The organism is Hymenobacter monticola, from assembly GCF_022811645.1.
Lineage (GTDB): Bacteria > Bacteroidota > Bacteroidia > Cytophagales > Hymenobacteraceae > Hymenobacter > Hymenobacter monticola.
The window spans coordinates 1143042-1200712 of sequence record NZ_CP094534.1; the positions used below are offsets into that span (position 1 = coordinate 1143042).

38 protein-coding genes and 1 riboswitch (1 of these 39 only partly in view) are annotated in these 57671 nt (G+C 64.2%); of the genes, 17 read left to right on the top strand and 21 right to left on the bottom strand.

Going from position 1 to position 57671, the window contains the following annotated elements:
* Positions 1–1567 carry the 5' portion of a gliding motility-associated C-terminal domain-containing protein gene (locus MTP16_RS04965; protein ID WP_243516425.1) on the bottom strand. 1340 nt of this gene lie to the left of the window's left edge, so only the first 1567 of its 2907 coding nucleotides appear in the window; the start codon lies at positions 1565–1567; its stop codon lies beyond the left edge, outside the window.
* A gap of 603 nt (positions 1568–2170) precedes the next feature.
* Here MTP16_RS04965 and MTP16_RS04970 point away from each other — a divergent pair.
* Complete coding sequence (locus tag MTP16_RS04970) at positions 2171–4291, top strand: T9SS type A sorting domain-containing protein (RefSeq protein ID WP_243516427.1); 2121 nt, start codon at positions 2171–2173, stop codon at positions 4289–4291.
* 249 nt (positions 4292–4540) lie between these two features.
* The gene (locus MTP16_RS04975; RefSeq protein ID WP_243516429.1) at positions 4541–5944 is read left to right on the top strand and encodes a T9SS type A sorting domain-containing protein; all 1404 of its coding nucleotides are present in this window, start codon (positions 4541–4543) and stop codon (positions 5942–5944) included.
* An 83-nt stretch (positions 5945–6027) separates the two neighbouring features.
* Here MTP16_RS04975 and MTP16_RS04980 read toward each other — a convergent pair whose 3' ends face one another.
* Positions 6028–7425, bottom strand: a complete 1398-nt coding sequence (locus MTP16_RS04980) for a PQQ-dependent sugar dehydrogenase (protein WP_243516431.1) — start codon at positions 7423–7425, stop codon at positions 6028–6030.
* Between the two features lie 127 nt (positions 7426–7552).
* Between MTP16_RS04980 and MTP16_RS04985 the strand changes: the two genes are divergently transcribed.
* Together MTP16_RS04985 and MTP16_RS04990 are read left to right on the top strand one after the other, a co-directional pair.
* Positions 7553–8005: a GNAT family N-acetyltransferase gene (locus MTP16_RS04985; protein ID WP_243516432.1), complete on the top strand. Its 453-nt coding sequence runs from the start codon at positions 7553–7555 to the stop codon at positions 8003–8005.
* A gap of 116 nt (positions 8006–8121) precedes the next feature.
* Entirely contained in the window at positions 8122–8580 is a 459-nt protein-coding gene (locus MTP16_RS04990) for a hypothetical protein (protein WP_243516434.1), read from the top strand.
* Positions 8581–8786: 206 nt separating this feature from the next.
* On the opposite strand, the gene MTP16_RS04995 is transcribed toward MTP16_RS04990, so the two are convergent.
* From MTP16_RS04995 to MTP16_RS05005, 3 genes are all read right to left on the bottom strand, one after another.
* On the bottom strand, positions 8787–9392 hold the full coding sequence (locus MTP16_RS04995; protein WP_243516436.1) for a DNA-3-methyladenine glycosylase: 606 nt from the start codon (positions 9390–9392) through the stop codon (positions 8787–8789).
* A 5-nt stretch (positions 9393–9397) separates the two neighbouring features.
* Positions 9398–11353, bottom strand: coding sequence for a carboxypeptidase-like regulatory domain-containing protein (locus MTP16_RS05000; protein WP_243516438.1), 1956 nt, complete (start codon positions 11351–11353; stop codon positions 9398–9400).
* A gap of 230 nt (positions 11354–11583) precedes the next feature.
* Positions 11584–12582 (bottom strand): aspartate-semialdehyde dehydrogenase, encoded by a 999-nt coding sequence (locus MTP16_RS05005; RefSeq protein WP_243516440.1) that lies wholly within the window; start codon positions 12580–12582, stop codon positions 11584–11586.
* A 185-nt stretch (positions 12583–12767) separates the two neighbouring features.
* Here MTP16_RS05005 and MTP16_RS05010 point away from each other — a divergent pair, with 185 nt between their 5' ends.
* The 3 genes from MTP16_RS05010 to MTP16_RS05020 all read left to right on the top strand — a co-directional run bounded on the left by MTP16_RS05010 (position 12768) and on the right by MTP16_RS05020 (position 19352).
* Positions 12768–16226, top strand: a complete 3459-nt coding sequence (locus MTP16_RS05010; RefSeq protein ID WP_243516441.1) for a lamin tail domain-containing protein — start codon at positions 12768–12770, stop codon at positions 16224–16226.
* Between the two features lie 270 nt (positions 16227–16496).
* Positions 16497–18068, top strand: coding sequence for a DUF1800 domain-containing protein (locus tag MTP16_RS05015; RefSeq protein WP_243516443.1), 1572 nt, complete (start codon positions 16497–16499; stop codon positions 18066–18068).
* Positions 18069–18134: 66 nt separating this feature from the next.
* Positions 18135–19352, top strand: a complete 1218-nt coding sequence (locus tag MTP16_RS05020) for a DUF1501 domain-containing protein (protein WP_243516445.1) — start codon at positions 18135–18137, stop codon at positions 19350–19352.
* A 193-nt stretch (positions 19353–19545) separates the two neighbouring features.
* Here the strand turns inward: MTP16_RS05020 and MTP16_RS05025 are convergent, their stop codons facing one another.
* The gene (locus MTP16_RS05025; protein ID WP_243516448.1) at positions 19546–20313 is read right to left on the bottom strand and encodes an alpha/beta fold hydrolase; all 768 of its coding nucleotides are present in this window, start codon (positions 20311–20313) and stop codon (positions 19546–19548) included.
* Between the two features lie 42 nt (positions 20314–20355).
* Positions 20356–21366: a LacI family DNA-binding transcriptional regulator gene (locus MTP16_RS05030; protein WP_243516450.1), complete on the bottom strand. Its 1011-nt coding sequence runs from the start codon at positions 21364–21366 to the stop codon at positions 20356–20358.
* Positions 21367–21733: 367 nt separating this feature from the next.
* On the opposite strand from MTP16_RS05030, the gene MTP16_RS05035 reads away from it, so the two are divergent.
* Positions 21734–24553, top strand: a complete 2820-nt coding sequence (locus MTP16_RS05035) for a bifunctional transaldolase/phosoglucose isomerase (RefSeq protein WP_243516452.1) — start codon at positions 21734–21736, stop codon at positions 24551–24553.
* A gap of 88 nt (positions 24554–24641) precedes the next feature.
* On the opposite strand, the gene araA is transcribed toward MTP16_RS05035, so the two are convergent.
* The 7 genes from araA to dxs form a co-directional block, all read right to left on the bottom strand.
* Positions 24642–26132 (bottom strand): L-arabinose isomerase, encoded by a 1491-nt coding sequence (araA, locus tag MTP16_RS05040; protein ID WP_243516454.1) that lies wholly within the window; start codon positions 26130–26132, stop codon positions 24642–24644.
* A gap of 93 nt (positions 26133–26225) precedes the next feature.
* Positions 26226–26927, bottom strand: coding sequence for an L-ribulose-5-phosphate 4-epimerase (locus MTP16_RS05045; protein ID WP_243516456.1), 702 nt, complete (start codon positions 26925–26927; stop codon positions 26226–26228).
* Positions 26924–28651: a ribulokinase gene (locus MTP16_RS05050; RefSeq protein WP_243516459.1), complete on the bottom strand. Its 1728-nt coding sequence runs from the start codon at positions 28649–28651 to the stop codon at positions 26924–26926. The genes MTP16_RS05045 and MTP16_RS05050 overlap by 4 nt, the downstream gene beginning before the upstream one ends.
* Before the next feature lie 129 nt (positions 28652–28780).
* Positions 28781–29983 carry an aldose epimerase family protein gene (locus MTP16_RS05055; protein WP_380286576.1) on the bottom strand — a complete coding sequence of 401 codons (1203 nt, stop codon included), beginning with the start codon at positions 29981–29983 and terminating at the stop codon, positions 28781–28783.
* 246 nt (positions 29984–30229) lie between these two features.
* The gene (locus MTP16_RS05060; protein ID WP_243519979.1) at positions 30230–31081 is read right to left on the bottom strand and encodes an aldo/keto reductase; all 852 of its coding nucleotides are present in this window, start codon (positions 31079–31081) and stop codon (positions 30230–30232) included.
* Positions 31082–31289: 208 nt separating this feature from the next.
* Positions 31290–31727, bottom strand: coding sequence for a hypothetical protein (locus MTP16_RS05065; RefSeq protein WP_243516461.1), 438 nt, complete (start codon positions 31725–31727; stop codon positions 31290–31292).
* 88 nt (positions 31728–31815) lie between these two features.
* The gene (gene dxs, locus MTP16_RS05070) at positions 31816–33759 is read right to left on the bottom strand and encodes a 1-deoxy-D-xylulose-5-phosphate synthase (protein ID WP_243516464.1); all 1944 of its coding nucleotides are present in this window, start codon (positions 33757–33759) and stop codon (positions 31816–31818) included.
* A 381-nt stretch (positions 33760–34140) separates the two neighbouring features.
* On the opposite strand from dxs, the gene MTP16_RS05075 reads away from it, so the two are divergent.
* Positions 34141–37098 (top strand): TonB-dependent receptor domain-containing protein, encoded by a 2958-nt coding sequence (locus MTP16_RS05075; protein ID WP_243516466.1) that lies wholly within the window; start codon positions 34141–34143, stop codon positions 37096–37098.
* Positions 37099–37253: 155 nt separating this feature from the next.
* Positions 37254–38339: a lysylphosphatidylglycerol synthase transmembrane domain-containing protein gene (locus tag MTP16_RS05080; RefSeq protein ID WP_243516468.1), complete on the top strand. Its 1086-nt coding sequence runs from the start codon at positions 37254–37256 to the stop codon at positions 38337–38339.
* Positions 38340–38428: 89 nt separating this feature from the next.
* Here MTP16_RS05080 and MTP16_RS05085 read toward each other — a convergent pair whose 3' ends face one another.
* On the bottom strand, positions 38429–38851 hold the full coding sequence (locus MTP16_RS05085; protein ID WP_243516469.1) for a hypothetical protein: 423 nt from the start codon (positions 38849–38851) through the stop codon (positions 38429–38431).
* A gap of 180 nt (positions 38852–39031) precedes the next feature.
* On the opposite strand from MTP16_RS05085, the gene MTP16_RS05090 reads away from it, so the two are divergent.
* From MTP16_RS05090 to MTP16_RS05105, 4 genes are all read left to right on the top strand, one after another.
* Complete coding sequence (locus tag MTP16_RS05090) at positions 39032–39322, top strand: LysM peptidoglycan-binding domain-containing protein (RefSeq protein WP_243516471.1); 291 nt, start codon at positions 39032–39034, stop codon at positions 39320–39322.
* A gap of 278 nt (positions 39323–39600) precedes the next feature.
* Positions 39601–39714, top strand: a riboswitch (SAM riboswitch).
* A gap of 389 nt (positions 39715–40103) precedes the next feature.
* On the top strand, positions 40104–41483 hold the full coding sequence (locus tag MTP16_RS05095) for an O-acetylhomoserine aminocarboxypropyltransferase/cysteine synthase family protein (protein ID WP_243516473.1): 1380 nt from the start codon (positions 40104–40106) through the stop codon (positions 41481–41483).
* Positions 41484–41746: 263 nt separating this feature from the next.
* On the top strand, positions 41747–42775 hold the full coding sequence (gene metX, locus MTP16_RS05100) for a homoserine O-acetyltransferase MetX (protein ID WP_243516475.1): 1029 nt from the start codon (positions 41747–41749) through the stop codon (positions 42773–42775).
* 210 nt (positions 42776–42985) lie between these two features.
* Positions 42986–44239, top strand: a complete 1254-nt coding sequence (locus MTP16_RS05105) for a homoserine dehydrogenase (protein ID WP_243516477.1) — start codon at positions 42986–42988, stop codon at positions 44237–44239.
* Positions 44240–44342: 103 nt separating this feature from the next.
* On the opposite strand, the gene MTP16_RS05110 is transcribed toward MTP16_RS05105, so the two are convergent.
* Together MTP16_RS05110 and MTP16_RS05115 are read right to left on the bottom strand one after the other, a co-directional pair.
* The gene (locus tag MTP16_RS05110; RefSeq protein WP_243516479.1) at positions 44343–45581 is read right to left on the bottom strand and encodes an alpha/beta hydrolase fold domain-containing protein; all 1239 of its coding nucleotides are present in this window, start codon (positions 45579–45581) and stop codon (positions 44343–44345) included.
* A gap of 30 nt (positions 45582–45611) precedes the next feature.
* Positions 45612–48563, bottom strand: a complete 2952-nt coding sequence (locus MTP16_RS05115; RefSeq protein ID WP_243516480.1) for an alpha/beta hydrolase fold domain-containing protein — start codon at positions 48561–48563, stop codon at positions 45612–45614.
* 244 nt (positions 48564–48807) lie between these two features.
* On the opposite strand from MTP16_RS05115, the gene MTP16_RS05120 reads away from it, so the two are divergent.
* Together MTP16_RS05120 and MTP16_RS05125 are read left to right on the top strand one after the other, a co-directional pair.
* Entirely contained in the window at positions 48808–49713 is a 906-nt protein-coding gene (locus tag MTP16_RS05120; RefSeq protein ID WP_243516481.1) for a S66 peptidase family protein, read from the top strand.
* Positions 49714–49859: 146 nt separating this feature from the next.
* Positions 49860–51554, top strand: a complete 1695-nt coding sequence (locus MTP16_RS05125; RefSeq protein WP_243516482.1) for an FG-GAP-like repeat-containing protein — start codon at positions 49860–49862, stop codon at positions 51552–51554.
* Here MTP16_RS05125 and MTP16_RS05130 read toward each other — a convergent pair.
* Entirely contained in the window at positions 51540–51680 is a 141-nt protein-coding gene (locus tag MTP16_RS05130) for a hypothetical protein (RefSeq protein ID WP_243516483.1), read from the bottom strand. The two genes, MTP16_RS05125 and MTP16_RS05130, sit on opposite strands and share 15 nt — an antisense overlap.
* Positions 51681–51730: 50 nt before the next feature.
* Between MTP16_RS05130 and MTP16_RS05135 the strand changes: the two genes are divergently transcribed.
* Positions 51731–53410 carry an FG-GAP-like repeat-containing protein gene (locus tag MTP16_RS05135; RefSeq protein WP_243516484.1) on the top strand — a complete coding sequence of 560 codons (1680 nt, stop codon included), beginning with the start codon at positions 51731–51733 and terminating at the stop codon, positions 53408–53410.
* Between the two features lie 37 nt (positions 53411–53447).
* Here MTP16_RS05135 and MTP16_RS05140 read toward each other — a convergent pair whose 3' ends face one another.
* The 3 genes from MTP16_RS05140 to cysS all read right to left on the bottom strand — a co-directional run bounded on the left by MTP16_RS05140 (position 53448) and on the right by cysS (position 57670).
* Positions 53448–54770: an alpha/beta fold hydrolase gene (locus MTP16_RS05140; RefSeq protein WP_243516486.1), complete on the bottom strand. Its 1323-nt coding sequence runs from the start codon at positions 54768–54770 to the stop codon at positions 53448–53450.
* A 215-nt stretch (positions 54771–54985) separates the two neighbouring features.
* The gene (locus MTP16_RS05145) at positions 54986–56026 is read right to left on the bottom strand and encodes a M28 family peptidase (RefSeq protein ID WP_243516487.1); all 1041 of its coding nucleotides are present in this window, start codon (positions 56024–56026) and stop codon (positions 54986–54988) included.
* Between the two features lie 105 nt (positions 56027–56131).
* Positions 56132–57670 carry a cysteine--tRNA ligase gene (gene cysS, locus MTP16_RS05150; protein ID WP_243516488.1) on the bottom strand — a complete coding sequence of 513 codons (1539 nt, stop codon included), beginning with the start codon at positions 57668–57670 and terminating at the stop codon, positions 56132–56134.
* Position 57671 lies beyond the last annotated feature (1 nt).

A 57671-nucleotide genomic window follows, 5' to 3' on the forward strand; every position in this document is an offset into this window, starting at 1 on the left:
TGTTGTTGGCAATGCGGCGGATGGAGTCCGGACGGAGCACGTTGCCCTGAATGGTCAGCGAACCACCCGGGCAGATGGAAGCCGGCGTTTGCCCGCCAATGCCGGGGCTGCCGACGGTGGCAGCGGCCGTAGCGTAGTTGCCGCGCAGCACGCGGATAACCAGTACCCGGTTTTGCACGCCCTTGATGGGGCAGGCGTTGTCCTCAATCTTGAAGCTCAGCAGGATGGTGCGGCCCACGGTGGTGGGCGAGGGCTGGAAGAAGAACACGCCCTTGGGGTTGGTGGTGCCGTTGCCGCTCAGGCTGAACGTGCCCACGTCGCCCGAATCCAGGTAGCGGGGGTCGGTGTTGATGTTCGGGGGCAGCGTCACGGTCAGCAGCTGGCCGGCGCTGGGGGTGCGCAGGTTGTCGGGGTCGGTGAAGTTGAGCTCCACGCGCGAGTAGTTGCAGCTGCGTACGTCAATCCGGGTGGTGTCGGTGGTGTTTACTGCAGTGGTGTTCGAGCCGTTTGTCACGGGGTTGGCTTGCACGGGGTTGGGCGTGCTGTTGTTGCCGCAGTCAATCACAATGATGTTGGCTTCGCGGCGCACCGTGCCAATGACGCGGCGCACGCCGTTGATGCGGCGGTACTCGGTGATGAGCACGGCAATCTGGTACTTGTTGGCGCCGCCGGCAGTACCGGCGGTGGGGTCGAAGTAGCCGGGCGTGAAGGTAATGGTGCGCGCCTGCTGGTTGAAGTTGAACGTGCGGGCTACGCCGGTGCGCAGGGGGCAGGTGCCCACCGTGTCGAGGCCGAGGCGAATGGGGCTGGTGGGGCTGTACTGGCTGGAAGGCAGGCCCGGGAAGCTGAAGAAACCGGTGCCACCGCCGGGGCAGTTGATGGCGGTCAGCACAGCGCCGCTGCCGGGCTGCGTGTTGTAGGTAGCGGGCGTGCCGCAGGCAACCAGCGGCGCCGCCAGCGAATACACCAGCGAGTCACCGTCGGCCTCGGTCGAGGAGAAGGTGATGGTTTGGCGCTGTTTCCAGCAAGCGTACTGAATCGGAATATCCTGGGGGTCGAACTGGGGCGAGTTGTTAGCTACGGCCGTGGTGCCTTGGTTGCGGTTGTCGAGGGTAGCTTCCACGTACAAGTCGCCGGCTACAATGTTGGCCAGGGCCGGACGGGCGTTCTGGTCGGTGCTCAGAATCCACTGGCCGGGCGCCAGCGTTACCGTAGCCGTGTAGTTATACACGTCGTAGTTCGGCAAGCCAGCCGGCCCCTGGCAGGGGCCCGCCGATACGGCGGCGCAGAACGGGTTGCCGGCTTCTACAGCCCCCTGCTGCACAAACGGAGTCGTTTGGGCCGTGGTGTTGCAACCACCGTTCTTGTAGCTCAGGTTAAAAGCACTCGGCGTAATGCCCGAGCAGTCGCGATAGAGGCGGAATCTTACGCGGTACTGGTTGTTGCCCAGCGACACGTAGGTCATATCACCGCCCAGCAAGTGGGAAGCGCGTGCTTCCTGCGCGCTGCCCATAAGCAGGCCACACGCAAAGAGCAGCATGGTGAAGGAATGTAAGATTTTTCTCATGGGTGAAAAGGGGTGAAGTGAAATATAAAACGCAGCTTTGGGTGGGTGCCAACGAATCAGCGGCCCAAGATACAGGCGGAAAAACAGAGTGCCAAGAAGTACCTGCAACAGCCATTCTCAAGCAGCAAATTACGGGCCAAACTTGACAAAATTTCGATAAGATGGAACTTATTCGTGATTTATATTAAGTTCCGTCACCTTGCTCAACTTGAGGGACTTCGTCAAGCGTGAAAGCCCAGGCAACTGCACGCCCGCAACCCTGCGCTCAGGCTTTTGCCAGCCGTATGACCAAAACGACAAAAGGCTCGTAGCAACTTCTTTTCTGCCCAATGATGCCACGTAGCATTTACAAAGCTTCTATGAATAGTCCGACAAAGTTTTTTAATGGCCTCAAAAGCACCATAAGGAGGTAATTAACTGCCCTTTTAAGCCGGGCTGCGGCGCTTGTTTGATTTAAAATGCAACTGTTTTTTTGTAACTGCCCGAGCTTTCTTTCTACATTACAATGCCAAAAGCATGTACCAGGCCCCTTTTGGTGGGCCGGTGCTGCTCGTTTTTCCACCCTGCTCCACCCGTATTGTTCAACCTTTTCCCCTTCACCCCATGCACACACCTTTACATGCGCGACAGCGCGGGCCTCTGAGTTGGGCGCTGCTGCTGTTGGCAACCCTGCTGCTCAACGGCGGCGCTCTGCGAGCCCAAACGGCCGACACCTACAACTTTGCGCCCAGCACCGGCACCTACACGCCCCTGACGGGCGGCACGGCCGTCACCAACATCCTGACCGATGATGCATTGTCGGCGACGATACCGCTGAACTTCTCGTTTGTGTTCGACGGCAACACGTACACTTCCTGCAAGGTGTCGTCGAACGGCTGGCTGACTTTTAATACAAGCGCCACCGGCAACAGCTTAACCAACGATTTGTCGACCGGCACGGCTTCGGAGCGGCCCCGGGTGGCTCCCTACTGGGACGACCTCACCGGCACCAACGGCACGGCCAGCTACCTCACCAGCGGCACGGCGCCCAACCGGGTGTTCACGTTTGAGTGGCGCAACTGGGCGCGCCTGAGCAACAGCGGTTCTTTTTCGATGCAGGTGCAACTGGTCGAAGGCACCAACGCAGTGCGTTTTGTGTATCGCCAGGAAGTGCCCGTTGCTTCGGGCATAACGGCCTCCATCGGCTTGGCGGGCGCCGGCTCGGGCGCCAACTCGTTTCTGTCGCTGAGCAACACCAGCCCTTCGCCGGCAGTTAGCTCCACCACCGAAACGGACAACATTTCGACCATCCCGGCTACTGGCCAAATCTACACGTTCACGCCTCCTATTATTACGGCGTGCCCCACGCCGCGCAACCTGAACTCGGCCGTGACCACCAACTCGGCCATCGTGCAGTTTACCACGACCAATACCCCCTCCGGGCCTTTTACCGTGTACTACGGGCCCGCCGGCTTCAACCCGGCGCTGCCCAGTTCCAGCACCAACTCCTACCAAACCCAGACGACGGCCTCTTCGACGCTCATCATCACGGGCTTGACGGCGCAAACCAATTACCAATTTTACGTGGTGCAGAACTGCGGCGGCGCTACGGGCAACAGCAGCTTCTCCAGCCCGGGCTCCTTCACCACCAACCCCAACCCGGCCAGCAACAACGACTGCGCCCAGGCTGTGGTGCTCCCCGTGGGCGCCACCTGCACCACGCCCACCAACGGCACCGTATTTGGCGCCACGCAAAGCATCGCTCCCACCACCGGCTGCACCAGCACCACTGCCAACGACGTGTGGTACTCGTTTGTGGCCAACGGAACTTCGCAAACCATTGCCTTCGCCCCGCAATTTGCCGGCGTGATGGACGTGCGCTCGGGCAACTGCACCACCTCCACCAGCGTGTTCTGCACGTCGGTGGCGGCGGGCAGCAGCAGCAGCAGCAACATCGGGGGCCTCACGAACGGCCAAACGTACTATGTGCGGGTGTACCCCACGGGCAGCACGGCGCCGGCAGCCGCCAGCAGCACCTTCACACTGTGCGTGACCACGGGCCCGGTGGCCCCGGCCAACGATGAGTGCGCCAACGCAGTGGCCCTGAGCGTGGGCACCACGTGCACCACGCCGGTGATTGGCACCGTGCTGGCAGCCGCGCAGAGCCTTCCGCCCACGACGGGCTCGGGCTGCACGGCTACCAACGCCTACGACGTATGGTATTCGTTCGTGGCCACGGGCTCTTCGCAAATCATCACCTTCGCCCCGTCGTTCGCGGGCATTCTGAACGTGCGCTCGGGCGCTTGCGCTACCTCAACGAGCATTTTCTGCTCGTCTACGGCGGCATCGGCTACCACCAACAACACGATTACCGGCCTGACGAACGGCCAGACCTACTACGTGCGGGTGTATCCTTCGACGGCCACTCAGCCGGCGCCCAGCGCCAGCTCGTTCATTCTGTGTGCTTCGGGCCGTCCGCTGGCCGCCCGTGCGCAAGCCGACACCGAGGCGCTGGTGGTGTTCCCCAACCCGAGCAACACCGGCCAGCTCACCCTGCGCCTCAACGCGCTGGGCCAGCCCGGCCAGGCCACGCTGCTCAACGCCCTGGGCCAGACGGTGCGCGCCCAGGCCCTGAGCGCCGCCGCCGAGCAGACGCTGCCCACCCGCGGCTTGGCCGCCGGCGTCTACACCCTGCGCGTCACCCGTGGCGAGCAGGTGCTGACCCGCAAAGTCGTTCTCGAATAGCAGACCAGGTGGTTTGAAAAGAAGCTGAGAAAAGCCAACCATTGTTGGTTTTTCTCAGCTTCCTGAGGATACGCCAAGCTAGCGTGGGTTGAACCAACTCCTTTTGCGCCGTTGCAGGACTGGTTGTTTTGCCCTGTGCTGAGCTTCTGGCCAGCGCCACCCGCACACACTTTTTGTGTGCAGTGGCGGGTTTTAAGTACGTAGGTTACTAAACACTTCTTTCCTTCTTCGCCCTCATTCTTTCACACCATGCAACAATCCATACCAACCAATCCCCCAATTGCCCTTTCAACTTCGCGGCGGTGGCAGCTTTCGCTGTTGTTGGTGCTGTTCCTGATAGCGCCCAAGGCGTGGGCGCAGACCTACATCATCGGCACCAATCAAACCGCCTGCGCCGGCACCATCTACGACTCGGGCGGGGCCAACGGCAATTATTCGGACAGTGAAGACCTGACCAGCGTGCTCACGCCGGGCACGGCCGGCTCGAAGGTGGCGCTCAACTTCACCGCGTTCTCGACCGAGAGCTGCTGCGACTACCTGCGCATCTACGACGGGCCGTCGGCTTCGGCCACGCTCATTGGCGAGTACCGCGGCACCACCGGCCCCGGCTCGGTATATGCATCGGCCAGCAACCCCACCGGCCAGCTCACGCTGGTGTTCCACACCGACGGCTCGGTGGTGCAATCGGGCTTTGCCGCTGCGATTTCGTGCCTGGCGCCGCCCACTTGCACGGCGGTAACCAACCTGACGGTAACCAACCTGACGGCCACGGCGGCCACGCTGAACTTCACCCCGGGCGTGGGCAACAACAGCTACATCGTGACCTACACGGCCGCTGGCGGCACGGCCCAGACCCAGACCGCCTCGGCCTCGCCCATCACGCTGAATAACCTGATTTCGTCGACTCCCTACACCATCAGCATCCAGCCGGTGTGCGCGGTGGGCACCTCGCCCAACACGACCACGACGGCGACCTTCACCACGCTGCTGCCCAACGACGAGCCGTGCGGCGCCCTCACCCTAGGCAATACAACCGTCACTTCTTCTAACGTAAACGCGAGCACCAGCATCCAGAACGGCATCAGCCTGCCGGCTTGCTCGCCGGCCGCCGCGCCCAAGGACGTGTGGTTCACCTTCGTGGCCACGGGCCCCACGCGCACGCTCACCCTTACGGGCACGGCCGCCGGGTCGGTGCGCGTCTATACTTCGCCGAACTGCACAACGGGGCCGTTTGCGCAGGTGTTCTGCCAGGCCGGGCCCGGCAACAACCAGAACGTGGGCCCCATCAACCTGACGGGCCTTGTGGCGGGCACCCGCTACTACCTTTCGGTGAGCGGCTACGGCAGCTCCGATGCAGCCGGCACCTTCACCATCCTGGGTTCGCCCCTGGCCGCCCGCGCGCAAGCCGACACCGAGGCACTGGTGGTGTTCCCGAACCCGAGCAACACCGGCCAGCTCACCCTGCGCCTCAGCGGCCTGGCCCACGCCGGCCAAGCCACGCTGCTCAACGCCCTCGGCCAGACGGTGCGCGCCCAGGCCCTGAGCAACGCCGCCGAGCAGACGCTGTCGACCCATGGCATCGCCACCGGCGTTTACACGCTGCGCGTGACGATGGGCGAGCAGGTGCTAACCCGCAAAGTGGTGCTGGAATAGTTTTCCACTTAGTCAACGCACAAAAAAAGAGCCGGCAGCTTGCCGGCTCTTTTTTTGTGCGCGTTACTTTTCGATGCGTGGCCTCACTCCAGTACCAGCTTGCGGGTGGCGCGCCCGGCATGGCTCTCCACCTGCACCAGATAGGTGCCGGCCCGCAAGCCGTTCAAATCCAGCTCGGTCTCAAGGCCAGCGGGCTGCAGCGTCCGCACAACGTGGCCCGCCAGGTCGCTGATTGCGAGATGGGTGGCCACAACAGGCAGTCGCACGGTAGCTTGGCGGCGCGCGGGGTTGGGGAAAATGTCGAAGGCTGGCTTGTTTTCCGCGCGAGCGGCTGAAGGCACGTAGGCGCGGTTTTCGAGCACCAGAATCCGGTCGTCGGTAGCCACGGGGGCGCCGCGGCCGTCGCGGTTGCTGGTGCCGAGGTACACTTTGCCTTGCGGCGAGACGCAGATGGCGCGCAGGCGGCCAAAGGTGCTGAGGTAGCCGGTGGAGGTGCCCACCGCCTGGCCGCCCGCCGCTAGGGGCAGGTGCAGCAGGGTGGCGTTTTTGAGCACGGCCAGCAGCAGGCCGCCGCGCCAGTCCGGAATGGCGGGGTGGTTGTAATAAGTCAGGCCGGCCGGGGCAATGGTGGGCGTCCAGGTGGTGAGGGGTTCGCGCACATTGTTGGCGGCGCAGAAGGTGGCTTCGGCCGCCAGGTTGCAGTAGCCCTCCACGTTGGGCCACCCGTAGTTGCGGCCGGGCTCAATTTTGTTGATTTCGTCGTCGTTGGCGGGGCCGTGTTCCGAGCTGTAGAGGCTGCCGTCGGGCAGTTGCACCAAGCCCTGCGGGTTGCGGTGGCCGAAGGTGTAGACCGGGCTGCCCGCAATGGAGTTGTTGGCCGGAATGCTGCCGTCGAGGTTCAGGCGCAGGATTTTGCCGTTGAGCGAGGCCGTGTTCTGGGCCTGGGGCTGCTGCTGGGCGTCGCCGGTGGTCATCAGCAAGGTGCCGTCGGCCAGCACCAGCAGGCGCGAGCCGCTGTGCGAAGTCGTCGCGTCGATATTGCCCAGCAGCACCAACGGCGCCGTGAGGGTACCAGCGGCAGCCGAGTAGGTGTAGCGCACCAGCTTCTCCCGGAGGGCGCCGCTGGCGGTGTAGTTGTACACCACGTACACATAGGGCGAGATGGCAAACTGCGGGTGCAGGGCCAGCCCGAGCAGGCCGCTTTCGCCGGTGGGCGTCACGTCGGGCAGCGTGAGCAGGGCCTGCACCTGGCCCGTGGCCGGGTCGACGCGGCTGATGCGGCCGTAGCGCTCGGTCATCCAGATGTAGTTGTCGGGGCCCCACACCAGCTCCCACACGGTGTTCAGGTTGGTGGCCAGGGCCGATACGGTGACGGTGGTGGCGCCCACCGGAAAGGTGGTGAGGGCCGGGGCTTGTGAGCAGGCGGCCAGGGGCAGCGCCGCGGCCCAAAAGACCAGGGTGGCCGAGCGTAAGTGTTTCATGGCGATAGGCTAATGGCGAAGAAGTGACGAAGCAGGAGTGACGAATTAGCTAACGCAACCCGTGCTTAAGGGGATGCCGCTCAGGCTGCTTTTGTAGCTTGCGGCTGCATCAATTTCCCTCCCACTCATGTCCGACTTCCTCACCGAAACCCACCCCGACGGCTACACCCTCAGCACCGACCCGGCCCGGCTCGACATCACCGCCGTTCACCGCTGGCTGAGCGAGGAGTCTTATTGGGCGAAAAATATTCCGCGCGCCACCGTGGAGCGGGCCGTTGCCAACTCGCTCAACTTCGGCCTCTACGCACCCGACGGCGCCCAGGCCGGCTTCTGCCGGGTGGTTACAGACAAGGCTACGTTTGCCTGGCTCTGCGACGTGTTTGTGCTGCCCGCGCACCGCGGCCGCGGCCTCTCAAAGTGGCTGGTGAAGCAGATGCTGGCCCACCCCGACCTGCAAAACTTGCGCCGCCACCTGCTCGCCACCTTCGACGCCCACACACTGTACCAGCGCTTCGGCTACGTGCCGCTGGACCGGCCCGAGCGGTGGCTGGAGATGAAAAAGGACAAGCCGTACGGGTGAAGGGGAAAACTGTAAGAAGTATGTCTACTATAATTACCGTTTCCGTGAACCACTCTTAGCGAGCAATGCGTGGTTGCCTATATTGGCCAATCTTGCGTCTTCAACCCAGCGGCTTTATGATTTTGCACGCTCGTCTACTTCTGGCCGGCTTGCTGCTCCTGCAAAGCAGTTGCATTGGCATTAGCGTGGTTGCAGGCCGTAAGCCGGAGGAAATAAGCAAAACCATCGGCCCATCCATCGGGAAGAGAGGCTTTTCTGATGGCGGCAAAACCACCCATGATGCGCTTACCATGTGGGGGGAACCGCGGCGAAAAGTGGTAGAGGACACGCGAGAGTATTGGCTGTATCGTAGCGAAGACCTTACCTGGCGGGGAGCCGAAATCTTTGTCATCATCCCTCTTCCGTTACTCATCCCTGTTGGGCACAAACGAATTGTGCTGGAGTTTGACCATAACCAACTGATAAGCTATACCATCAGCCACGCCCGGCAACGTCATTTCGGCTATTTTCTCTGGGAAGGGCTACAATTCGGGAAAGAAACCCGGGACTGCACGGGCGGCTGGGGTTGCTATTGAGTGCAAACGCTCCTTTGCGCAAACTATATAAGGAGGTGCTCGCCAACACGGCAAAAGCCCGATGGAGCCAGAGAAGCGTGTGTTATAATTTAAGAAACTCGTTCACCTTTCAAAGTTCACGGAAAGTTGCTTTGCGATGAGTTTCGTGAACTCACATTGGGTGCCCTGACTATCAGCCCTTGCTTGGATAAGTTCTGTTACCTACTTCATTTCGCCGGGCTCGTCCACTTGCTATCCTTGACGCGAAACCGCCACGGCAGCCCCGCCGCTTCGGCCCCGGCGTACTCCAGCCCCACGCGGGCGCTGGCAATAACGTCGTCAACCTCTTCGTCGTGGTCTTCAAACCACAGCACCTCGCCCGTCACGGGCAGGCCACTTAGCGCTGGGGTGATGCCCAGCGCCTGGCTCAGCAGGCCCGGGCCGGCGGTGAAGCCGCGCTTGGCCGCGGGCAGGCCGCGGCGGCGCAGCATTTCCTCGATGCCCACGGTGGGCTCAATAGCCCGGATGAGCACCGCATCGGGGTGGGCGGCGTCGTGGGTGGCGATGTTGAACAGGGCGTAGCGGTTGTATACGGTGTAGATGTAGGCCGCGCCGCCGGGCACGTGCAGGCCCTGCGCCTGGTGGCGCTTGCGCTGCAGGTGCATGGTTAGGGAATTGTCGCCCTCGTGCCGGTAGGCCTCGGTTTCGACCACGAGCCCGGCCGTGACGATGCCATCGATGTTGGTGTAGAGGTGTTTGCCGAGCAGGTCGCGGGCAATGGTCAGCACATCGGAGCGCTGAAAGAAGGCGGCGGGCAGCTTAGTATGCGGCATAGGCTCTAGCGTACGCGGTAGCGCAGCCCAAGGGTCAGCAGCCAAGGTCGCTGCTGCCACGGCAGGCGCGTGGTGGGCTGGTCGTTCACGCGCAGGTCTACGTCGGCCGCCGGCAAATCGACGGCGCTGCTGGTGCGGAACAGGAAAAAGCCGCTTTTCTCGTTCACTTGCAGCTGGGTTTTGCTGCGCAACGGCACCAGGTAGCTGGCATCGGCCACCAGCTCAAACCGGTGGCTCAGCTCCAGGCCCACCCCCAGGCTGGGGCGCAGCGCATCATTCACCGTCTGAATGCGGGCGCTCAGCTCGTCGGCACCCAGGTGGGTGCCGGCCATGTGCAGGCCGCTGTCGGGGTTGTCGAAGGTACCCAGCGGCAGGGCTACCGTCTGGCGCAGGTAGCCCAGGCCGGCGCGGCCGTAGAGCGGGCGGTGGTGCGGCGTGAGGTTGCGCTGGTAGCTCAAACCCACTTCCCACCCATCGCCCTCGAACTGCCGGTGCAGGCGCTGGGTGGCCAGGCTCAGGGCCAGTTCCCGCGTCAGGGCGTACTGGTATTCAAACTGCGTGAAGACGGTCAAATCCTGGGCGCGCACCGAGGCGGCACGCTGCATCTGCAGGCCATAACCGGCCGGCGCATACGCCACCGTGAGGTCGGCCGCGGGCACGGCCAGCGGCCAGGCGCCCAGGTGCGAGCCGTAGCTGAAGCGCTTCAAAAAGCGGTCGAAGGCGCTCAGCTTTCTCTCCTGCGGGTCGGTGCCGGCATCCGAGGGTTTGAACAAAGAATCGGCCTGCTGCTGGCGCTGCTGGTCGAATAAGCTTTTTTGCACCGCCGCTGGGGGCAGCAGCGTGGTGTGGCCCTGCCAGAAAGCCGAGTCGTAGGCCACGGTGTTGCGCAGAAACACGTCGTAGTACTGCGCCCGCTCAATGTATGCGGGCCGGGGCGTCTGGGCCGTGTCGATGGCCGTGGTCAGGAATTCGCCGAAGTATTTCAGCGGCGGGCCAACGGGTAGTTTGGCCGTCGTTTGCCACCACACGGTTTTCAGGTGCCAGCGGCCGGCGTAGAACTGGTAGGCCACGCGCAGGGCGCGCGAGTCGGCCGCGTGCACCGAATTTTTGAGGCCGGCGGACGTGTAGTGCCACTCGGCCCCAAGGAAGGCGTAGCTGTCCTGCTCGATGTACATGCGGCCCTCGAAGTCGGCGCGGTGGGTGCCGGCCTTCGGGCCAAAGGTGACGACGTATACCGGCCGGTCCTGAAAGGTGCTGCCGGGCGCCAGCCGGTAGTCGTAATCCTTGAAGTGGGCCGGGTCGATGAACTCCGAGCGGCGGTGCACAAAATCGCCCCAGTGCGCAATGAACGGCCCACCCGCCCAGTCGATGCGAATGGGCTGCCGGTCCGGTCGCAAATCGACCTTCCGCGACTGCTTAATCTGGATTTCGCCCTCCGCCGTGCGCTTTTTATACGACTCTTTAAAGGCCAAAAGCAGCCCCTCGGCCAGGTAGCGCGGCTGCCCGGCCGGGTCGTTGTCCGACTCGCGGTAGAAGCCCGTGAGCTGGGTGGGCCGCGTGGGGTAGTTGCGCGGAATGCGGGCTATGGCCTCCTTCACAATGCCCAGTACCGAGCCCGTCACCTGCACCTCGCCCAGCGCCGCCGGGCTGATGCGCAATTCAATGCGCAGCTCCGACGCCGGCAGCGGCGGCAGGGCGCGGGTGTATTTGCGGTAGCCCAGCAGCGCCACTTCCAGCCGTTCGCCCTGCAGCGCCGCCGGCACGCTCAGGGCGAAGCGGCCGTCAGCGTTGGTGCTGGTGCCAATGCGGTTGTCGGCCACGCCCACCTGCGCGTTCGGAATGGGCTGATGGGTTTCGGCATCAATGACCTGGCCGCGCAGTACCTGGGTGGTTTGGGTCCACCCTTGCCCTGCCAACAGCATCAACCAACCCAGCAACAAGCAGCGTATCAGATTCGTCATAGCACTTCACAAGATAGCGACTGGCCTCTACCCCCCGGGCCACCCAGGCAGGTAGATGTATGCCCCGGGCGCGCGGTTGCCCCAGCGCACCCGAATTTTTGTTCAGCCGTTTTCCGCCGCCTGCCGGGGCCTTCAACGCAGCCTTCCGGCTTTTCTGTATGCCAAACGGCCCCGGCCGGGCATTGCTGTTCCGCCGGGGCCGTTTGGTGTTTTGCGGGCCTTATTCTTAGCTATTCTGCCGGCGTCAGCTTGCCCACCAAGTACTCGGCAATCTGCACGGCGTTGGTGGCAGCACCTTTGCGCAGGTTGTCGGCCACCACCCACATATTCAGGGTGCGGGGCTGGGTTTCGTCGCGGCGCAGGCGGCCCACCAGCACGGCGTCGCGGCCGTGGCTATCTTTGGGCATGGGGTACTGGTTGGTGCTGGGGTCGTCCACGAGTTCTACGCCGGGCGTGCGGGCCAGAATCTCGCGCACCTCAACCAGGTCAAATTCCTTCTCAAACTCCACATTGATGGACTCGGAATGGCCGCCCATTACTGGGATGCGCACACAAGTGGCCGTGACGCGGATGCTGTCGTCGCCCATGATTTTCTTGGTCTCGTTCACCATCTTCAGTTCCTCCTTGGTGTAGCCGTTGGGCTCGAACACGTCGATGTGGGGCAGCACGTTCAGGTCGATGGGGTGCGGGTAGGCGGGGTTGGCGGCGGGCTGGCCGGCGCGCTCCTCCAGCAGCTGGTCCACGGCTTTTTTGCCGGTGCCCGTCACGCTTTGGTAGGTACTCACCACGATGCGCTGCACCTTATAAGCCTTGTGCAAATCATTCAGGGCTACTACCATCTGAATGGTGGAGCAGTTGGGGTTGGCGATGATTTTATCCTCGGGCGTGAGCGTATCGGCGTTGAGCTCGGGCACCACCAGCTTCTTGGTGGGGTCCATGCGCCAGGCCGAGGAATTGTCGATGACGGTGGTTCCCACGGCGGCGAAGCGCGGCGCGTGCTCCTTGCTCACGGAGCCGCCGGCCGAGAAAATGGCAATGTCGGGCCGGGCCGCAATGGCGTCGTCCATGCTCACCACGGGGTATTTTTTTCCCAGAAACTCCACTTCCTGGCCCACCGAACGGGCCGAAGCTACGGGCAGCAGCTCGGTAAGTGGAAACTGACGCTCAGCCAATACTTTCAACATCTCGGTGCCCACTAGGCCGGTAGCACCCACAACAGCAATTTTCATGGAAAAAGCAGAAATATAAAAAGCCGCACCTCAGACGGGCGCCGAACTACAAATGTCGCCACAAATGGACTACTTTAGACGTCGCGTAAGCTTGAGGCTGCGCTTATTGAGGGCGGAAGAATGCGCAATCCGGCATTGCAGTTCCGACGTCTGGCTGTCTTTTGTCATCCCCCCGTTTGGCTTTAATGAAACACCTTTTACTGCTGCTCCTTCTACTTCCCGTCTTCGCTCACGCCCAGCTCAGCGATGATTTCAGCGACGGAAACTTCACCGCTAACCCCGCTTGGACCGGCGACGTGGCCAGCTTCCAGGTCACGACGCAGCAGCTGCAAAGCAACGGCCCGGCCGTGACGGGCACCCAACTCCAACTCGTGACGCCATCGCAGGCTACCACGGGCACCACCTGGGAGTTTTGGGTTAACCTGCGCCTGGCCACTTCCAGTGGCAATCTGGCCGATGTGTGGCTCATGTCGGAGCAGGCCGACCTGAAGGCCACCGGCAACCGCGGCTACTTCGTGCGCCTGGGCGGCTCCAACGATGAGGTGTCGCTGTTCCGTAAAGACGCCACCGGCAACCCGGTTTACGTGGTGGACGGCGCGGATGGGACCTTGCCTACCACTACTACCGCCAGCACGGCCAGCATTACGCGTGTGCGCGTGACCCGCAGCCCCAACAACGTATGGACCCTGGAGCGCGACCTCGCTGGCGGGCGCACCTTCGTGCCAGAAGGTACAGGCACCGACGCCACCTACCAGCGCAGCCAGTACCTGGGCGTGCTGCTGCTGTATTCGTCGGCCAACGGCCGCAACTTTTACTTTGATGACTTTGCCGTCACCGACAACACGCCCCCGCAGCTGAGCGACGTGGTGGTGGCCGGCGCCAACCAGCTCGACGTGCTGTTCAACGAGCCCGTGGCCGCTAGCACGGCCGCCACCAATTTCCGCCTGGGCAATGGCGTCTCGCCCATCACGGCCGTGCGCAGCGCCACCGACGCCGGCCTGTTTCGCCTGACTTTTGCGGCTGCGCTGCCCACCGGCGCCAACACCCTGGAAGCGCGCAATGTGGCCGACCTCTACGGCAACGTGGCCACCGGGCCGCTCACGCTGGGCTTCACCACCGTGGCCCCCACCGTGGCTCCTGGCTATCACCAGCTGCTCATCAGCGAGATATACGCCAACGAAACCGCGCCCGCCGGGTCGCCGCCGGCCACCTACGCCTCGGAATTCATTGAGATTTACAACCCCACGGCCAACGTACTGGACCTGACCGGCGTGCGCCTCTCGCGCACCAGCAGCACGGCCACGGCGGCCGTGTTTCCGACGGGGGCGGTGCTGCAGCCCGGCGAATACGCCGTGGTGTGCGGCAGCACCCGCGCCAGCCAGTTTGCCGGCTCGGGCAAAGTATTCGGGCTGACCAACTTTCCCACCCTGCTCAACGCCGGCGACCAGCTGCTGCTGCGCAACCGCCAGGGCCGGGCCGTGTTCGAAGTGTCGTATTCCGACACCTGGTACCCGGACGCGACGAAGCGCGCCGGCGGCTGGAGCCTGGAAATGATTGACACCGGCCAGCCCTGCGCCGACGGGCAGAACTGGACGGCCAGCCTCGACCCCACCGGCGCCACCCCCGGCCGCCGCAACTCGGTGGCCGCCAACAACCCCGACCGCACGGCACCGGCCCTGCTCAGCGCCACGGCCAGCAGCGCCACCACGGTGCGCCTTACGTTTGGCGAAAAGCTCGACAGCACCCTCATGGGCAATGCCGCCCTCTACACCCTGCAGCCGGCCGTGGCTGTGCAGCGCGCCACCGTGCTGCCCTACGATTTCCGCACCGTGGAGCTGACGCTGGCTGCCTCGCTGCCCATCAACCAGGCCACCACCGTGGCCGTGCAGCGCGCCACCGACTGCGTGGGCAACGGCACCGGGCCGGTGACGTCGGCCTCGTTCACGTACTACGGCCCGCCGGTGGCGCCGCGGTTCAATCAGCTGCTAATCACCGAAATCATGGCCGACGAAGACCCACCCGTGGGGCTGCCGAAAGCTGAGTTTGTGGAGATATTCAACCCCACCGCCACGCTGCTCGACCTCGGGGGCGTGCGCCTGCTCAAGCCCGGTGCCTCTTCGGCGGCGGTGTTTCCGGCGGGGGCGGTACTGCGCCCGGGCGAGTACGCCGTGGTGTGCGGCACGTCGGCCGTCACGCTCTTCAACCAGTTTTTTGCTTCGACCACCAACGCCCCGCGGGTGTTTGGGCTGACCAGCTTCCCGGCCCTGAGCAACGGCAGCGACCAGCTGCTGCTGCGCGGGCGCGACGGGCGCGTGCTTTTCGAAGTCGCGTATTCCGATACGTGGTACCGCGACGCCAACAAAAAGCTCGGTGGCTGGAGCCTGGAGATGCTGGACACGAGCAACCCCTGCGCCGGCGCCAGCAACTGGACGGCCAGCACCAACCCGCTGGGCGGCACCCCCGGCAAGGTGAACTCGGTGCGCGCCGCTAACGCCGATGCCACCGCCCCCACCCTGCTGCGCGCCCTGGCCCTGGACGCCACCACCGTGCGGGCTTATTTCTCGGAAAAGCTGGACAGCGCCGCCGCCGCCAACCCTGCCCGCTACGCCCTGGCCGCCCCCGGCCCCGCCGTGACGCGCGCCGCCCCCGTGGCCCCCGATTTCCGGCAGGTAGACCTGACGCTGGCCGCCGCCCTCACGCCCAGCCGCCCCACCACCCTCACCGTGCAAACGGCCACCGACTGCGTGGGCAACGCCAGCGGCCCGCTGCAGTCGGCCGCGCTGGCCCTGCCTGAGGCGGCAGCGAGCGGCGACGTGGTGATAAACGAATTGCTGTTTAACCCGCGGAGCGGCTCGGTGCGCTTTGTGGAAGTGCTGAACCGCAGCTCAAAATTCCTGAGTTTGCAGGGCTGGCAGTTCATCCGCGGGCGCGTAAACGGCCGCGCCACCGCCACCCCCATTACCACCGACCCGTTGGTGCTGGCCCCCGGGCAGTTGCTGGCTTTCACCCCCGACGTGGCCAACATTCAGACCCAGTACCCCACCAGCCACGACCTAGCCAATTTATTCCAGGTAAGCAGCTTGCCGACGTTTTCCGACCCCGATACGGTGAACCTACTCAACGACCGTAACCAAACCATTGACCGGCTGGCGTATTCCAAGGCACTGCACCTGAGCCTGCTGGCCTCGCAGGAAGGCGTGTCACTGGAGCGCATCCGGGCGGCGGGGCTGAGCAACGGCAGCAACTTCCACTCGGCGGCCAGCGCGGTGGGCTACGCCACGCCGGGCCGGCCCAACTCGCAGGCCCAGGACGCCCTAGGCGGCGACCAGGAATGGACCGTGCTGCCCGAAGTCTTCACGCCCGACGACGACGGCCAGCAGGATTTTGCCACCCTCAACTACCACCTCGACCAGCCCGGCTATGCCGCTACCGTGACGGTGTACGACGCCCTGGGCCGCCTCACGCGCCGCCTTGTGCGCAACGAAACCCTGCCCACCACCGGCTTCCTGCAGTGGGACGGCATTGATGACAAAGGGCACAAGGCCGCCGTGGGCTACTACATTCTGTTGGTAGAGCTGTTCCGCCCCAGCGGCGGCGAGAAGCGCGAGTTTAAGAAGACCGTGGTGCTGGGCGCACGGTTTTAACGTCTACTTGCGCCGCCAGCACCGCCTGTCATTGCGAGCGAAGCGCGGCAATCCGTCCTGTCATGACCAGATACGCCCTTTTACCAGAAAGCCCCGGCGCTGCACAGTGCGGGGGCTTTTTGTTTGGCTTGAGTGTCAAAGCAACTACCTTGTCACATTAAGAGGTTAGTCGCTGAGACCAGGACGGATTGCCGCGCTGCGCTCGCAATGACAGACGACCTCTAACACCACCCGCGTTAAACCCCTGCCGCTGTTTCGTATCTTACCTATATGAACAGCGCCCAGCAACTCCAGCACCTGTACTGGCGCGCCGGCTTCGGCCCGCGCCCGCAAGATGTGGCCGCCAGCCTCAGCCCGCGCAAGGCCCTGCGCCAGCTGCTGAACGATTCGGAGAAGTACGAGCCCTTGGTGGGCCCGGCCCTCAACTATACCGACCCGCAGGGCATGGCCATGACGGACCCGGCCTCCATCAAAACCAACCCCGTGCCCAACGGCATGGTGACCACGCCCGACCAGCCCGCGCCGCCCGGTGCCCCGACCGCACCGGTAGCCACCATGCGCCCGCGGGCGGTATTTCGGGGCGGCACCATTGCGGCGGGGGTGCCGCGCCTGCGCCGCGCTGCCCTCACGCCCGAGCAGCGCAAGATGCAGAACGCGGGCATCCGCGACGCCTTCAACAACATGAGCACGGCCTGGATGGAGCGCATGGCCACCTCGCCGGCCCAGCTGCGCGAGAAGATGGTGCTGTTCTGGCACGGGCACTTTGCCTGCCGTGTGCGCCAGCCCGATGCGGCCCTGAGCCTGCACAACGCCATGCGCCAGCACGCGCTGGGCAAATTCCCCGACCTGCTGCTGGCCGTGAGCCAGGAGCCGGCCATGCTGCAGTTCCTCAATAACCAGCAAAACCGCAAGGAGCACCCCAACGAAAACTTCGCCCGCGAGGTGATGGAGCTTTTCACGCTGGGCCGCGGCAACTACTCCGAGAACGACGTGAAGGAAGCCGCCCGCGCCTTCACCGGCTGGGGCTACGACTACCAAAACCGCTTCAAGTTCCGGGAGCGGGAGCATGATGCGGGCCCGAAAACCTTCCTTGGCAAAACCGGCAACCTGACCGGCGAAGACGTGCTGACGCACCTCATGGCCCAACCGGCGGCAGCCACGTTTCTGGTCACGAAAATCTACCGCTTCTTTGTGAATGAGGTGCCCAATCCGGCGCACATCGAGCCGCTGGCCGTGGCCTTCCGCAAAAGCGGCTACGACTTGGCCGATTTGATGGAACGCCTGTTTTCGGCCGATTGGTTTTATGAGCCGGCCAACGTGGGCACCCACATCAAAAGCCCGGTGGAGCTGCTGGCCGGTATCCGCCGCACGCTGAACGTAAAGGTTGACAACAGCCAGCCGCTACTAGGCTACCAGCGCGCGCTGGGCCAGAATTTGTTTCAGCCGCCGAACGTGGCCGGCTGGCCCGGCGGCCGCAACTGGATAGATTCGTCGTCGCTGCTGCTGCGCCTGCAGTTGCCGGCCATTCTCTTTAAAAACGCCGAGTTTGCGGTGGCCCTCAAGCAGGACGACAACGACATCGCCCCCAACTTGAGCAAGGCCGAGCGCACCGTGCGGCCCGGTGCGGGCGCCCACCTGCCGCTGGCGCCTTTGCAGCAGTTGCTGGGTGCCACGCCCGCCGCCCAGCAGCCCGAGAAGCTCAGCGCCTTTTTGCTGCAAGCCAGCATCCGGCCCGAGAATCTGCAGCTGGTGCAGCAGGCTGCTGCTCAGAAAGAACCGGCCGAGGCCCTGCGCGCCACGCTGGTGAGCTTGCTGAGTTTGCCGGAGTATCAGCTGGCGTAATTCCTTTCTTTATCAAGGAGGGAAGTTTTCTCCCTTTCCAACTTTCCTTTCTCCTGAAACAAACTCATGCTTACCACCCGCCGCGAATTCCTCCGCAACTCCGCCCTGGCCAGCACGCTGCTGCTGGTACCCAAGTTTCTGCACGCCCTGGACCGGGGGCCGGGCCTGGCGCAACTGCGCGACGCCGTGGGGGCCCGGCGCCTCATCGTGGTGCAGCTCAGCGGCGGCAACGATGGGCTGAACACCGTCATTCCTTACAAAAACGACCTGTACTATAAGGCCCGGCCCACGCTGGGCATCAAGGAAACGGAGGGTATTCTGGACATGGACAAGGACCTGGGCCTGCACCCAGCGCTGAAGGGCTTGAAAGGGCTGTATGACCAAGGCGAGCTGGCGGTGCTAAACGCCGTGGGCTACCCCAATCCTGACCGCTCGCACTTCCGCTCGATGGACATCTGGCAGTCGGGCTCGGGCTCCGACCAGGTAGTGAGCACCGGCTGGCTCGGCCGCTACCTCGATTCGAACTGCCCTGATTGCCAGCGGCCTTACAACGCCCTCGAAATCGACGACACGCTGAGCCTGGCCATGAAGGGTGCCCGGCGCAAGGGCCTGGCCCTGAAAACGCCCGATAAATTCCACCAAATCACCCAGAACCGCTTGCTCTCGAAGGTGAGCAAAGAGGCCGCGCCCCAGCACCAGGACCAGGTGGACTACCTCTACAAGACGCTGGCCGAAACCGCGTCCTCGGCTGACTACCTGTATGACAAGTCGAAGATTTATAAATCGAGTGTCACTTATCCGAATTCGGACTTCGGCAAAAACCTGAAAACCACCGCCGAGCTGATTAACTCCGGCGTGGAGTCGCGGGTGTACTACCTGGCTTTGTCAGGCTTCGATACCCACGTGCGGCAGCACGAGCAGCAGCAGCGCTTGTTCACGGACCTCGGCAACGGCTTGGCCGCCCTGGCCGACGACCTGCGCCAGCACGACCAGTGGAACAACACGCTGGTGCTGGTGTTCAGCGAGTTCGGCCGCCGCGTGGGCCAGAACGCCAGCAACGGCACCGACCACGGCACGGCCAACAACCTGTTCCTGGCCGGCGGCGCCCTCCAGAAAAAAGGCGTCCTCAACGACGCTCCCGACCTCGCCAACCTCGACCAGGGCGACCTGCGCCACCAGGTCGATTTCCGTAGCATCTACGCCAGCGTGCTCAAAGACTGGCTGGGGGCCGATGACACGGCTATCCTTGGCACCGGCTTCGAGCGCCTGCCGGGGCTGGTGTAAAAGTGGTGAGGTGGTGGATTGGTGGATGTTAAAAAAGGTCATGCCGAGCGCAGCCGAGGCATCTCGCGTGCGGTAGTAATCCAATTGACAGGGTTTACTATTGCTATTGCGCGCGAGATGCCTCGGCTGCGCTCGGCATGACGTTCTTTCTATTCCCTTGCTCCACCAACCCACTATTCCACAAACCCACCACCTACCGCCCAAACACGGCTTCGGCCAGCGCCAGCACCGCGCGGCGCGTGGGTTCGGGCTGCTCCAGGTACGAGAGGTGCCCGCTGCCTTCCAGAAACAGGGCTGAGCCGATGGCCGGCAGCGCGGCCTGGCGCACGGCGTCGTCGAAATGCACGGCTACGTCGTGCTTGCCGGCCACCATCAGCACCGGGTAGGTGGCTTTGCTGAGCACGGCGGTGCGGTCGGGCCGGGCAGCCATGCCGCGCAGCGCGCCGGTGATGGTGCTGGCCGGCGTGGCCTTGCCGATTTCTTCGAGCAGGCCGCGGGCATCAGTGAGCTTGTCGCGGTTAATCGGCGCAAAAAGCGGCCGCACAAACGATTCCATGAACTTGGCCACGCCGTATTTTTCCACGAAGCCGATGTTCTTTTCACGGTTCTGGCGCTTCTCGTCGGTGTCGGCCAAGGCGGTGGAATTGATGAAGGCCAGGCCGGCCACGCGCTGGGGCCAGCGCTCGGCCAGGGCCAGGGCCACGTAGCCGCCCATGCTGTGGCACACCAGCATCACCGGCTCGGGGCAGCCCTTTTGGTTGAGGTAGTCGATGACGTGGCGGGCCTGCGCCTCCATCGAGAAGTCGGGCACGGGCGCCAAGTTGGTGCCGTGGCCGGGCAGGTTGGGCGTCAGCAGCCGGTATTCTTCGGGAAAGGGGCGGATGAAGTCGGTCCAGACCTCGCGGCTTTCGGCAAAACCGTGGAGGAAAACGATGGTGGGCGGGATGGAAGCGGGCGTCATGCGGCAAAAGTAGCGTCGGGCGCCGGGCTGCGCATCGCGGCGCTACTTTGGGGACAGGTGCAGCGACGAAGCCCGCTCGAACAGCTGCGGCTGCAGCACCACCTGCCGCTGTGTCAGCGTCGTGCTGCCGGCTTCCACCAGCTCCGTAAAGAGGCGGAAAGTGGCCTGGCCCATTTCCTCGCAACGCTGGTCTACCGACGTGATGTTGGGCTCGGCCACCAGGGTCAGGGCCTCGTTGCTGAAGCCGACGAGCGCCACGTCCTCGGGCACGCGCACACCGCGGCTTTTGAGCAGCTGCAGGGCGCCCAGCGCGGCCGAGTCGCCGGCCGAGAACACGGCATCGGGAGGAGTGGGCAGGGCCAGCAGTTGGGCCGTGGCGGCCTGACCGCCGTCCACGCTCATGTCGCACTCCACTATCAGGCTGTCGTCGGGTTGAAGATTATAGCTTTCCAACGCTTCGAGGTAGCCGAAGCGGCGGTTTTTGTAGATGTTGAGGTGCTGCGGGCCGGCCAGGTGCGCAATGCGGCGGCAGCCCTGCGCCAGCAGGTGGCGGGTGGCCAGGTAAGCGCCTTTCTGGTCGTTGAGCACCACCGAATTGATGTTCTCGCCTTCGAGCACGCGGTCGAAAAACACCAGCGGCACGCCGTGTTTGCGCACTTTCTCGAAGTGGCGGAAGTCGAGCGTGGTGCGCGACACCGACACCAGAATGCCCGCCACTTGGGCGCTGAGCAGCGTTTCGATGTTGCGCCGCTCCTGGGCCACGTCCTCGCTCGACTGGCAGATGATGATGCTGTAGCCAGCCCGGCTGGCCGCGGTTTCGATGCCGTGCACCACCGAGGCAAAAAAACGGCCTTCGATGTAGGGCACCATCACGCCCAACATCTTGCTGCGGCCCTTGCGCAGAGCGGCGGCCAGGTGGTTGGGCTGGTAATTGAGCTTTTTGGCCAGCTTGAGCACGGCCTGCTTGGTGACCGGCCCAATGCTGTGGTGGTCGCTCAAAGCCCGCGAAATGGTGGTCATGGACACACCCAGCTCCCGGGCTAAATCGGCCATGGAAACGGGGCGGACGGCTTCGGACGAAGCAACAGGGCGGGGGCGACGGGCGGCCATTGGCAAGCGGCGCAACGGAAACAATTGCCTGTAAAGCTACTTCAACTGCACACCTCCTGTCATCCTGAGCGTAGCGAAGGACCTTATCACGTCAGAAAAAGTTTGCAGTAATTAACAAATGGCGCAGGCGTGAGAAGGTCCTTCGCTGCGCTCAGGATGACAGATAAAGCGGTAAAGGTGCTTCGCTGCGCTCTGCCTGACGTTCTTTTTTATCCCGACTTTTATCCCGGCTTTCTGCATTTATACCCGTATAGCTTGAAACCAAGGCTGTCTTTCCTGACCTTTGGCGCACTAACCCAACCGCACCTTTATGAACCCTCTTCTCGACATCCGGCCGCTCGACCAAAGCCTGTGGCTGGACTTCATCAGCCGCCCGATTCTGATTGACGGCAAACTGCAGCACCGCATTCAAAATGAAGCGCTACGCGGCGTGACCTCGAACCCGGCCATTTTTGCCAAATCCATCGGCGAGTCCACCGACTACGACTCGGCCATCAAGGCGCTGGCCCTGCAAGGCAAAACCACCGACGAAATCTACACCGCGCTGGCCGTAGCCGATGTGCAGGCCGCCACCGACCTGTTCCGCCCGCTCTACGACAGCGCCGACAACAGCTCGGACGGCTACGTGAGCCTCGAAGTATCGCCGGAACTGGTGAACGACACCGAGGGCACCATCGAAGAAGGCCTGCGCCTTTGGAAAACCGTGGACCGCCCCAACGTGATGATAAAAGTACCGGCCACCCTGGAGGGCCTGCCCGCCATCCGCCGCCTCATTGCGGAGGGCGTGAACGTGAACGTAACCCTGATTTTCGGTCTGGAGCGCTACCGCCTCGTGACCGAAGCCTTTCTCTCGGGCCTCGAAGACCGCGCCGCCGCTGGCAAGCCGCTGGCGCGCATCGACTCGGTGGCCAGCTTCTTCCTGAGCCGCATCGACGTGCTGATTGACCCTGTGCTGGAAAAAATCGCGGCCGAAGGTGGCGAGAACGCCAAACTCGCTGAAAGCCTGGTGGGCGAAGTGGCCTTGGCCAGCGCCAAGCAGGCCTACCAGATGTACAAGGAAATATTCTCAGGTCCGCGTTGGGAAGCCCTCAAGGCCCAAGGCGCCGAAAGCCAGCGCCTGCTGTGGGCCAGCACCGGCAACAAAAACCCCAAGTACGACAACCTGAAGTACGTGAACGGCCTTATCGGCCCGAAAACGGTGAACACCGTGCCGGTCGAAACCCTCGACCTGTTTGGCAAAGAAGGCAAAGCCACCGTCACCCTCGAAGACAACCTCGACCAGGTGAAAGAAGTGTTGGCCGCCCTACCCAAGCTGGGCATCGACCTCGACGAGCGCACCCAATTCCTGGAAGACGACGGTGCCAAAAAATTCAAGGAGCCCTTCGCTAAGCTGATGGAGTCCATCGACAAGAAGCGCGAACTGGCCGTGGCCGAGCAGGTAGACGATGCCAAGTTCGAGCTGGGCCAGTACCAGGCCGACATCGATGCGCAAATCAAGAAGTTCCAGGACAACAATTTTGTGCACGGCTTCTGGGACAAGAAGGCCGACCTGTGGACCAGCGACGAGGCTGGGCAGCACAGCATCCGCAGCTACATGGGCTGGCTGCGCGTAGCCGAGACGATGGTGGGCCGCGTGCCCGAAATCGAAACCTTCGTGAACGAGGTGCACGCCGCCGGCTTCAAGCACGTGGTGGTGATGGGCATGGGCGGCAGCACCATGGCTCCCATCGTGTTCAAGGCCTCGTTTGAGCAGGGCGAAAAAGGCCTGCCCATGTCGGTGCTCGACACCACCGACCCCGGCACGGTGCGCGAGATTGAGGCCTCGATTCCGCTGGCCGAGACGCTGTTCATCGTAGCCAGCAAATCGGGCACTACGGCCGAGCCGCTGGCTTTTGGCGACTATTTCTACGCCAAAGTCAAAGAAATCAAGGGCGACAAAGCCGGTGAAAACTTTGTGGCCATCACCGACCCGGGCTCCAAGTTCGTGACCGACGCTACGGAGGCCAAGTACCGCCGCATCTTCCTCAACTTCCCCGAGGTGGGCGGCCGCTTCTCGGCCCTCACCTACTTCGGCCTGGTGCCGGCCGCGCTGTATGGCCTGCCCGTAGGCGAAATCCTGGAGCGCGCTATCCTGATGATGCGCGCTTGCGGCGCCTACGGCCCCACCGAAAAAAACCCCGGCCTGGAGCTGGGCGCTGCCCTCGGCGTGCTGGCCGAGCAAGGCCGCGACAAGCTCACGCTGGTAGTGCCCGACGCACTGCACGACCTGGGCCTGTGGCTGGAGCAGCTGCTGGCCGAAAGCACTGGTAAGGAAGGCAAAGGCATTCTGCCCGTGGCCGGCGAGCCGCTGGGCGACCCGAGCATCTACGGCAACGACCGGGTGTTTGTGTACGTGGGCTACAAAGGCCAGGCTGATGAGGCCAACACCAGCAAGCTGCAGGCCCTGGCGCAGGCCGGCCACCCCGTCATCACGCTGCTGATGAGGGACGCCTTCGACCTCGGCCAGGAGTTCTACCGCTGGGAAGTGGCCACGGCCGTAGCCAGCGCCGTCTTCCAGATTAATCCCTTCGACCAGCCCAACGTGCAGGCGGCCAAAACTGCCACCGACAAGCTGATGAAGGCCGTGGAAGCCGACGGCAAGCTGCCCGAGGGCGAGAAGCCCGCCGCCAGCGAGAACAGTGTGGACTACTACACCGCTGCCCACGGCGAGGGCGCTTCCGGCGTACTCAAGGCCTTCTTCGCCCAGGCCCAGCCCGGCGACTACATGTGCCTGCAAGCCTACCTCACCGAAACGCCCGCCGTGAGCGCCAGCCTGCTGGAGCTGCGTCAGCGCGTGCAGAAGGCCCTGCATCTGGCCACTACCTCGGGCTACGGCCCGCGCTTCCTGCACAGCACCGGCCAGTACCACAAGGGCGGCCCCAACACGGGTCTGTTCGTACAGTTCACCAACGATAACCCGCAGGACCTGCCGCTGCCGGGCCGCTCCTACACCTTCGGCACCTTCAAAAATGCCCAGGCCCTGGGCGACCTGCAGGCCCTGCACGACAACGGCCGCCGCACCCTGCGCGTGAACCTCGGCAACGACGCGGAAGCTGGCCTGAAAGCTATGCTCGCGGCGCTGGCGCTGTAGGTAGCGCTGGAAACAGACGCAAAAAGGAACGTCCCGCTGAACCAAGTTCAGCGGGACGTTCCTTTTTTCATTTAATCAGACCTGGCGCCTAGCGGCCACCAAAGGCGACTTCGTTATAGCGCAGCTCGTTTTTGAAAGTCCGCAGCTTGGTATCGGCGTCGATGATGACGTACTCGATGCCAGCCATTTCGGCGAAGTCTTCGAGGTATTCGGCGGTCAGGTTCTGGCTGTAGCCGGTGTGGTGGGCACCGCCGGCCAGAATCCAGGCGGCCGCGCCCACGGCCAGGCTGGGCTGCACTTTCCAGAGCACGCGGGCCACGGGCAGCTTGGGCAGGTCGGCGGCGGGCAGCACGGCTTCCACCTCGTTCACAATCAGGCGGAAGCGGTTGCCGAGGTCCACGATGGTGGCGTTCAGGGCCGGGCCAGCGGGGCAGTTGAACACCAGACGGGCCGGGTCGGCCTTGCCGCCGATGCCCAGCGGGTGCACTTCCACTTTCACCTTGCCTTCGGCAATGCTCGGGCAGATTTCCAGCATGTGCGAGCCGAGCACCTGTTCATTGCCGGGCTCGAAATGGTAGGTGTAGTCTTCCATAAAGGAGTTGCCGCCGGGCAGGCCGGCGCCCATCACCTTCATGGCGCGTACCAGGGCCGAGGTTTTCCAGTCGCCTTCGCCACCGAAGCCGTAGCCCTCGGCCATGAGCCGCTGGGTGGCAATGCCGGGCAGCTGGGCCATGCCGTGCAGGTCCTCAAAGGTATCGGTGAAGCCCTTGGCGCCCTTGTCCTGCAGGAATTTGCGCATACCGGCCTCGATGCGGGCGGCTTCGCGCAGGCTCTCGCGCTGGGCACCGCCAGCTTTCAGGTCATCGGCCAGCTCGTATTCCTGCTCGTAGGCAGCCAGCAGCTCGTCAATCTGCGCGTCGCTTACCTCGTTCACCACCGCCACCAAGTCGCCGATGCCGTAGGTGTTCACCTCGTAGCCGAACTTGATTTCGGCCTCCACCTTGTCGCCTTCGGTCACGGCCACGTAGCGCATGTTGTCGCCGAAGCGCACGAACTTGGCGCCCTGCCAGTCGGCCCAGGCGCAGGCCACGCGGCTCCAGATGCTGAGGCTTTCTTGCACGGCAGCGCTCTGCCAGTGGCCCACCACCACCTTGCGCTTCAGCCGCATGCGGGCCCCGATGAAGCCAAACTCCCGGTCGCCGTGCGCCGATTGGTTGGTGTTCATGAAGTCCATGTCGATGTCGGCCCACGGAATGTCGCGGTTGAACTGGGTGTGCAGGTGCGCCAGCGGCTTCTGCAGGATTTTCAACCCGTTTATCCACATTTTGGCGGGGGAAAACGTGTGCATCCAGGCAATCAAACCTACGCAGTTTTCGGCCTGGTTGGCTTCCTGCATGAGCTTGTAAATCTCCTGCGGCGTTTTCAGGATGGGCTTGTATACGATTTTAACGGGCAGCTTTGAGCCCAGCGCCTCCGCAATTTCCTGCGAGTGGCGGGCCACTTCTTCCAGGGTTTCGGGGCCGTAGAGGTGCTGGGTGCCGGTGATGAACCAGGCTTCGTAGTGCGAAATGTCAATCATGAATTTTGGCTTGTAGCGTGGACTCTGCGAGTCCGCGCAGGTATGTTAATAAGTAGGCCGGGTGATGCGCGGACTCGCAGAGTCCACGCTACGTTACGACTGTCCGTAGTAGGAATTGGCGCCGTGCTTGCGCTCGTAGTGCTTGCGAATCAGCGCATCTTTCAACCGCGGCACCTCCGGGCGCAGCGTGCAGCTGAGGTAGGCCATGCGGGCCACTTCCTCCAGCACGGCGCTGTTGTACACGGCTTTGTCCACAGTTTTGCCCCAGGTGAAGGGGGCGTGATTGGCCAGCAGCACCATTTCCACTTCGCTGGGCGAGAGGCCGCGGCGCTGGAACTCGTTGAGAATCTGCCAGCCGGTCTGGTGCTCGTAGTCGCCGGCAATCATGGCGTCTTCCATGGGCGGGGCGCAGGGAATGTCGGCGGTGAGGTGGTCGGCGTGGGTGGTGCCAAGGATGGGAATGTCGAGCTGGGCCTGGGCCCAGGCCGTGGCGTAGGTGCTGTGCGTGTGCACGATGCCGCCGATGTGGTCCCAGTGGCTGTAGAGCACGGCGTGGGTTTTGGTGTCCGAAGACGGCCGCTTCTCTCCTTCCAGCACGTTGTTGGCGAAGTCGAGAACAACAATGTCTTCCGGCTTGAGCAACTCGTAGGGCACGCCGCTGGGCTTGATGGCGAACACGCGCTTGTCGCGGTCCACCACGCTGGCGTTGCCGAAGGTGAAGAGCACCAGCCCGAGCTTGGGCAGCTGCATATTGGCGTCGTAGCACGCCTGTTTCAGGTCCTGGTATTGGCTCATGCGGTGGTGATGGCGGGCATTTCGGTTTCCATAACGGGCTCGTCGGGCTGGCCCACGGTGGCGGCCTCCACGTATTTGCCGAAGGCCTGGTACTGCGCGTAGCGGGCGGCATAGTCGGCCACGCGGGCGGGGTTGGGCGTGTAGGTTTCGGCAAAGCCGTTGCCCATGGCCTTCTGGGCCGTGAGCACGTCGGCGTGCAGGCCGGCGGCCACGGCCGCGTACATGGCCGCGCCCAGCGCCGGCGCCTGCTCCGACACCGCAATGCGAATGGGCCGGTCGAGCACGTCGGCCAGCGTCTGCATCACAAACTGCGACTTCTTGGCCACGCCGCCGATGCCGATGACCTGCTTAATGGCAATGCCTTCCTGCTCAAACCGCTCCACAATCTGCTTCGAGCCGTAGCAAATGGCCTCCACCAATGCCCGGAAGACCTGGGGCGCGCTCGTGCCCATGGTCAGGTTCATCAGGGCGCCTTTCAGGGCCTGGTTGGCGTCGGGCGTGCGGCGGCCGTTCACCCAGTCCAGGGCCAGCACGTGCGACTCTGCGGGGTCAACGGCCGCGGCGGCTTCGCTGAGCTTCACCAGCAGCGTGTCGCTCATTTCCTCGCGTAGGGCCGCCTGCAGCTCCGGCGTGAGCACTTTGGAATGCGGCAGCACTTGTTGCAGGGGCCACTCCAGCATCTGACGGAACCAGGCCAGCAGGTCGCCGAAGGCCGATTGCCCAGCTTCCAGCCCCAGCATGCCCGGAATCACGGAGCCATCTACCTGCCCGCAGATGCCGGCCACGAGGTGGGCGCCCACTTCGGAAGTGGGTGCCACCACGATGTCGCAGGTACTCGTGCCCATCACCTTCACCATGGAATAGGCTTCGATTTCGCCCGCCACAGCGCCGGCGTGGGCGTCGAACGAGCCCACCGCCACCACTGTATCGGTGCTCAGGCCCAGGCGCTGGGCCCACTCGTCGGAGAGGTGGCCAGCCACCTCGTCGGCGGTGTAGGTTTCGGTGAATAATCGATTGCGTAAACCGGCCAGTTTTGGTTCGAGGTGCACCAAAAACTCCTCCGAGGGCAGGCCATCCCAGCTCTCGTGCCACATGGCCTTGTGGCCGGCGGCGCAGCGGCTGCGCTTGAAGCTGGCCAGTTCGCCGCCGGTGAGCAGCAGCGTTATCCAGTCGCAGTGCTCCATCCAGGAGTGCGCGGCTTGGGCCACGGCGGCGTCCTCGCGCACCACGTGGGCTATTTTGGCCCAAAACCATTCCGAGGAGTAGATGCCACCCTCAAACTTGGTGTAGTCCTCGCCGCCCCAGGTGCGGGCTTTGTGGTTGATTTCGGCCGCTTCGGCCAGGGCGGTGTGGTCTTTCCAAAGCACGAACTGGGCATTGGGATTGTCGGCAAATTCGGGCAGGAGGCCCAAGGCCACACCGTCAGCATTCACCGGGCCGGGTGTGCTCCCGGTGGTGTCCACGGCAAGACCCTTTATCTGGTCGACGGGCACGGCCTGCGCCACGCGGCGCACCACGGCCTCAAGCCCTTCGATGTAGTCGAGCGGGTGCTGGCGAAACTGGTTTTTGGCCGGGTTGCAGTACTGCAGCGTTTTCCAGCGGGCGTAGTTGTGCACGGCCTGGGCCTGTTCGGCGCCGGTGCGGGCGTCGATGAGCACGGCGCGCACGGAGTCGGTGCCGTAATCGACGCCGATGACGTAGGCGGGGGTAGTGGTTTGTTCCACGGGAATAGGTTAATTGTTTTTAAGTCGTCTTGGTCGTTGTGCTGGTGGGCGCCTCACCCCCTGCCCCCCTCTCCCAAAAGGAGAGGGGGGCAGGGGGTGAGGCGCCGCGCCAGAACGGCACCTGATTTTTTACTTCCGCACCCCGAATTTGTAAGTGCTCACGGTGTGGTAGGTTTCGCCCGGCTTCAGCTCGGTGCTGGGGAACTTGGGCTGGTTGGGCGAGTCGGGGAAGTGCTGGGTTTCGAGGCAGAAGCCGGCGTGCTTGCCGTACACAGTGCCGCCCTTGCCTTTCAAGGTGCCGTCGAGGAAGTTGCCGGTGTAGAACTGAATACCGGGCTGGTCGGTGGTCACCTCCAGGGTGCGGCCGGTGGCGGGGTCATACACGGTGGCCGCGGCGTGCTCGCCGGTGGCGGTGTTCAGCACCCAGTTGTGGTCGTAGCCGCCGGGCACCTGCGCGATGCGCTCGCCGATGGCGTGGGGCGTGGTGAAGTCGAAGGGCGTGCCCTTCACCGGCTTCAGCTCGCCGGTCGGAATCAGGGTAGCGTCCACCACGGTGTAGCGGTCGGCGGGCAGGGTCACTTCGTGGTTTAGCACGTCCTTGCCGGCACCGTGGTTCAGGTTGAAGTAGGCATGGTTGGTGAGATTGAGCACCGTGGCCTTGTCGGTGGTGGCCGTGTAGTCGATTTTCAGGGCGTTGTCGTTGGTGAGGGTGTACACCACGGCCACGGTCAGGGTGCCGGGGTAGCCTTCCTCGCCGTCCTTGCTCGCGTAGGTCAGCTTCAGGCTCTGACCGTCGGCGGAGGAGCCGGGCTCTGCCTGCCACACCACTTTATCGAAACCTTTCAAGCCGCCGTGCAGCGAGTTCGGGCCGTTGTTTTTGGCTAGGGTATATTCCTTGCCTTCGAGGGCAAATTTACCACCCTTGATGCGGTTGCCGTAGCGGCCAATTAAAGCGCCGAAGTAGGGGCCAGCTTTCAAAAACTCGGGGCTCTGGTAGCCGCTCACGTTGTCGAAACCCAGAATGACGTCGCCCATCTTCCCGTCCTTGTCCGGCACGAGCAGACTGGTGAGCGTGCCGCCGTAGTTGGTGATGGTGGCTTTTACGCCGTTGGCGTTGGCGAGGGTGAAGAGCTGCACTTCGGTGCCGTCGGTGGTTTTGCCAAAGGAGGCGGAGGTAGGCATGGCGGTGGATTTCGTTTGGGCTGAATCGGCCGGGGCCGACGACACTGAGGTGGAATTTTGCTCGGCAGATTGGTTAGACCCGCAGGCGGCCAGCAACAGCAGGCCGGGCAATGTTACGGCCAGCAGCCCAGAACGGCGAAGTGAAATCATCGGTAACAGTTGGGAATATAAAGGTGAGAAGATGGGCAGCCACGAGCGTAACCGGACGGGTTTACACAATCGATTGTGCAATATAGGCAGTCGCCGCCCATTTTCACAAAATGCGCAGGGGCTTCCGATTGGGCGTTGCGCGGCAGCCAGGTTTATAAGCAACTAAAATGCCCGCAGCTAGACGCTAGAAAAGCCCCTGCGACTTGTGTCGCAGGGGCTTTTTGAAAGGAATTTCGCCGAATGAAATTAGGCGGCCCCAATGGCGTCCAGTGCCGCCAGGTCTTCGGCCGAGAGCTGAATGTCGGCCGTTTTCATGTTTTCCTCCAGGTGCTTCACTTTCGAAGTACCGGGGATGAGCAGAATGTTGGGCGAGTGGTGCAGCAGCCAGCTCAGCGCTATTTGTTGGGTAGTGGCGCCGTGCTTCTGCGCCGTGGTTTCGAGGGCGGCCAGGGCCTGGGCGTTGCCGCCGGCCAGCGGGTACCACGGAATGAAGGCTATGCCCTGCTCGCGGGTGTAAGCCAGCTCGGCTTCCCACTGGCGGTTATCCACGCTGTACTTGTTCTGCACCGACACGACTTTCACGTATTCCTGCGCCTGCTTAATCTGCTCGACGCTGACTTCCGACAAGCCAATGTGCTTGATGAAGCCCTGTTGCTGGGCCTTCTGCAAAAACTCCAGCGTCTGCTCAAACGGCACCTGCGGGTCGACGCGGTGGAGCTGGTACAAGTCAATCTGCTCCAGCTTCAGCCGCTTGAGGCTGCCGTGCAGGGCCTCTTCGAGGTGCTTGGGGCTGGCGTCGATGGGCCACTCGTTGGGGCCGGTGCGCAGCAGGCCGCCCTTGGTGCCGATAACGAGGCCGGCCGGGTACGGGTGCAGGGCTTCGGCAATCAGTTCTTCCGACACGTTGGGCCCGTAGCTATCGGCCGTGTCGATGAAGGTGACGCCGAGTTCCACGGCGCGCCGCAGCACGCGGATGGATTCGGCATGGTCGCGGGGCGGGCCCCAGATGCCGTCGCCGGTGATGCGCATGGCACCGTAGCCGAGGCGGTTCACGGTGAGGTCGCCGCCGAGGGCGAAGGTGGGATTGTAGGTTGACATGGGTTCGGGGTTGTAAGTGAAGCGCGCCACGGCCGGGATGGCCCGCTGCGAGCGCAGGAGAAGACAACCCATGCCAGCAAATGGTTTTGGCGGCGTTCCACATCGGTATGGCAATGCTTACTGCTACCGCTAAGCATCAAACACAAAGAAGCCCCCGCAGCAGGCGCTACAGGGGCTTCTTTTGGTTCGGTGTGTAGTGGCGGTAGGCCTACAGCTGAATGACCGGGAACGAGCCCACTACCTCGCCCACGCCGGTAAACGTGGTGCGGAATTGGCCGCTGACGACGCGGGTTTGGGTGTCGTAGGCCGTGGTGCCGGTGGTGTTGGTTCCGGTTTCCCCGTCCAGGCTGCTGCTTAGGGCATTCGTGGCTGCGCTGGCAGTGGCAGTACCCTTCGTGAAACGCAATAACAACGTTTTGCCGTTGCTAAGCTTGCCGGAAAGGGTCAGACGAGGGGCACCCGTCTGGTAGGTAGCATCAACGACGCGGGCTTCCCGAAGTTCGTAATCGGGGGCGCCGGCTTCGGAAACCGTTACCTTGATAGTGGATACTTCGGGCGTAGGGGCTGGGGTAGGCGCGTCTTTGCCACAGCCCGTGGCCAAGGCGCCCACCAGCAACGCCGGGGCCAAAACAGTGATAAATCGCATAGCGCTAATAAGATTGGTAAAATCGGATTGCCTCAAAGACAGGCGACTACGCCTGCTTCGGTTGAAAAGGAAATGGCGAGGCTGTGGCTTAAACCAATGATTGCAATACTTGATTCCCCACCTTGGCGCTGAGCTCGCGCACGGCGGCGGCAATGCCGGCGGCGTCGAAGCCGCACTCTTTGTAGAGCTCGTCCTGGGTGCCATGCTCCACCACACGGTCGGGAATGCCGAGGCGGCGCACCGGCAGGTGGAAGCCGTGGTCGGTGAGGAATTCGAGCACGGCCGAGCCAAAGCCGCCGGGCAGGCAGCCATCTTCCACGGTCACGATGGCGCGGTAGCGGCGGGCGATGTCGCGCAGCATTTCCTCGTCCAGCGGCTTGCAAAAGCGCATGTCATAGTGGCCCGCGTCGAGGCCCTCAGCCAGCAGCGTTTCGGTGGCTTTCACGGCGTAGTTGCCGATGTGGCCGATGCTGAGGATGGCCACGCCGCCTTCCTCGCCCTCGCGCACCACGCGGCCTGTGCCGATGGCCAGGCGCTGCAGCGGCGTGCGCCACTGCGGCATCACGCCCTCGCCGCGCGGGTAGCGGATGCTGAAGGGGCCGGCGTTTTCGGACAGGGTGGCGGTGTACATCAGGTTGCGCAGCTCCTGCTCGTTCATGGGGGCGGCCACCACAATGTTGGGGATGCAGCGCATGTAGGCCAGGTCGTAGCAGCCGTGGTGGGTGGGGCCGTCGGCGCCCGCAAAGCCGGCGCGGTCGAGGCAGAACACCACGTGCAGGTTTTGCAGGGCCACGTCGTGCACCACCTGGTCGTAGCCCCGCTGCATAAACGAGGAGTAGATGTTGCAGAACGGAATGAGGCCCTGCGTGGCCAGACCGGCCGAGAACGTAACGGCGTGCTGCTCGGCAATGCCCACGTCGAAGGCGCGGTCGGGCATGGCTTCCATCATGATGTTCAGCGACGAGCCCGAGGGCATGGCCGGCGTCACGCCCATCACCTTGTCGTTGGCCTCGGCCAGTTCCACCAGCGTGTGGCCGAACACGTCCTGGTACTTGGGGGGCTGGGGCTTCTCGGGCGTTTTCTTATAAATCTCGCCCGTGATTTTGTCGAACAAGCCCGGCGCGTGCCACAGCGTCTGGTCCTTCTCGGCCAGCGCGTAGCCTTTGCCTTTCACCGTCACGCAGTGCAGCAGCTTCGGGCCAGGAATGGTTTTGAGGTCGTTGAGGATGGTGACGAGGTGCTGCACGTCGTGGCCATCCACGGGGCCGAAATAGCGGAATTTCAGGGCCTCGAACAGGTTGCTTTGCTTGAGCAGGGTGGCCTTCATGGCCGCCTCCACCTTGCGGGCAATCTGCTGAGGATTGGGGCCGAATTTCGAGAGCTTGCCGAGAACGTTCCACAGCTCGTCGCGCACCTTGTTATAGGTGCGGGAGGTGGTGATGTCGGTGAGGTATTCCTTGAGCGCGCCCACGTTGGGGTCAATGCTCATGCAGTTATCATTGAGGATAACCAGCAGGTTGGAATTGGCCACGCCGGCGTGGTTGAGGGCCTCGAAGGCCATGCCGGCCGTCATGGCGCCGTCGCCAATCACGGCGATATGCTGCCGGTCTTTCTCGCCCTTGTAATCCGACGCCACGGCCATGCCCAGCGCCGCCCCGATGCTGGTGCTGCTGTGGCCCACGCCAAAGGCGTCGTACTCGCTTTCGCTGCGCTTGGGGAAGCCCGACATGCCGTGGTAGCGGCGGTTGGTGGGAAACTTGTCGCGGCGGCCGGTGAGGATTTTGTGGCCGTAAGCCTGGTGGCCCACGTCCCACACCAGCTGGTCGTAGGGCGTATTGAATACGTAGTGCAGGGCCACGCTCAACTCGACCACGCCCAGCGAGGCGCCGAAGTGGCCACCATAGATGCTCACCGAATCGATGATAAACTCGCGCAGCTCGGTGCTCAGCTGGACTAATTGCTCAGGAGCAAGCTTTTTGAGGTCGTTGGGCGAGTCTATCGCCGCGAGCAGCGGGCCGGGTTCAACTATCATCGGGGCAGGCGTGGTGGGAGTAGTGACGGTATGTAACCGCCTGACCCGCTAAAAGATTATGGGGCCGCCGCAAAGGTACGACGGCGAACGAAGAGCGGTTGTTCGGGAGCGGCAGAATAGGGCCCTTGGTCGGGATTTAGGCATTGATAATCTAGTTTTTGAATATCCCGCTGGCCTTCGGGGGGACCTTTGCGTATCGAATCCGCGCTGTCATCCTGAGCGCAGCGAAGGACCTTATCACTGATGAACAATAGTCGTTCAAGCTTGATAAGGTCCTTCGCTGCGCTCAGGATGACAGGCAATTTTGACATTATTTCAAAAAGAAAGCCGCTGGATGCAACCTCCGGCCCCCTCTACGGCACTTTGGCCGTTATGCATTGTATGAAACGAAATGTACCGGCCACGGCCGTCCTGTTTACGGCCCTGTTGGGCGCCTCTCACGCGGTTTCGGCCCAACAAACCCCGGGGGCGGGCGCCCGGCCGGCCGGCGCCCCGGCCACCGCAGCGCCACGCGCGGCCACGGGCCGCATTTCCGGCACCGTGACCGATGCGGCGACGGGTAAACCGGTGTCGTACGCTACGGTGGCGGTGCTCGATGCGGCCGGCAGCCCCGTGAACGGCGGGGTGGCAGGCGACGACGGCAAATTTGTGCTGGCGGGCATCCCGGCCGGCACTTACACCGTCCAGGTCAGCTTTCTGGGCTATAAAAACGAGGACAAAGCGGGCGTGATAGTCACGGCCGGCAACACCACGAGCCTGGGCGCGGTGGCCCTGGCTACCTCGGCCCAGAAGCTGGGCGAAGTAGTGGTGGTGGCCCAAAAGCCGCTGATTGAGGAGCGGGTGGACCGCACCGTGTACAACGCCGAAAACGACCAGACGGCCCGCGGCGGCGACGCCACCGACGTGCTCAAGCGCGTGCCGCTGCTGAGCGTGGACCTGGACGGCAACGTGAGCCTGCGCGGCTCCAGCAATATCCGGGTGCTCATCAACAACAAGCCCTCGGCCATTGCCGCCACCAGCATTGCCGACGCTTTGCGCCAGATTCCGGCCGAGCAGATTAAGTCGGTGGAAGTCATCACCTCGCCCTCGGCCAAGTACGACGCCGAAGGCTCGGGCGGCATCATCAACATCATCACCAAAACCAACAACCTGAGCGGCGGCACGCTGGGCATCGACGCCAGCGTGGGCACGCGCAGCAGCAACCTAAACCTGAACGGCAGCCTGCGCACCGGCAAGATGGGCTTCACGCTCAATGCCGGCGGCCGGGCGGGCTACAACATTCCGGGCAGCTTCTCGAACCGGCAAACGGTGAAGGACGGCTACGACAACGTGCTGTCGACCACCTCGCAGTCGGCCAGTACCAAACAGAACCAGGGCTTCGGCCGCTCGGTGCTGGGCTGGGACTACGACATCAACAAGCACAACTCGCTGCAGGCCTCGCTCTCGTACGGCGCGCGCCGCTCCAACAACGACCAGAGCCGCCTGACCACGATTTCCAGCCTGCCGCAAAACAACTCGGTGCGCGACGTGAGCGTGGTGGACAACTCGGGCACGGTGGATGCCAGCCTGAACTACACCCACACCTTCGAGAAGCCGCAGCAGGAATTCAGCATCCTGACGCTGTATAGCCGCAACGACCGCACGAACGACTTCACGAACACCGTGCTGAATTCGGATTTCAGCACGGCCAGCCGCCTGCGCAACGACAACCCCAGTTCCAACGAGGAATTCACGGTGCAGGCTGATTACCAATCCCCCATCGGCAAGACGCAGGTGCTGGAATTTGGCGCCAAGGACATTCTGCGTCGCGTGAACAGCGACTACAGCTACCTCGTGGCCCAGGGCGAAAACGGCGCCTACGTGCCCCGCGTGGGCGTGGGGCTGAACAACGGCTTCAACTACCGCCAGAACGTGGCCGCCGGCTACGCAGCCTACACCATCGGCCTGGCTAAAGGCTTCACCCTGAAGCCCGGTGTGCGTTACGAGTACACCACCATCACGGCCGACTTCAAGGACGGCAATGCGGTGGCCATTCCCGACTACGGCGTGCTGGTGCCCAGCGTGAACCTCTCGCGCAAGCTCGCCAACGGCAACGTGGTGAAGCTGGCCTACAACCGGCGCATCCAGCGTCCCTCGCTGCAATTCCTGAACCCGAACCGGCAGCAGTCAAACCCGCTCATTATCAGCGAGGGCAACCCCAAGCTAGAGCCCGAGTACACGAACAACTACGAGCTGGGCTACAGCACGCTGTTTCTGAAAAAGGTAAACCTGAACTTCTCGGCCTTTGCCCGCAACACCACCGGTTCGATTCAGTCGGTGCGGCGGCCGGAAATCATCAACAACGTGGCCACGGGGGTGCAGATTATCACCTTCGACAACATTGGCCGCGAAGACGCTTACGGCGGCAGCATCTTCGCCAGCCTCAACAGCGGCAAGTTCAACCTGAACAGCGGCATCGATACCTACTACGCCGTGCTGAACAACAACGTGTCGGACCGGCTCTACAACGCCAGCAACGAAGGCTTCGTGGCCAGCGGCCGCTTGTTCGGCAGCTACAAGTTTACCGATGTGCTGGCCGTGCAGGCCTTCGGTTTCTACCGCGGGCGGCAGGTGCAGCTGCAGGGCGAGCAAAGCGGCTTTGGCTTCTACGGCCTGAGCGTGCGGCGCGACTTTGCCGATAAGAAAGGCAGCTTTGGCATTGGCGCCCAGAACTTCTTCACCAACTCCATCAACATCCGCAACACGATAAGCAGCCCGCTGCTGGACCAAACCAGCACCACCGTGCTGCACAACCTGAGCTTCCAGGTGAACTTCAGCTATCGCATCGGCAAGCTCACGGCCGGCCCCACGCGCCGCGGCAAGAGCATCAACAACGACGACCTGAAAGGCGACGGCGGCGGTGGCGGCGACATCAGCGGCGGTGGCGATACCGGTGGCGGTGGCGGCCAAGGCGGACGCCCTAGCGGCGGCCAGCGGCCCGGCGGAGCGCCCGGCGGTGCAGCTCCGGGCCAACGCCCGGCCGGCGCCTACCCCGGCGCCCCGGCCAATGGCAACGGCCAACGGCCCGCCGGCTTCCCCGGCGGCCAGCAGCGCGGCACGGCCAGCGACAGCACCTCGGGCAAAACCCCGGCCGACAGCACCGGCGCTCCCATGAACGGCCAGCGCCCCGCCGGCTTCCCCAACATGCAGCGCCCCACGGCCCAGCCCGCCGACTCGACGGGCCGCCAGCCAGCCGCGCCAGTGGGCAACCCGCTCAACTCGCCGGCCAACGTGCCCTCGCAAGGCACGGCTACCCCCAACGGCACTGTGCCGGCGGGCAGCCCCGGCGGCCGGCCGTAGCCAGTAGCTTCCTGAAAGCAGATAAAAAGAACGTCATGTTGCGCTAACCGCAGCATGACGTTCTTTTTATCTGCCAGTGTTGCTCTTAATTGATTTTTAACGCGGCGCCCGACAGGGCAGCCTCTACTTTTGTTCAGCTGCTACTTTCCTGCCTGATGACCGACCAGCTCCCCGCCACCCCGCCCGCCGACGCCGACGATGCGCACTTCCTGCAGCGGCTGCGGCCCTCGCGCCTCATCCTGCCGGTGGTGTTGGGGCTGCTGGTGGTGGGCTACCTGTTCTGGCACAGCTACAAGCCCGGCGAGCTGGCCCCGCTGGCCCACGCCGACTGGCGCTGGCTGCTGGCGGCCGTGCTGGTGCTGGCCGCCCGCGACCTGGGCTACATCTACCGCATCCGCCACATTGCCGAAACCGAGCTCACTTACCGGCAGGCGCTTGATGTGATTATGATTTGGGAATTTGCCTCCTGCGTGCTGCCCTCGGGCCAGGGTGGCACGGGGGCGGCCCCTTTTATTCTCGAAAAAGAAGGCATTCCGCTGGGCAAGGGGCTGGCATACATCATGGTGACGGCCCTACTCGACAACCTCTATTACGTGGTGATGGTGCCGCTGGTAGTGCTCATCGCGGGCGCCGGGCTCTACCCCCACGAGGCCCTGCAAACCGGCTTCGTGGCCACGCTGCGGGTGGCGTTTGGGGTGAGCTACCTGTTCGTAACGCTCTACGCGGGGCTGATGCTGTACGCCATTTTTGTCAATCCGAAGTCGGTACGCCGGCTGCTGGTGCGGCTGTTTTCGTTCCGGCTGCTGCGGCGCTGGCGCCGCCCGGCCTACCGCCACGGGCAGGAGCTGGTGCGCGCCTCGCAGCAGCTGCGCGGGGCCGGCCCGGCCTACTGGTGGCGGGCGGGCGTGAGCACGGCCTTCGTCTGGACGGCCCGCTACGCCATCATCGGCTGCCTCATCGCCGCCTTCGTGCCCATGGACACGGGCACCTTCCTGTTCATTTTTGCCCGCAACATCACCTACAAAGTCATTTTGCTGGTGGCCATCACGCCGGGCGGCGCGGGCATTGCGGAGGGCGCGTTTCCCACTTTTTTCGGCAAGTTCATCGGCACGGCTACCATGACGAGCTTCGTGGTGCTACTCTACCGCATCGTGACCTATTACCTCTACCTGGTGCTGGGCCTGATTTTCCTGCCGCGCTGGGTGGCGCGGGTGTTTGGCAAGCGGCCCGCAGCGTTGTAAAACAGCCCGTCAAGCCGAGCGTATCGTTCAAACAAAAAGCCCCGAACCGCAATGGCTCGGGGCTTTTTTATCATCAGCAAACGCCAAGTTTATTCCTTTTCCAGCATCAGAGTGGCGCCGTCGGCCGACTTCAGCGTGAGCTTGTCGTCGGTGAGGGTTTCTACTGCAAACTGGTTCGACGTGGAGCTGCCTTCGGGGGTGAAAGAGATGGTTTTAGCAGCCTGGTCGAAGGTGTATTTGCCCGACACAGCGCCGGCGGCTCCGTCGGTCATGGTGTAGTTGCCGTTGGCAAAAACGTGCAGCTGCTGGTCTTTCTGCGCGTCGGTTTGCTTTACTTTGTCGCCGGTAGCATCGGTTTCTTTGGCGGTTTTCCAAACTTTGCTATCGGTACCGTATAGCATATTCACGCCTTCTACCTTTCCTTTGTCGTTGCCGCAGGCGGTAACGAACAAGGACAGCAGCAACAGCAAGCTGGCCACATAACGGAGCGAAAACAGAGACTGAGGTTTCATGAGCACAAAAAAAATGGTGAAAGAATGAGGTGGTCTGCGGTTGCAAACTCGTCGGCTTACGGCGGCTAAGCAAAAGAGTTTAATGCGAAACCCCGCCGGGACCGGCCCGTATATGGGCCCTGTTAGCTGGCTCGCACGTCGGCTACTCCACAATTTTTCTCCATCTTACTGAACTAATCCATGGGACTCTTTGATTTTCTCAGCGACAAAGGCGAGCAAAAACCCGTAGAGCCCGCAGCGAAACCGGCTGCTGGCGGCACTGATTTTTTCGGAAACGCCGCCGACGCCCAACCGGCTACGACCGGCGACTCGTACACCGTGGTGAGCGGTGACTCGCTTTCTAAAATTGCCAAAAACCACTACGGCGACGCCGCCAAGTGGCATCAGATATATGAGGCCAACAAGGCCACAATCGGCGCAAACCCTGACCACATCGAAGTGGGCCAGGTGTTGACGATACCTAGTCTCTAGGTACTTTTTTGCAGAAAAAAGGTGAGAAAAGCCACTCTGTTTCAGGGTGGCTTTTTTGCGTTTATATTAATCATAACCAACTGCCATCCTGAGCGCAGCGAAGGACCTTCTCACGTCAGGAAGCTTTGACGTGAGGAGGTCCTTCGCTGCGCTCAGGATGACAGCTGGCTTGAGCCAGCGAAAAATATTTTTCGCTTTTCGCATTGCCCATCCAAAAATTTCTCCCGTACATTTGCCCTACCAACGCGGTACTCCCTGCTAACGGCGGGAAGTTTCAAGTTTTATACAGAAGCGGCGAGAGACTAGGCTCCCTGACCCGCTGGCAACCATCCTCTGCGAAAGGTGCCAATTCCTACCCACGGCGGCTTCGGCCACCTTGGGGCATATGATTCGAGTGCCATGGAATACTCCGCTGAATCCGCTTTCTTGAACCCGACTGCTCCGGCTGCTTTCCGCGCCGTGGTTTCGGGTTTTTCTGTTTTGGCCCTTGCCGGCCAGCTCCACGCCACGCGCCCGGCACGAATGCGAATGTGCTGTTGCTGCCCGTGTTGTTGCTAAGCTGATTTCAGCTTAGGCTCCCCCTCCCCTCCTTTCTGGATTTTCTGGTGGCTTGCCACGGCCGGCGCGCGCCCTTTTGGGCTCGCGCGGCTGGGTTCGGGCCGCCGCTTCAACACGGGCTATTCGGGGGATTATTACGTCATAAAGCGCTTACCCAAAGCATTTTGGCAAATCCAAACAATTCATCATTACGGGTTTTCAATCCCCCAAACGCAACCGCATCATGTCCGCTCCCTCCCTGCACTTCGAAACGCTGCAACTCCACGCCGGCCAGCAGCCCGACCCCACCACCGGCTCGCGCGCCGTGCCCATTTACCAAACCACCAGCTACGTGTTCAAGAATGCCGAGCACGGCGCCAACCTCTTTGCCCTGAATGAGTTCGGCAATATTTACACCCGCCTGATGAACCCCACCACCGACGTGTTTGAGCAGCGCGTGGCGGCGCTCGAAGGCGGCGTGGCGGCCCTGGCCACCAGCTCAGGCCAGGCAGCTCAGTTTATTGCCCTGAACAACATCCTGCAGGCCGGCGACAATTTTGTAAGCACGGCCTTCCTATACGGCGGCACCTACAACCAGTTCAAGGTGGCATTCAAGCGCTTGGGCATCGAGGTGCGCTTTGCCGATGGCGACAACCCGGCCTCTTTTGAGGAGTTGATTGACGAGAAAACCAAGGCCATTTACCTCGAAACCATTGGCAACCCCAGCTTCAGCATTCCCGATTTTGAGGCCATTGCCGCCATCGCCAACCGGTATGACCTGCCGCTGATTGTGGACAACACCTTCGGCGCGGGCGGCTACCTGTTCCGGCCCCTGGAGCACGGCGCGCACATCGTGGTAGAGTCGGCCACCAAGTGGATTGGCGGGCACGGCACCAGCATCGGCGGCGTGATTGTGGACGGCGGCACCTACGACTTCGGCAACGGCAAATTTCCGCAGTTCACCGAGCCCAGCGAGGGGTACCACGGACTGGTTTTCAATGACGTATTCGGCAAGGGCGGGCCGTTCGGCAACATCGCCTTCATCATCCGGGCCCGGGTGGAGGGCCTGCGCGACTTCGGCCCCTCGCAGAGCCCCTTCAACGCCTTCCAGCTGCTGCAAGGCCTCGAAACCCTGAGCTTGCGCGTGGACCGCACCGTGGAAAACGCCCTGAAAATTGCCACCTGGCTGGAGCAGCACCCGCAGGTAGAAAGCGTGAACTACCCCGGCCTGGCCAGCAGCCCCTACCACCGCCTGGCGCAGAAATACCTGAAGCGCGGCTTCGGTGGCGTGCTGAGTTTCCGCATCAAGGGCAGCAAGGAAACAGCCACGCAATTCATCGACAACCTGAAGCTCATCAGCCACCTGGCCAACGTGGGCGACGCCAAGACGCTCATCATTCAGCCCTCGGCCACCACGCACCAGCAGCTGAGCGAGGCCGAGCAGCTAGCGGCTGGCGTCACGCCCACCTCGCTGCGCCTCTCGGTCGGCATCGAGCACTTCGAGGACATTAAAGCCGACTTGCAAGCGGCATTCGATGCTGTGGGCAACACTGCGACCCAGCCCACTGAGGGTGATGAAGTAGACGAACCCGAGTTGGAGCACGCCCAGCCGCTGGAAGTGTAATTGTTAGTGATTAACGGTTAGTTGGTTCCAAAAGGCCATTGACCACTAACCGTTAACCATTAATCACTAAAAAACTGCCGCTGGCGGGCCACCTCTGGTGGGCCGGCGCCAGCCTCGCTGGCGGCCTAGGTATTTGGCAGCGGTAGAATCGGCCCACGGGCTCACCGACTTTCCTGATTTACAGTTGGAGGAAGTATGGGGGTGAGATACCGATGGTGGGCCTCGTGCGCCGATTCTACTGCTGCTTTTAGTTGTTAGAACCCATGTCAGAACAGTTTTTTTACATCCCCAGCCTGCCTCTTGAAAGCGGAGAGACCTTAGAAGATGCCCGCGTAGCCTACCGCACCTGGGGCCAGCTCAACGAGGACCGCGACAACGTGGTGTGGGTGTGTCACGCCCTCACGGCCAACGCCGACGTGCTGACCTGGTGGCCCGGCCTGGTGGGCCCGGGCTGCTACTACGACCCCGCCGAGTGGTTCATCATCTGCGCCAACGTGCAGGGCTCCTGCTACGGCAGCACCAGCCCGCGCGACCCTGACCCTGCCACCGGGCAGCCGCGTTACCAGCACTTTCCGCGGCTCACTATTCGTGATTTGGTGAAGGCCCATGAGCTGCTGCGGCAGGACCTGGAGCTGACCGACATTCACACGCTTATTGGCGGCTCGTTGGGTGGGCAGCAGGCGCTGGAATGGGCCGTGCAGCGGCCCGATTTGTTCGACCATTTGGTGGTTATTGCCACCAACGCGCGGCATTCGGCCTGGGGCATCGCCTTCAACGAGGCGCAGCGGCTGGCCATTGAGGCCGACCCGACTTACGCGGCCGGCCAGCCCGGCGGGGGCGACGAGGGCCTGCGCGCCGCCCGCGCCATGGCCCTGCTCAGCTACCGCAGCTATTCGGCCTACGCCGAAACCCAGACCGACCCCGACGATGACGAGCTGCCGCGCGAGCACCGCGCCAGCTCCTACCAGCGCTACCAGGGCGACAAGCTAGTGGCCCGCTTCGACGCCTACAGCTACGTGGCCCTGAGCCACAGCATGGACTCGCACAACCTGGGCCGGGGCCGGGGCGGCGTGGCGAAGGCGCTGCGCCGCATTGGCGCCCGTACGCTGGTGCTGGGCATCACGTCCGACGTGCTATTTCCGCTAAGTGAACAGCGGGAGCTGGCCGCGCACATCCCCGGAGCTATGTACGCCGAGTTGGACTCCCGCTATGGGCACGACGGCTTCTTGCTGGAAACCGGGGCCATTACGCACTTTCTGGAACGGTTCTACGCGCCCACGTTCGTGCACTGAGCAACGAGACTCTTGGGCATTAGTTGGATTGTAAAGAAGAATACCTGACTGAGCCAGAAACAGGCTTTTTGAGCACAAAGCGAAGCTATTAAGCACAAAGCGAGGTCAGTCAGCACAAAAGCTAAGTGCCCAGCACAAAACTATTTGCTTGAGCACAAGAGCGGGGCGTGCACTGCAGCTACCCCCCAAGCAAATTTAACGTTACTTAAGATGAATGAAAAGAACCCATTGCGCATCGGCCTGATTGGGTTTGGCTGCGTGGGACAGGGTTTCTACGACATCGTGCAACGGCAGCCAGAACTGAACTTGGCCGTGACGCGCATTGCCGTGAAAACGCCCGACAAGCCGCGCCCGCTGCCGGCCCATCACTTCACTTACCACGCCGATGAGCTGCTGGCTGACCCGGCAGTGGATGTGCTGGTCGAAGTCATCGACGACGCAGCCGAGGCATTTCGGCTGGTGAGCACGGCCCTGCGCCAGAGCCGCCGCGTGGCCACGGCCAACAAGGCCATGCTGGCTCGCCACCTGCCCGAGCTGGTGCAGCTGCAGGCCGAGTTTGGCGGCACGCTGCTGTATGAGGCAGCCGTGTGCGGCAGCATTCCGGTGGTGCGCACACTCGACCAGTATTTCAGCCACGAGCCGCTGCACGCCCTCAGCGGCATCTTCAACGGCTCCTCTAACTACGTGCTGACGCGCATGAGCGAGGACGGCTCGGATTACGCGGCGGCCCTAGCCGAAGCCCAGTTGCAGGGCTTCGCCGAAACCGACCCGGCCCTGGACATGGGCGCCTTCGACCCTCGCTCCAAGGCCGTGCTTCTGGCCGCTCACGCCTACGGTGTTTTCTTGGAATCTGACGCCGTACTGAACCTGGGCATTGAAGGCATCTCAGCGGCTGATATTGCTTATGCAGCGTCGCAGGGGCAGAAAATCAAAGTAGTGGCCAGCCTCAGCCGCCTGCCCAGCGGCCACCTCACGGCCCTGGTGACGCCGCAGCTAGTGGGGCCGGAATCACCGCTCTACGGGGTGGAGCGGGAGTTCAACGCCGTGGTGCTAGATGCGGAATTCGCCGGCACGCAATTCTTGCAAGGGCGCGGCGCGGGCGGGCACCCCACCGGCTCGGCCGTGCTGGCCGATGTGCTGGGCCTGCGGCGCGGCCTGCGCTACCAATACGCCAAACAGGCCGCTGCGCCCGCCGTGCAACTCACTCACGGCCTGGAACTGGACGCCTACGTGAGCCACCCCGACGCCGGCGTGCTGCGCGAGGTGCTGACCTGGCTGGAGCTGCCCACTGAGGCCCTAGCTTCCACCGAAGCGGGCGGCGCTTACGCCACCGGTCCAGTGGCGGTGCAGCAGTTGTGGGCCTGGCGCCGCGAGCTGCGAGCCAACGGCGTGTTTGTGGCCCGCGTGGGCGAGGCGCGCGTAACCGCGCTGGTAACCGAAAAGGCGGCAACTGGTTGGGCGTAAAAGCACGTGTACCCCGAAGCTCCTGCTTCGGCTCGGCAGAACATCAACTGTTCAACGCGAGCCGAAGCAGGAGCTTCGGGGTACACGTGCTTACGGGTACTCCCTACTTGAACTCGATACGCACGGGCACTTGCCCAGGGAATTTCAATAAGTAAATCCCCGCCTTGAGCGAACCGCGTAGCACGGAGAGGTCGCGAGTGCTGACCGGGTTGATGGTGCGCACCACGCGGCCGGCGGCGTCCAGCAGCTGGGCTTCGGTCAGGTTCACCCAGGCCTCGGGCAGCTGGATGCGAATGGCCGCGTCAGCTGGGTTGGGGTAGGCTTGGGCGGCGGGCTGGGTAGTAGCCACGGAGCGGGCGGCCAGCGTGGTACCGGCCTGGGCCAGTGCCGGCCGCAGGAAGTCACGGATGGCGCGGAAGGTGGTATCGGCGTAAGCCGTGTTGCTTTCGAAGGGAATGTGGCCGGCGCGCGAGAGGCGCACCAGCGTGCTGCGGATGCCCACCTGCGTGGCGCGCGGATGCAGGCGCCCACTGCCGTACACGTACTTGGGCGGCAGCAGCGAGCCCACCCGGCCCTGCAGGTAGGGCACGGTGCCATCAGAAGTGCCGTGCACGCTCAGCAGGGGCGCGTTGCCGGCCTCGATGACGCTGGGCTGCTCGGTGGCCCCGCTCAAGTTGAGCACGGCCAGCACGGCGCTGCTGTAACCGGGGTTGCCGCTGTTGCCCTCGATGCCGCCCAGGCTGTTGAGGCCCACATAAGCAGGCACTTCCGTGGCTTTGTCAATATAGCCTGCCGAGAGGGCCATGAAGGCGCCAGCCGACGAGCCGCCCACCACAATGTAGCTGGGCTGAATGCGGTAGGTATTCGTGGTGGCCGCGTCGCGGCGGAAAAAGCGCACGGCGGCGCGCATGTCCTGCATGCCGCGAATGGCCGCCTGGGCCACGCCCACCGTGTCGGCAGCAGGCGGCGGAAAGCCGGTGATGGGGAAGCCCAGGCGGTACTCGATGCTGGCCGTGACGTAGCCCAGCCGGGCCAGCTGGGTGCACACGTTCACCATGTAAGCATCGGTCTTGGAGCCCGTGATGAAGCCGCCCTGGTGGGCAAAGATGATGACCGGGCGCCGGGCCAGCACGTCGCCGGTGGGCTGGTACACGTCCATGGTCAGCGCCTGGGTGCTGCCGGTGTAGGTGGTGGCCGAGCCGTAGGTGACGTTCGACGTCACGGTCACGTTCGGAAAAATGGGCCGGTAGTAGCGCCCGCCGGTGGTGTCGATGAACGTCTGGGCCCGGGCGGCCGGCACGGCGGCCAGCAGCAACAGCAGGATGCGGAGAATGAATTTCATAAGGTTACAAATTACGTCATTGACAAGGGTTTATTCCACCACCACGCGGCGCACCAGCGCCGTGCCGGCCACCGTGAGGTGCAGCTGGTACACGCCCGGCGCCAGGCCGCGCACGCTCACCTCACCAGCCAACTGCTGGCCGGCCGTTGCCAGCTGGAGGCGACGCACCGTCTGGCCCAGAACGTTCGTTAACTCAGCCACCACCGGTGCAGCGGCCCCGGCCGGCAGCGGCAACGCCACTTGGAAGCTGCCCGAGGCCGGGTTCGGCCACACCTGCAGCCCGGCGGCCAGGGCCTGCGCGGGCGAGGCAGCCAGCACACCGGCCGCGCTCAGCTCCAGGGCGAAGCGGCCGGGGGCCGTGGTGCCGGCCAGCGTGAAGGCGTAGCGGGTGCCGGCGGCCAGGGGCGTGCGGGTGCCCGTCAGCCCATCGGTCAAAGCGAAGGCGCCGGGGGCATAGTTGGCTAGCTGGTCGGCCGTGAGCACGTAGGCGCCCGGGCTGGGCACGTCCACGGCGAGCGGGATGGTGGTGGGTGCCCCCACCATCGGCAGGCCGTTGATGGCCAGCGGCTGGCCGGCGGCCACGGTGGACAGGTTCAGGCCGCTGGGGTTGGACAGCTTGACGGCATCGAAGGCGGCATCGACGCCGCTGGTGGCGCCGGCTTGCTGGTACAGGTAGGCCTCGTCGGCAGCGGCCGGGGTGGCCGCGGCGGCCAGCGTGAGGCGCAGCTGCGGCCGGGTATCGGCAGTGGAGCGCTGTACCGTGGCCGTGTTAGCAACATTAAAGTTGGTGATGCGGGCGCTCACGGGCATGGTGAGCGTGACAGGCGACGCGCTTAAGGAACGCACAAAGAACCCCTGCCCCAGTGGAATGGTGGCTCCCACGCTGCCCATACCGTTCACGTAGGTGCGGTAGTTGCCGGCGTACTGGGCGGTGCTCACGAAGATGTACATCGCACCGCTCATGCCACTGGGCACGGGCACGGCATCCCAGCTCATGGCCGAGGCAAAGGGGTTACCGACCAGGTGCCAGCCGGCGGTGGGCGTGGCGGCCGGGGCCAGCGTCACGGCAATGTCTTCGTTGTTGCGGGTGAGGGGGCCGTTCAGGTCCAGCGTCTGGCCGGCGGTGATGTTCAGGATGAAGCCCCGGCCGCGGTCGAAGCCGGTGAGGGAGCCGCCGGGAGCCACGGGCACGGCCCAGCCCTTGTCGAACTCCGAGTAGCTGGTGGCCGGCGAGGTGAGGGCCCGGGACTGGTCGTAAACGTAAACGTTGGGGAAGGGCGTTACCAAATCGGGCCGGGCGGCGGTGTTATAGGCCGGGTTGAACTCGGGCGTGAAGGCGGGCGCATTCACGCTTGTCAGGCCCCCAAAATCAAACGGCAAGGCCAAGTGGCGGTAGCCCAGGCCGGAGTTCACGCGGGGGTCGAGGTAGCGCTGAAACGAAAGGCTGCTCCGCAGCGTGGCCGCGCCGGGCGTGGCCAGGGCCGTGCCCGTGGGGCCCGATAGCAGCACCAGCGCCCGGCTGTTGAGTACGTGCCCGCTGGTGGGCAGGAAACGCTGACTGATGCTTAAGTCTCTGGTCAGCTGCACGGTGAAGGGGACGGGCACGTTCACCTCAAACTCGCGCACCTGAACGGGCAGGCCCAAACCGGTGATTTGGTTGCCGGTGCCGGTGTAAGCGTAGCTGGCATCGGGGCTGAAGGTGCGCGCGCCCGTGTTGCGAATGGCACCCGTGGCGCCGCTGGCGCTGATGCCGTCGGGGTCGCAGATGCGCAGCATGGCGCCGGCCTGCAGGTCGAAATTGCCGGGTCCATCTACCACGAAGCAGCTGGTGTTCAGGGTGCCGGCTGCTTGGCCGCTCTGGCCGCGCACCACCAACGTGCCGTACACCGTCACGTTGCCGCTGAGCGTGGCCGTGCCGCTGTTGATAGTAATGTCCTGGTAAGAGCCCCCGGGCACGAACTGATTAGTGTTGATAACCAGGCTAGGCAGCGCCGTCGCGAAGGGCGCCAACAGCGGGCGCAGGAAGGCGCGCATGTCGCGGTACACCGTGTCGGCATAAGCCAGGCCGGCGGCGCTGGTGCTCTCGAAGGGCACGTGCCCGGCCTTGCTGAAGCGGCGCAGCTGGTTGGGCACGCCAATGCTGGTGGCGTAGGGGTTGAGGCGGCCGCTGCCGTACACGTACTTGGGCGGCAGCAGTGAGCCCACCCGGCCTTGCAGGTAAGGCACAGTGGCGTCGGAAGTGCCGTGGGCGCTGTAGAGAGGCGCGTTGCCGGGCTCGATGACGCCGGGCTGCTCAGTGGCCCCGCTCAGGTTGAGCACGGCCAGCGGGAAGCTGTTGTAGCCCGGGTTGCCGCTGGTTCCCTCGATGCCGCCCAGCGCGGCTAGGCCCACGTAGGCGGGCACCTCGCTGGCCTTGTCGAGGTAGCCCACTTCCAGCGCCGCAAAGGCCCCGGCCGACGAACCGCCCACCGCGATGCGGCTGGCGCTGGCGCGGTACAGGTTGGCGCCGGCCGCGTCGGCCCGGAAAAAGCGCACGGCCGCGCGCAAATCCTGCATGCCCCGGATGGCGGCCTGCGCCACGCCCACGGTGTCGCGGGCGGGCGGCGGGAAGCCGGTGATGGGGAAGCCCAGCCGGTACTCAATGCTGGCCGTGACGTAGCCCAGTTTCGCAAACTGGGTGCACACCTTCACCATGTAGGCGTCGGTGCGCGAGCCCGCCACGAAGCCGCCGCCGTGGGCAAAAATGATGACCGGCCGCTCGGGGCTGGCGTCGCCGGTGGGCTGGTAGATGTCCATCAGCAGGGTTTGGGTGCCGCCCAGGTAGTTCACGGCCGAGCCGTAGACCACGTTCGGCGTCACGGTCACGTTCGGAAACACCGGCTGAAAGAAGCGCCCGTTAGTGGTGTCAAGGGGCGCTTGGGCCGCGGCCCGCTGCCAGGTGCCCAGCACCAGCAGCAATACCCATAGTAAAGAAGCCTTCATAGAAATGCAGGTTAGATTGAAGAAACAGATTGAGCCAATGGGCTGACGTAGAAACGGGGCGCAGGGTTGGGCAGCGGGTGGAGCCCCCGTTTCGAAGGTACGGCATGCGTTATTTGCAGCCGCGTCGCCCGCACCACCCAGGGCCTGGGCCTGCCCCCGCCCGTTGTTGAACGACCTCGTTGTAAGGGCGCCAACGTCCGGGTGGGGGCCCGCCCCGCCCCTACCTCTATCAATCCATTTCCCCATGTCCGTCCATTTCCCTCCCGCCCTTCAAGCCGGCCAGCGCGTGGCCCTTGTGTCGCCCGCCCGCAAAATCTCGGCCGCCGAGCTGGCGCCCGCCATTGCCACCCTCGAAAGCTGGGGCTTCGAAGTGGTGCTCGGCGAGAGCATTGCCGGCGACTTCCACCAGTTTGCCGGCAATGACGACCTGCGCCGCGCCGACTTCCAGCGCCAGCTCGATGACCCCACCATCCGCGCCATCCTCTGCGCGCGGGGCGGCTACGGCACCGCCCGCATCGTGGACGGGCTCGACTTCACCGCCTTCCGGGCCGCGCCCAAGTGGGTGGCCGGCTTCTCCGACGTCACCGTGCTCAACAGCCACTTGCTGGCCTTGGGCTACGCCAGCATCCACGGCGTGATGCCGGTGCTGTTTCACCAGGAAGACGGCGAGCTGGCGCTGGAAACCCTGCGCCGGGCGTTGTTCGGCGAAGCCTTTCAGCCCATCGCCGCGCCGGCCCACGTCCTCAACCGGCCGGGCACCGCCACCGGCGCACTGGTGGGCGGCAACCTCAGCCTGCTCCAAACCATCACGGGCACGGCCTCGCAGGCAGGCTTCGCGGGTCGCATCCTGTTTCTGGAAGACTTGGACGAGTACCTCTACCACGTCGACCGCATGATGCTGCACCTGCACCGCTCCGGGCAGCTGGCCGGCCTGGCCGGGCTGGTGGTGGGCCACTTCTCCCAAATGCGCGACAACGCCATTCCCTTCGGCGTCACGGCCGAGGAAATCATCGACCGCTACGCCCGGATGTACGACTTCCCGGTGGCCTACAACTTCCCCGTAGGCCACGAGGCCGACAACCTGGCCCTGGTGGTGGGCCAGACCGTGACCCTGACGGTGGACGACGCAGGGGGCCGGCTGACGGCCTAAGCGCCTGGGCGAAAGCATCGGTTTCCTTCCGTCGTGGCGGCCCAAATGGTCAGTACCTGGCGCAGGCTTGCGACGGCCTCACCGCGTTACCTAGGCCGCGTGCGGATTGTAGCTTTGGGTTTCCCTGCTTCTTTTACCTGCTGCATATGGCCCTTTCTACTCTTCTAAATATGCGCTTGCTGGCGGCCGGCGCCCTGCTGGCCGCGGCGGGCCCGGCCAGTGCCCAGGCGCCCACCATCATCGGCCTGAGCCCGGCGGCCAACACCGCCGCCCTGCCCCGCACCGGGGCCCTCACCGTCACGTTCAGCCAGCCGCTCACGGCCGCTTCGGCGGGGGCGCTGCGGGTGTACGGCAACCAGCGCGGCGGCCTGCGCACGCGGGGCACCACGCCCGCGGCGGTGCTGGGCCCCGCCCTCAGCTTTGCGCCCGGGCCCCGGCCCTACCTGCCCGGCGAGGAAGTGCAGTACACCGTGACGCGGGCCGCCACCAGCACGGGCGGCGCGGCCTTGGCCCGGCCGTGGGTGGGCCGGTTCACGGCGGCCGTTTCGGGCCCCGGCAACGGCCACTTCGGCCCCACCGCCACCACCTGGGTAGACGGCACCCCCTACAACGTGGCCCTGGGCGACGCCGACAACGACGGCGACCTCGACCTGTTTGTGTGCATGGCCGGCTCCGTCGACGTGCTGCTGCGCCTCAACGACGGCAAGGGCCACTTCGGCGGCGGGCAGCGCGTGTCGGGCGGGTACAACCCCTCGGCCTTGGTGCTGGCCGACGTGAACGGCGACGGTTGGCTCGACCTGCTGGCCGTAAACTTCCTGAGCCAGAACGTAACCGTGAGCCTCAATGACGGGCGGGGCGGCTTCGGCAATGCCCGCAGTGCCTCCGCCGGCGCGCTGCCCCTGGCCTTGGCCGTGGCCGACCTCGACGGCGACGGCGACCTCGACCTGGCCATTGCCAACGGCGGCGTACGCACCGTGAGCGTGCGCATGAACGACGGAACCGGCGCCTTTTCCGGCACCCAAGACCTGCCCACCACCGGCCAGGGCGACGGCGTTGCTCTGGGCGACGTGGACCAGGACGGCGACGTAGACCTGGTGGCGCTCGACAGTTTCGGGGCCACGGCCGACGTGTTTCGCAACGACGGCAGCGGCACCTTTGGCCCCCTGACCACCACGCCCATTGCCCGCGACCCGCGCAACGTGGCCCTGGTGGACGTGGACCACGACGGCGACCTGGACCTGCTGGCCAACAGCGAGGCCGGCCAGGCCCTGAGCGTGCGCCTCAACGACGGCACCGGCAACTTTGGCGGGGGGCAGGACGTGCCCCTGGGCTTCAACAGCTGGCGGATGACCATCGGCGACCTGAACGGCGACGGCCACCCCGACGCCGCGGTGGTGTGCCCCAACGACAGCGTGGTGAGCGTGTGCTTCAACGATGGCGCGGGCCGGTTTGACGCCCCTTTGCACCTGCCCATGGGCCATAGCCCCTACGGCGTGGCCACCGCCGACGTGGACGGCGACGGCGACCTCGACCTGGTGGCCGCCAACTTCAGCGGCGCCGGCCTGGTGAGCGTGCGCCTCAACGAGTACCTGGCTCCGGAGCCCACCGCCCCCACCACCGGGCCCCTGGAGCTCTACCCCAACCCCACCGCCGGCTCGTTCCGCGTGCTCAGCCGCGAGCCCGATGCCCCGGTGCGTGTGTTCAACAGCGCCGGCCGCCAGGTGCTGGCCGCCCGCACCAACGCCACGGGCGCGGCCACCCTGCTGCTGCCCACCGACCTGGCCCCCGGCCTCTACCTGGTGAAGGCGGGGGCCCACACCCAGCGCCTAGTGGTAGAATAAGCCACCGTCACAGCTGCCGAGGCGTTGGGCCATGCCCGGGTGGCCGCCCGCTACGGTCACCCGCCCGCCGAGGCCCCACTGTGGCAGGGCCGTATTGCGCGCCGGCCGGGGCAAGGCCGGCGTCATTACTGCGGGAAAAGAGGTAGCTTAGTGTCTCATCCTTAGCCTCCTTTCCCATGCAACACCCCTACTCCCGGCCGGCTCGCGCCGCCGCCTTCGTCTTGCTGTGGCTGCCGGCCGTGCCGGCCAGCGCCCAGGCCCCCTCCCTCGTGTCCCTCACGCCGCCGGCCAACGGGACCAGCGTGGCGCGCAACGCCCCGGTGGTGGCCAACTTCAGTCAGCCGGTAGGCGGGGGAGCGTCTGGGGCCCTCAAGGTGTTTAGTAGCCAGCGGGGCGGCCAGCGGGCCGGAGGGGCGGCCACGCTGGTCGGCAATACCGTCAGCTACGCGCCCCTGCCCTACGGCTTCCAGCCCGGCGAAACCGTGTTTGTGAGCCTGACCACGGCTTCGGCCGCGGTGAGCGGCGCCCTGGCCGTGCCCCGCGTGCAGCAGTTCACGGCGGCCGTGGGGGGCACCGGGCAGGGCAACTTCGGCGGCGGCAGCGACCTGCCGCTTCCGGTGGCGGTGTCGTCGGTGGTGGCCGGCGATGTGGACAACGACGGCGACCTCGACTTAGTGGTGGGCATGAACTCGTCGGCGGGCGTCAGCCTCTACCTCAACACCGGCACCGGCACCTTCTTGCCCGGCGCCGAGGTGGGCATGGGCAGCAACGTGGTGGCGGCCTACCTGGCCGACGTGAACGGCGACGGCCAGCTCGACCTGGTGTCGGTGGGCGGGGGTGGCTACTACGTGGTGGTGCGCCGCAACGCCAACGGCAGCTTCGTCAACAACCAGCTCGGGCTTGGCTTCCAGGTGGCGGTTCAATCCCTGGCCTTGGCCGACGTGGACGCCGACGGCGACCTCGACATGGTGCTGGCCTTGCGCAACGGCACGGTGACCGTGAGCACCAACAACGGGCAGGGGGCCTTCGTGCAGGGCTCGCAGGTGGCCACGGGCGTACAGCCCGGCCGGCTGGCGCTGGCCGACGTGGACGCCGACGGCGACCTCGACCTGCTGGTGCCAGCCCCCCTGGGCAACGTGGTGAGCGTGCACCGCAACGACGGCACGGGCAGCTTTGGCAGCGGCACGCTGGTGACCGTGGGCACCGCCCCCCAGACCGTGGCGCTGGCCGACGTGGATGCCGACGGCGACCTCGACCTGCTCACGCCCAACCTCAGCAGCCGCAGCGTGAGCCTGCGCCTGAACGATGGCACCGGCCGCTTTGGGGGCGGCACCGAGCTGGCCCTGCGCAGCGCGCCCGCCGACTTGGCCGTGGGCGACGTGAACGCCGACGGCCGCCCCGATGTGCTGGCCACTGGCGCCGGCAGCGTGGGCACAAGCGTGCTGCTGAACACCGGCACCGGCAGCTTTGGGCCAGCCAGTGCCGTGGCCTTACCGCAGCCCGGCGTCGGCCTGGCCCTGGCCGACGTGGACGCCGATGGCGACCTCGACCTGCTCACCGCCCACGCGGGCACCAGCAGCGTGAGCGTGCGCCTCAACGGCCCCGCCTCCCCGCTGGCCACCGCCGGGGCCGCCAGGGCCGCCGCCCTCCAAGCCTTCCCCAACCCCGCCACCGGCCGGGTGCAACTGGTGCTGCCGCCCGGCGCTACCGCCGCCAAGCTGCTCGACGCCTTGAGTCGCGTAGTGCGCACGGTGCCCGCCCCGGCTGGCACGGCCACCCTCGACGTAGCCAGCCTGCCGGCGGGCCTGTATCTGGTGCGCGCCGCCGGCCAAGCGGTGAGGCTGACGGTGGAGTAGGCCACCCGCCCTTTTAGCTTGGTGGCGGGTGGCTGGATTACGGCCGGCCCAGGAATTCCAGCACCGCCGCGTTGAACACGGCCGGGTCTTCCTGCGGGGCGTAGTGCGTGAGGCTGGGCAATATCTTCACCTCGCCCTTGGGAATGCTGCTGGCGATGAGGCGGGTGTGGGCCGGCTGAATCAGGTCTTTCTCGCCGGCCAGCACCAGCGTGGGGGCCGATATGCCGGCCAAGTCGGTGGCCTTCATGCGTGGGTAGTCGAGCAGCAGCGTCATAAGCGGGCGCACCTTGCGGGCCTGCTTGTTGACGGGGTAGAGCAGGGTGGTCAGGGTTTTGCCTTTGTGCACCTCTTTCAGGGTGGCGGGCGTTACGGCCAGGGTGTCGGCCCAGAGGTTGGCGCCCATGGTCACGAGTTTTTTTACCTGCTGGGGGTGGTGCAGGGCCAGGCTGAGGCCGGTATTGCCGCCATCGCTCCAGCCCACCACGTGGGCGGCCGGGATGTTCAGCGCCTTCAGCAGCGCGCTCATGTCGTCGGCGAAGAGGTCGTAGGAGAGGGTTTGCTTGCCGTTGGTGCTCTGGCCCTGGGCGCGGGTATCCACGGCAATGACCTGGTAGTGCTTGGCCAGTTCGGGAATCTGGGCGGTGAAGGCCGAAATGGACTGGCCGTTGCCGTGCAGCAGCAGCAAGGGCTCGCCGGTGCCGTAGGTTTCGTAGTAGAGCTTGATGCCGTTGAGGGCCACGGTGTGGCCAGCGGCGGCGTTGCGGCCGTAGTTCACCACGCCCTGGCCCGTGATTTCGAGAAAGTGGTTGCCGGCCGGCTCCTGCGCCACGCGGTAGCGGTAGGCATCGTTGAGCGCCAGGGGTCGCCAGCCGTTGGGAAAGCCGTTCGCACTATCAGCACGGGCGGCCTCAAAGTCGCCGTTGAGCAGCGGCACAGACTGCCACTGGTTTTTACCGCTGGCTACTTCCAGCTTAAAATCGTCATAGCCAAAGGTGCCGTTGAGGTACACGTTGGCGTTGATGGTAAGCTGCGCGGCCGTTTTGGGCAGCGTGCCGGTGAGGGCGAAGGTGCGCCACCGGCCGTCGCGCCGCTTGGCCCGCATCTGGCCGGGCTTGCTCATGCTCAGGTATTTCTTGTTTTTATCAAACGTCACGGCGAAAACGTTAGCATCGGCGCTGTCGCCAGCGGGCGCCTCCACCTTCATGCGGGCCGAGAGGCGGTAGGGCTTGCCGGCGTAGGGCTGCACATCCGCCCGCTGCCGGAAGTAGAACACGGGGCTGACCTGGGTTTTGAGCTTGGACTGGGCGGCGGCGGGCAGGCAGAAAGCCAGCAGCGTGAGGAGAATGGCGAGGTGTTTCAAGAAAGAGAAAGGAATGGATGAGCTTGATAGATACAAAAAAAGGCCGGCTGGTTGCCCAGCTGGCCTTTTTGCTTACTTATTTCACGGATGACTGGGCGACGGCCACTCCGGTCCGACCGCCCTAGGCGGTCCGACCGGTCATCTTTGTTTATCGGAACGTGGTTGCTTCGACCGGTAGGACCGCCTAGGGCGGTCCTACCGGGGCAGACGCTGGCTCAGTCCACGTACAGCACCTGCGTCATGGTCTGGCCTACGGCCTTGAGCGTCTTGCGGTCGATGATGCTCATGTTGTCGGTGGTGGCGTGGTGGTAGGCCGGGAAGTAGTCGTTGCCGTAGCTGGGGTGGTCGTAGATGTCCAGCGTCGGAATGCCGGCCTTGTTAGTGTACACGTGGTCATCGGTGATGCCGCCGGTGTCCTGAAACAGGAAGAAGTCGGAGTAACCCAGCGTGGCGGCCGTGTTCCAGATTTTGTCGAGCGGGCCGCGGGCGTAGGTGCGCGAGGTTTCTTCGCGGGTGAAGGTGCCGCCCTTGGCACCCACCATATCCAGCAGCACGCCGTACTCGGCCTTGTAGTTGGCGGGCAGCAGGTTCTTGGTCCAGTACTGCGAGCCCAGGCACCAGGAGTCGGTGCCGCTGCCGTCGAGTTGGTTTTTCAGGTCCTGCTGGGTGGTGTCGTCGTGGCCCCAGTCTTCGGCGTCGAAGAAGATGAAGTCCACGCCCACATTGGGGGCCAGCGAATCGGGCTGCTGGCCGAGCACGCGGGCCATTTCCATGGCCACGGCCACGGCGCTGGCGCCGTCGGAGGCGCCATCCATGGGGGCGTTTTTCTTCTTTGGGTCTTTGTCGTTGTCGGCGAAGGGCCGGGTGTCCCAGTGGCCGAAGATGGCCACGCGCCGCGCCGCCGTGGGCTGGTATTGCGCAATGATATTGCGGCAGCGGATGTTGGTGCCGTCAAACGTCATCGCGCTGAAGGGCTGCTCCATCACCTTCAGGCCGAAGCCCTTCATCTTGCGCACTATCCAGTCGCCGCAGGCCACGTGGGCCTTGGAGTTGGGCACGCGCGGCCCGAAGCTCACCTGCTTGGCCGTGAAGGCGTAGGCCGAGTCGGCATTGAACACGGGGGCCTTGGGCAGTTTGGGCGCGGCCGGGGCATCGGTGGTGGCCGTTTCGGTGGTTTTGGTTTTGTCCGGGCAGCCTGTGAGAACGAGCAGGCCGGCCAGCGCGGCCAAGGGAAGGCGAAGAGAGCGGAAGTTCATGCGGCGTGCAATGCGGCGCGGACGGTGGGCCTCACCCCCCGGCCCCCTCTCCCGGAGGAGAGGGGGAGCCTGGCAAATGTTTCGATTAATGAATTGGTGCTAAAGTTACTCCTCACTATAGGCCCACTCCACGCCGGCCTTGGTGTCTTTTATCACGATGCCCTGGCCTTTGAGGGCGGCCCGAATCTGGTCTACTTTGTCGTAGGCCTTGTCGGCTTTGGCTTCGCTGTAGAAGCCCAGCGTGAGGGCCAGCAACTCTTCCACGTTGGCGCGGGGCTCGTCGCTGAGGCCCAGCACGTCCTGCACGAAGGTGCGGTAGGTGCCGGCCGCCTGCGCCAATGCTGCAGGGCCCACTTCGGCCAGCGCGGCGGGGTTGGCAGCCAGCGTGTTGAAACGCTTCAGTAGGTCGAACAACGCGGCCACGGCGCGGGGCGTGTTCAGGTCGTCGTTGAGAAACTCGGCGGGCTTGGCGGCCAGCGCCAGCAATTGGTGGGCTGGCGAGTTGGCGGGCTGGTGGGTTGTTGCTGTGGCTTCTTCAGCCGCTACTTCACCCGTCCGCTCATCCACCAATCCACCAATCCACTGCTCCACCAAGCGCAGGCCGTTCATCAGCTTGCGGTAGCCTTTGCGGGCGGCCTGCAGGGCGTCGTCGCTCACGTCCACGGGCGAGCGGTAGTGGGCCTGCAGCAGGAAGAAGCGCACCACCATGGGCGAATAGCCGAAAGCCAGCGGCCCGGTCGGGCCCTTGAACATGTCGCCCAGCAACACGAAGTTGCCCAGGCTCTTGCTCATCTTGGTGCCGTTCACGGTTATCATGTTGTTGTGTACCCAGAAGCGGGCCTCGTCGGTGTGCGAGTGGCTGCCCTGGCTTTGCGCAATCTCGCACTCGTGGTGCGGAAACATCAGGTCGAGGCCGCCGCCGTGGATGTCGCTCAGGTCGCCGAGGTACTTGCGGCTCATGGCCGAGCACTCCAGGTGCCAGCCGGGGAAGCCCTCGCCCCAGGGCGAAGGCCAGCGCATGATGTGCTCGGGCGAGGCCTTTTTCCACAGGGCAAAGTCCAGCGGGCTGCGTTTCTCGCTCTGGCCCTCCAGGTTGGCGCGGGTGCCGGCCAGCTGGTCCTCAATGCTGCGGTTCGAGAGCTTGCCGTAGCGCTTGCCTTCCTCGTTGTACTTGGGCACGTCGAAATACACCGAGCCGTTGACCTCGTAGGCCAGGCCGTTGTTGATGATTTCCTCGATGACCTGAATCTGCTCGATGATGTGGCCGCTGGCCTGGGGCTCGATGTCGGGCGGCAGGCAGCCCAGGCCCAGCATGTGCTGGCGGTAGCGGTTGGTGAAGTGCTGGGCCACCTGCATGGGCTCGATGCGGGCCGCGCGGGCGGCTTTTTCCATCTTGTCCTCGCCGGTATCGGCGTCGCTTTCGAGGTGGCCCACGTCGGTGATGTTGCGCACGTAGCGCACCTGATAGCCCAGGTGGCGCAGGTAGCGCGTCAGCACGTCGAACACCACCGGGCCGCGGGCGTTGCCCAAATGGGCTTCGCTATACACCGTGGGGCCGCACAGGTACACGCCCACCTGGGGCGCGTGCAGGGGCTGGAATTCTTCTTTCTTGCGGGAGAGAGTATTATAGAGCGAAAGCGACATG

Bases quoted from the DNA above. Each gene is read 5' to 3' on its own strand.
- MTP16_RS04970 (WP_243516427.1), top strand. From the start codon at position 2,171: ATGCACACACCTTTACATGCGCGACAGCGCGGGCCTCTGAGTTGGGCG.
- MTP16_RS04975 (WP_243516429.1), top strand. From the start codon at position 4,541: ATGCAACAATCCATACCAACCAATCCCCCAATTGCCCTTTCAACTTCG.
- MTP16_RS04980 (WP_243516431.1), bottom strand. From the start codon at position 7,425: ATGAAACACTTACGCTCGGCCACCCTGGTCTTTTGGGCCGCGGCGCTG.
- MTP16_RS04985 (WP_243516432.1), top strand. From the start codon at position 7,553: ATGTCCGACTTCCTCACCGAAACCCACCCCGACGGCTACACCCTCAGC.
- MTP16_RS04990 (WP_243516434.1), top strand. From the start codon at position 8,122: ATGATTTTGCACGCTCGTCTACTTCTGGCCGGCTTGCTGCTCCTGCAA.
- MTP16_RS04995 (WP_243516436.1), bottom strand. From the start codon at position 9,392: ATGCCGCATACTAAGCTGCCCGCCGCCTTCTTTCAGCGCTCCGATGTG.
- MTP16_RS05000 (WP_243516438.1), bottom strand. From the start codon at position 11,353: ATGACGAATCTGATACGCTGCTTGTTGCTGGGTTGGTTGATGCTGTTG.
- MTP16_RS05005 (WP_243516440.1), bottom strand. From the start codon at position 12,582: ATGAAAATTGCTGTTGTGGGTGCTACCGGCCTAGTGGGCACCGAGATG.
- MTP16_RS05010 (WP_243516441.1), top strand. From the start codon at position 12,768: ATGAAACACCTTTTACTGCTGCTCCTTCTACTTCCCGTCTTCGCTCAC.
- MTP16_RS05015 (WP_243516443.1), top strand. From the start codon at position 16,497: ATGAACAGCGCCCAGCAACTCCAGCACCTGTACTGGCGCGCCGGCTTC.
- MTP16_RS05020 (WP_243516445.1), top strand. From the start codon at position 18,135: ATGCTTACCACCCGCCGCGAATTCCTCCGCAACTCCGCCCTGGCCAGC.
- MTP16_RS05025 (WP_243516448.1), bottom strand. From the start codon at position 20,313: ATGACGCCCGCTTCCATCCCGCCCACCATCGTTTTCCTCCACGGTTTT.
- MTP16_RS05030 (WP_243516450.1), bottom strand. From the start codon at position 21,366: ATGGCCGATTTAGCCCGGGAGCTGGGTGTGTCCATGACCACCATTTCG.
- MTP16_RS05035 (WP_243516452.1), top strand. From the start codon at position 21,734: ATGAACCCTCTTCTCGACATCCGGCCGCTCGACCAAAGCCTGTGGCTG.
- araA (WP_243516454.1), bottom strand. From the start codon at position 26,132: ATGATTGACATTTCGCACTACGAAGCCTGGTTCATCACCGGCACCCAG.
- MTP16_RS05045 (WP_243516456.1), bottom strand. From the start codon at position 26,927: ATGAGCCAATACCAGGACCTGAAACAGGCGTGCTACGACGCCAATATG.
- MTP16_RS05055 (WP_380286576.1), bottom strand. From the start codon at position 29,983: ATGATTTCACTTCGCCGTTCTGGGCTGCTGGCCGTAACATTGCCCGGC.
- MTP16_RS05060 (WP_243519979.1), bottom strand. From the start codon at position 31,081: ATGTCAACCTACAATCCCACCTTCGCCCTCGGCGGCGACCTCACCGTG.
- MTP16_RS05065 (WP_243516461.1), bottom strand. From the start codon at position 31,727: ATGCGATTTATCACTGTTTTGGCCCCGGCGTTGCTGGTGGGCGCCTTG.
- dxs (WP_243516464.1), bottom strand. From the start codon at position 33,759: ATGATAGTTGAACCCGGCCCGCTGCTCGCGGCGATAGACTCGCCCAAC.
- MTP16_RS05075 (WP_243516466.1), top strand. From the start codon at position 34,141: ATGAAACGAAATGTACCGGCCACGGCCGTCCTGTTTACGGCCCTGTTG.
- MTP16_RS05080 (WP_243516468.1), top strand. From the start codon at position 37,254: ATGACCGACCAGCTCCCCGCCACCCCGCCCGCCGACGCCGACGATGCG.
- MTP16_RS05085 (WP_243516469.1), bottom strand. From the start codon at position 38,851: ATGAAACCTCAGTCTCTGTTTTCGCTCCGTTATGTGGCCAGCTTGCTG.
- MTP16_RS05090 (WP_243516471.1), top strand. From the start codon at position 39,032: ATGGGACTCTTTGATTTTCTCAGCGACAAAGGCGAGCAAAAACCCGTA.
- MTP16_RS05095 (WP_243516473.1), top strand. From the start codon at position 40,104: ATGTCCGCTCCCTCCCTGCACTTCGAAACGCTGCAACTCCACGCCGGC.
- metX (WP_243516475.1), top strand. From the start codon at position 41,747: ATGTCAGAACAGTTTTTTTACATCCCCAGCCTGCCTCTTGAAAGCGGA.
- MTP16_RS05105 (WP_243516477.1), top strand. From the start codon at position 42,986: ATGAATGAAAAGAACCCATTGCGCATCGGCCTGATTGGGTTTGGCTGC.
- MTP16_RS05110 (WP_243516479.1), bottom strand. From the start codon at position 45,581: ATGAAATTCATTCTCCGCATCCTGCTGTTGCTGCTGGCCGCCGTGCCG.
- MTP16_RS05115 (WP_243516480.1), bottom strand. From the start codon at position 48,563: ATGAAGGCTTCTTTACTATGGGTATTGCTGCTGGTGCTGGGCACCTGG.
- MTP16_RS05120 (WP_243516481.1), top strand. From the start codon at position 48,808: ATGTCCGTCCATTTCCCTCCCGCCCTTCAAGCCGGCCAGCGCGTGGCC.
- MTP16_RS05125 (WP_243516482.1), top strand. From the start codon at position 49,860: ATGGCCCTTTCTACTCTTCTAAATATGCGCTTGCTGGCGGCCGGCGCC.
- MTP16_RS05130 (WP_243516483.1), bottom strand. From the start codon at position 51,680: ATGACGCCGGCCTTGCCCCGGCCGGCGCGCAATACGGCCCTGCCACAG.
- MTP16_RS05135 (WP_243516484.1), top strand. From the start codon at position 51,731: ATGCAACACCCCTACTCCCGGCCGGCTCGCGCCGCCGCCTTCGTCTTG.
- MTP16_RS05145 (WP_243516487.1), bottom strand. From the start codon at position 56,026: ATGAACTTCCGCTCTCTTCGCCTTCCCTTGGCCGCGCTGGCCGGCCTG.
- cysS (WP_243516488.1), bottom strand. From the start codon at position 57,670: ATGTCGCTTTCGCTCTATAATACTCTCTCCCGCAAGAAAGAAGAATTC.